This is a genomic window from Psychrobacter sp. Ps1 (assembly GCF_022129425.1).
In the GTDB taxonomy this organism is placed as follows: domain Bacteria; phylum Pseudomonadota; class Gammaproteobacteria; order Pseudomonadales; family Moraxellaceae; genus Psychrobacter.
The window spans coordinates 115,343-173,013 of record NZ_JADQAN010000005.1; the positions used below are offsets into that span (position 1 = coordinate 115,343).

Genomic DNA, 57,671 nt, shown 5'->3' on the forward strand with positions numbered 1-57,671 from the left:
AGGTAATGCATTATACAGCGCTTAGCAGTACTACGATTTATGAGATGGTCAATAAAAAATCTGATCGTTACGATCCAACATTCCCTGTTCAAGTAAAGCTATCAAAGGGACGTGTAGCATGGGTAGAAAGTGAAGTGGCTGATTGGATTGAGAGCAAGATGGCTGATCGGATTCACTGATCAAGGATAGAAAATAAGCCGCACTACGCGGCTTATTTTTTTGTCTTCTTTTTAATCTCATATTTTAGTAGCATGCTATATAGAACATAGCTGTAACTATGAGTATAAAACGAGCAGACACGGACTTCTACTATGGATTTAAGACAAGAAATGGCCTTAGATATTGCTGCTGCATTGTCTAAAAGCCACTCAAAAAAAATTACCAAGCAGACTATCAGATATATGCAAAGTTTCGATACTGCTCTAGATATGGGCTATCTCAGAAATTTATGGGATGATGTCTGCTATCAACGTCAAAAAGAGCAAGCCCCTTTCTGGAGTTACTATGACGATATGATTCTACAGTCTGTCTCATCAAAGCTTGAAAAGCTCAGTCAGCATGAGATCTATGCTATATGGCTACAAGATCCTAGTTTATACTATCAATTAGACGATATAGACATTGGCAAAGAGCATATAGATAAAAGCCCACCTTACTGCGTAGATGATATATCACGATACATCATGAACGAATATATTTACAGAGAGGCAGAGAGCTGGCGGAATGACAGACTTAGACAACTACTAGGTTACTTTTGAAGTATTCTAGGTAGCCAAACCTAGCTATTCTTAGCTGTTTTTAGCTATTCTTAGCTATTTGGAAGATGCCAAGACCAACCTTCAGAAACGACTAAACCATCACGGCGCATCTTCTGCAATAGATTACGCACCTTATTTTTACGCTGCTTATCATCTAGTACTTGCGGCAACTTATTAGCCAGCATCTTATCAAAGTCAGCTAGTCTACCTCGTTCAAACGTCTTGAGGTACTCTATAATCAAGCTTTGATAATGCATATACTCCGCCTGCTGCTCAGTATGCTTGGCAACATCAGCGGCGATAATATAGCTATTTTTGCGCCCTTCTATCAATGACTTTTTACGTAGCGTATCAACTTCGTTTTCAGTGATCGCCTGCCCCTTTTGCACTTTATCAAGCGCTATAATATCGTGTAGTGTGAGATTATCCACGCTTGCTAACTGCTTGGCGTACTCTTGATCAAGCACTTTACCAGTGAACTTCACTCGCACCCTATTGTCTGATAGGTCATAATCTGGCAAAGGGAAAAAACGCTTGTACTGAATCTGATACATTTTTTTGATGCCACTACCGATGGTATCCATCATATTTAAATTGACCATGGCATTGACCAAAAATGGATTGCGATAGCTCGTTTCAGGCGCATCTTGCAGCAAGACGCTCTCAATAGTTTTAGAAACAAACGTATCGCTTTACGAGTAATCTGACCGCGAACGTAGCCGAATTTCTTGCCAGCCAAATACGCGCCATTGGTAAGTGTAGATATACGCTGATTGATATCTTCTATACTATGAAAGCTATATTTAAACTCAAGCCATTTTTGTTCGGTTGATTGTGGAGTAATTAGATGTTTTTTGAAATCATAAAATAGCTATTTATTAGTCAGTATGCGTACTACTCCTACGACAGTTCTTCTTAATGAACTAAGTGCAATAGCCTTTCTTTTATCTCTTTTACACCTAACCTCAAATCCACAGTCGCAAATTGTATCTTATGTCCTTGTATTACGACATAGCTGTTAATATCTCGATCTGTTAAAGGATAAAGTAACAGACCAGTAGCGTTATTATTAATTGATGTTTCTTTACCATCACTTTCTTGTGATCTTAAATAAGCATATATTTGATAAATATTTTCACTATTTAAACTATTGTATTCTCTATCTGGATAACTACGAATTTTTGTTATTTTACTAAATTTCGTGTCTATAACTATACGATGTTTTGTTCTTATATTATCTATTATGATATCAGTTTTCATACTAGGAAAATGAACATCGTTATCTAGCTTCTTAGTGATGAATTGCCATTTTTTTTCTTTTCCTTTAGTTACTTTCCAACTCTCCTTTGGTAGAGTAAATTCATAAAGTCCCGCAATGCCGTTTTGAAAAAGGAGTCGAAGCCATTCCTTTTTAGCTCTATTAGGTTGATACAATTGTATTGTACCCTCATCTTCAGTCGGAAAAGCTATGTCAAAAGCTAAGCGTGCTGCGATGACCATTGGCTTGTCTCTAATATCATGATTTCCAAAACGTTCAGTTGGCACCTTGTGATGAGCAACATGTACTCGACTAACTCCCATATGCTTTAATTGCATATCCAATAATCGACATTTTTTCGCTATTTTAGTGTTTTTGACTATCTTAGCAATGCGCTTGAGAGCAGCACGCACATATCTATTACGGGGTGTGTCAACATTTAACTCATCAAAATAGCAGGCTACTTTTCCTCGCTCTAGCAACATATGCCTTTCAGTATTGAGCAAGTCTATTCTTCCACGTACTCGATCAAGCACATTGAATTGAGTCTGATAACCGTAGCTTAAGTTTTGCTGAATACGCTGTTTAACTCTCTTGCAAAGTATTTGTGCTATTAAGTCTGGAATGTCTTCAGGATTATCTTCAACTGCGACATGATCGATGCCAAGTTCTTTATATGAATCTGATGCATATAGTATAAGAACCCAAAGATTACGAATGGGTATGCCATCTATATATCTATTGTTCTTATCAGAAGCACTTGACTGATTATCCATCATATATTTATAGGTCTTTAAGTAATTGATTTTTTGCTGTTCTAGATCTAGAGTTGTTATGGTCATCAAACCAATACTCATCAAGTAAGGGACCTATCTCTGTATTCACTACTTCTTCGAACCATTTGTCATAGTTAGAAATTTGCGTATTAACGGTAGGGGTAATATAGCTATGACCTATTTTAAACTGCGGCCCAAGACTTAAATCTACAGAAATATCTTCATTCAATTTCTCAACTCTCTTTTTAATATTTTCTAAGAATACTTCACTAATACCATTTCTACTGTGTACCCATTTTTTCCATTTATCATTGAGCGTAGGCTCAAGGTTAATAAAAGCAAAGCGACGACGCAGCGCAAAGTCTAATGAAGCTATAGAGTGATCAGCAAGATTCATTGTACCTATGACATATAGGTTTTCTGGTATAAAGACACGTTCATTACTATCTCTCTTATATGATAGCTCGAGCGCTTCACTTGGTATCCTCTTATCTGACTCAAGGAGCGTAAGCATTTCACCAAAAATTTTAGCAGGATTACCTCGGTTAATCTCTTCAATGATAATAACATGCTTTGCTTTGGGATCGTTTTTAGCATTTCTAATCATTTCCATAAAAGGACCATCAACCAAACCTAGCTCTTTATTACCTGTTGGGCGCCAACCACGGATAAAGTCCTCATAAGAAAGATTAGGATGGAACTGTACTGCTCGTACTTTACTCTCATCACGCTTACCTACTAATGCTAAACCTAGTCTTTTAGCTAACCAGGTCTTGCCTGTACCTGGAGGACCTTGCAAAATTATATTTTTTTTACTTTTTAACCGATCAAGCATATTATCGAGACTATCCTCACTTAAAAAACTTCCCTCATCTACAATATTTTTTACTAGGTACTCGTCCTTATCTTGTAAGGTACTTTTATACATTCTTTCATAAGGATATAAATAACCGCCGCAACCATCGATAAATTCAAGACAACCCTCATCTCTCAGTTCCTGCAGAACTCTTCTTATAGTACCTTCTGGATACTCCTTAAAGCTTTTTCTAAATTCCTGCAAAGAAAATCTATAACCAAGATGCTCATCTTTAATTCTGCTATTCTCATATATACTTTTTATTTCATTTACAAGACTTTTAATATCTTTGTCTTCAATTGAAGATTTAAGTTTATTGTTTATAACTACTTCAATTTTATCAGCAATAACTTTACTGACATAAAGTTTACTCGGTGTTATTTCAAGGTCTTTATCTTTACATAAGTCTTCAATTTTTGACTCTATTTCTTCTCTACTTTTAATAGGTATTTCGGAGAGTTCTTTAGTGTTATTTTCTTCAGATCCATTACTCATTACTTCATCCTTCTACATTCAAATAATTACGATGACATAGACTATATATTTATTAGGGGAATTACTGATCCTCTACGTATATTCACTACTCAAAATAAATGTCCTCAATGCGGCGTCAATCTTTATGTTGACCTTAGACATAGGGATACTGCTGCCTTCAAGGGCTTCAAAATACGCCTTTGCTTTGTCTTTATCTACGGAGTTTTTTAGCTCATCAAAACGTCCAAATTCATTGATACTTGCCTCAGTCACTGCACTATCTAAAAGCATTCGTAGCTTTGACTCATCTAGCCCCAAACTATATGCAAATTTATGAATATTATTGTTCTGATCTTTTACTTGATAGTCAACGATATAGTCTTTAAAGGTAGTACCTGCTTTAACCTTGATTTTGCCACGATGTACATCATTCAAAAATATCTTGGCATGTTTTTGCTCATCACTACTTAGCGTCGGAAAAGCTTTGTGTAGCTCGTTTAGCGCTTGATCTGCATCGCCTAGCTCAAGTGACTCGATATATTTATCAAAGCGCTCGTTTAGATATTCACTATCAATTCTATCAGTATTAATCTGGGTCAAATGTCCTGAGATATCAAAAGGTACATCACTTGAGCCGCCTGATGAGCCACCTTGAAACAGCTCTTTATAACGCATGGCTAGCACCAGATAGGTTTGTTCATCAAAGCTTAAGGTGACGCTATTGTCTTCAAAGTCATAGCTTAGCTTATCCCACGTAAAACCTTGAATATCTGCTGCTTCTAGATGGTCATTGAGTTTTTTAAATAGCTTGGAAAATTTAGCTTGGCTTGCCTCAGCACTCGGCAGGGCTTCAAATTTTGCTATACCAGCTGCACTAAACACTGCTTGTATCTCCGCAAAAACGCTATTCATTTTAGCTAAGTTACTCTCAAGTTTATCGGCAAACAGACCTATAGGCTTGTCGCCAGAATACAGTTTAATGGCCGCATTGATGTTACGTTCCATGGTATAAGGCTTGCGATAATAGCGAATCGTACCAAAAGGTTTTTCGTGTCCAAATAAGCGATTGGTACGTGAGAACGCTTGAATGATATTCTCGTAACGTATGAGCTTATCAATATATAAGGTGTTGACCCACTTAGAATCAAACCCAGTTAGCATCTGCTCGACGACGATTAGTATATCTAGTTGCTGATCTGGTTTACGCTCGACAAACTGATACGGCTCTTTATGCGACAAACGACTGGCTATATCTTTTTTAAATTTACTATGGCTTGCAATTTTAAAGTCTTTCTCAAATTGAGTATTATAGTCCGTGATAATCTCTGCCATACCTTTTTCTTTAAAGATTGAGGTCGCTTCATTGCCCTCATTGGCATCAAATAAAGCGCTAATTCTTAGGCTTAGCTCACGTGTTTCGATTTGTGCTTTTAGCAAACGATAGTAAGTGATCGCTTCAACAATGCTACTGGTAGCAAATATGGCATGAAATTTACCGCCACGGCTAAGCGTTGGGAAGTTATCTAAGATATCTTCGACAACCATATTTTGGTGCTCGGCTGTCAAATACTGCTCTTTTGGCAGATAATCCTCAATGCCTTTTGTATATGTGCCATCAGCCTGTGACTGCCCCGCCATAGCAACATCATTCATAAACTCATAATACTTTTCACGCTTTTTGTCATCTGCTAATGCTTCTGATTCTGTACTCGCTTTGGCTTGTTGTAACGCCACTGCGCAGCGCACCCCTTTATCTTTAAACGTTGCTACGCGGTACAGATCAAAGCCTAAGACGTTTTCGTCACGGATACCATCAGCAATACTGTATCGATGCAATTCATCACCAAAGATATCAGCGGTGGTGTTCATTTTTCGCTGGTTTTCATCATGAATAGGCGTGCCTGTAAAGCCAAAAAATATCGCATTGGGAAAAGTTTGCTTAATGATTTTGAGCATATCGCCAAAGGTTGAGCGATGCGCTTCATCGATGATAAATACTAAGCGCTTATCTTGCATAACACTCAGGTCATGAGTATTCATGCCACTACTATCTTCTTCGATGTTGCTCATTTTTTGGATTGAAGTGACAATTAAGGTATCTTTCGGGTCGCTGCTTTTTATTTTTCCGATCAGTGCATAGGTATCATCAGTATCTTGCACGCCCTCTTTATCATCAGCAAAGTTTTGATACTGTATGAATGACTGCGTACCCAGCTCAATACGATCCATCAAAAATATCACTTTATCAGCATCTTGTGAGCTGGCAATCAGTTGAGCTGACTTAAAGCTAGTCATAGTCTTGCCTGAGCCTGTGGTATGCCAGATATAGCCGCCAAGCTGGCTATTAGCATCTTGCCATTTGGTGGTAGACACCTTATCAGAAATGGCATTGGCAGCGTAATACTGGTAGCTACGCATGACCTTTAGTACACCATCTGCCTTATCCGCTACAGTATAAAAGCCGATCATTTGATGCGCCATAGGAATAGACAGCAAGGATGCAGCAATCTCTTTATAGCTGGTGTATGGCTCATTGTAGAAGTTCGCCCAGCTAAAATAATAATCATCGTTAAAGTTACCATCGGGATTGGCAAAATAAACCGACTCTTCAGGGTTCATCGCGACAAATATCTGCACAAGGGCAAACAGACCTGTAAAGATACCAGCTTCGGCATATTTTTCGATTTGAAGACACGCTTGACTGACGGACACACCGCTACGTTTAAGCTCGATATGAAAGACGGGCATGCCGTTGATGAGGAGCATGAGATCACCACGGCGGTCACGTAGGACAGGCGATTTGGTCGGGAACTGTGGCTGCTTGACGATTTGATAGCGGCTCTGCCCTGCGGCAATCTCATGGCGATCATATATCTTTAGGCTGATCTCTTTGCCAAGGTGCAAGGGATCATCTGGGTTGTCACGGGTGATGGCGACGGTCTTACCATTGATAAAGCCGTTAAGCTTGAGCGGTGTTTTTAAGGTGTTGATCTGCTCAATGAGCTGCTGCATCTCGCTATCCGTCAGCGGTACGTTATTAAGGCGATCGATACCGCGATTGTTTTCAAATAAGATACGCGCCCAGTTATCGATCAGGTCTTGCTCTGTTGGGTGATTGATGACTTTATCTTCCCAGCCTTTTTGCTGCAAGATATGGATAAGCGCGTCTTCAAATTTAGCTTCGGATGCAAATGTCATGTGCGAGCCTTAATTGATTAGGTTATACAAACATTTTCGCCAATAAGGCTTTTTTAAGATTCTCTAAGGTTTTGAGTTGCTTGGCTTGTAAGCTTATTGTGTCGTCAAGTTTTTTAAAGAGTTGTCCGATAGCGGTTTGTTCTTCTCTTGAATTAGGTAGTACAATGTTAAACTTCTCAACGTCACCTTTTGAAACTGAAGGGATATTAGCAGCCTGCTGAAAATTAGTGAACAAGTATTGATTTTCTTTGATAAAGTAATATAAAAAATCGATTGAGATTTCTTTCGTATCTATACTTACTGAATAACAGCTATTACCTGCCCAGTATTTTCTTCTTACGATATTTACAAACCCAGCATTAGCCCCTCTAGCACTTATAACTATTTTGTTAGCTTCATTATTAAAATCGTCATAAAGCCCTGTATATGAGATACCACCATTATATACAGGGTATGCACCATTTGGACTTTGCTTAGACTTTATTACAAACTCACCAATAGTAGTATCAGAAATTTCTCCTAATTTTACTTCTGTCCAATCCCCACTAAACCCTGTTAAACGAATCTCAGGCTGCACCTGTCCTTTTTTGGGAAACATTTTACCCAGTAGTGATTTTTTAAGCGTTTGCGTTTGCTCATGCTTGCGGCGCTGTAGGGAAATGGTTTGGTCAATATTTTGAAAAAGGTTACCGATGGCGGTTTGTTCGTTGCTTTCAGGTAAATAAAAGCTCATTGATTTAAACATACCACCAGTGATTTGATTGATTGTCGCACCTAAGTTTTTACTGACTTCATCATCAAATTCTTGAGTATCAAGCAAAGTGTTAAAAAATGAGGGAACGGGTGCTCTAATACCTGTCATAAAAGCACCTATGACAGTATTCGTCATAGGCTTTGTAATCATGGCATGTTTGCCAATAAGGTTTCTAGAACCGTTTCTAACAACTACGATAATATCGCCAACTTCTACGTTTTGAGAGTTTACGACTTCAGAATTTACGTAAACGTTGTCACCTAATGTGATAGCCCCTTTTTGTACGTTGGATGAGCGAAGTACTAAAGTACCCAATTTATCAACCACATCACTTGGTGTATAGGTTAGCCCTGAAAAGAAAATCACTTCATCTACTAGCTTTTTTTGTACCCAATCCTCACTAAAACCTGTAAGGCGAATTTGCGGTGTTTGTTGTTTACTTATCATTGAGGCGCTCCGATAACTGCTTAATCTCTTTATCAAAATCAGAGTCTATTTTTTGGGCTTTATTAAACTCAGCATACTCGTCCCGCGCCTTTGCTTTGGCTTGTTCGGCTGACACTGTGCCATAGCCGTCAAGCACTTGATACTCGTTAAAGCTCAAAAAACGATTGACGCTGTCTGCCAGCTTTTCCATCGTAAATTGCTCTTTGTCACCACGCTCGATCAGGCTCTCTATATAGTCAAAGTAACTGGTTACTGCTCGCTCCAACTGACGGATTTGTTTTTCTGTCAGATAATTCTTTGCCGTAAATGTATCGCTTAGTAGCACTCGACCGTCAGGGCAAGACTTCCATGTCGTCAGCCCCATGTTTTCAGCCGTTTTGTCAGCACTGGTGTAGACAATCTCAGCAGCTGTCTGCCCTGTAATAGCGTAGTGGAATTTGTTTTGTACATGAGCATAAAACTGACGGGTGATAGATGAGTTTTTATCATAGTCAATACTACACTCTCTAAAGATATCGGTAACTTGCTGCCATACCCTACGTTCGCTGGCACGAATTGAGCGTACGCGTTCCAACAGCTCACGAAAATAATCTTGACCAAAAACCATCTTACCTTGCTTTAGGCGCTCATCATCTAACACAAAGCCTTTTTTTATAAACTCTTTTAAAATCTGAGTCGCCCAAATACGAAACTGCGTGGCTTGAGCTGAATTGACTCGATAACCAACGGAGATAATGGCATCAAGATTATAGTGCAAAGTGTTGTACTGCTTACCATCACGGGCAGTTATTAGAAATTTTCTAATAACTGAATTTTGATCTAACTCATTACTTTCAAAAATACTTTTTAAATGATAGTTAATGGTGGCCGTCGTCACATCAAACAGCGTCGCAAGCTCCTTCTGAGATAGCCACAGCGTTTCGTCTTCAAGATAAACATTGACGTCAACATTGCCACTAGCAGTGGTATACAGCAAAAACTTAGTGTCCATGATTATTCTCTTAGTTTAAAAAGTGCAATACTACTTTTTAATATTATTCGATATAGGTAAATAAAGCGCTTTATTTACCCATGTTTTAATAATGCAGGTAAATTCTATTGTTTTTTACCTATATATGAGCATCTAGCACTTTATCCCTTTAGCAAGGTCTGTAGCGCTTTTAATCCTGCCATATCAAATGTATCACCCGTTAGCTGATCGATCATATTTGCTAGATTGTCTTCAGCTGCTGCTAACTGCTTTGTGGTCTCTATATAAGTATCCGCGTACTTATCTGCCAGCGCTTGCGTTTGTCGCGTTAAATCACTGACCACATCGTCTGCCAACTGCATCATGGCTTCATAAAGCGGTACGATCCACTTATGGTTGAGTAAGTCATTGACCGTGGCATCATCTAGCGCCTCGATCGTCTCTTTAGTCTTTTGATGCAAAGCTTCTGTGTCTTCTTTAATCTCCGATTTTAGTGTTTTTTCTTCCTCTAATAAGTCACTGATTTGTACCAACGTTGCCTCGTCACTGTCTTCTACAAACTCATGCGTGGCTTGCAAGGTCTTAATATAAGCCTTGACCTTGGTTTTGCTATAATCACCGCCTTTGTTCGCCTCGATATTACCCCAGTTCACGTTAAGCTCAGACGCCACATAATCAAGCTTGGCTGGCTTTTTAGGACTACTCTCCAAAAAGTCTAGATAATCATTTAACGCTGTAATCTCAGGAGTTTCAATATCTGCATAAGCAGTATCAAGCGCTTTATTGACGTCACTGACTGAAAAGCTACTACCGCTGTCATTGAGTAGATTCTCTTTTTGCTCTTCATCCAACTCATTCATTAGCGCATCAAGCTCACCACTCACCACACTCAAGCGACTTTCTTTATCTTGTAACTGCTGCAACTCATCAGCGAGTAGATGCTGTTGTACCAGATCAAACGGTAAAATATGTCCAACCCAGCCTTCTTGCACCTCTTCTTCCTTCCCTTTTACCTTTTTTGTCACCATATTTGGCATAACTTTCTTGGTAGCAGAGAATCCTTCAGTCTGAATGATTTCAAGATCTATCATGGTGGATTGCCAGAGATCATCAAGTGACTGATAAGCAGTGTACTTATCAATTAGTCCAAACCCTTGTAAGCGCATGAAGATATCATTTGCCAGTAAGTTTTCTTGTTTAGAGATTTTAAGCGTAGTGGCATGATCGATCAGTTGCTGATATAGATAATTAGAAAAATCCGAAAAGGATGCTCGATAGTGCTCAAAGAATGCCTTAACATCTTGGTTTTGATAAATGCGCTGTTCGATGTCCGTGGTTGTCAATTGATAGTAAGGCATATCCTTTATTTGCGTAAACAAAGTCTCTCTTAAGCTAGGATAGGTTTGCCAGTAGCGTTGCAGATGATCAATTTCATGCTGAGGAATACCGCCAAACATGGTGGCGTATATGTCCCAAGTTTGTGCATCGTCCGATGAGTCAACATAACGCGGTATGTTGAGATTATAGTTTTGTCCTCGTATGTCTTTTTGACTGACGACACGTGCGTACTTATCAATATTCTCACGATTAATGACCGCATCAGTAATTTTTTTGATGTCTGATGCGCGTAGCTGGTTATCTTTGCCAACTTTAATAAAGCCTTTCGATGCATCAACGATCAAGACATCTGTATTAGAGCGTTTTTGTTTGAGCACTAGGATGATGGTTGGAATGCCTGTACCAAAAAAGATATTGGCAGGCAGTCCGATAATGGCATCAATATGATTGTGCTCAATCAGGTTTTTGCGAATAGTCTCTTCATCACCACCACGGAACAGTACACCATGAGGTAGTACAATGGTCATGATGCCGTCAGGCTTTAAGTGATACAAGTCATGTAATAAAAAAGCAAAATCTGCTTTGCCCTTTGGCGCAAGGCCGAAGCGAGCATAGCGTGGATCGGACTCTTTATTTTTGGGTTGCCACTCTTGTGAGTAAGGCGGATTAGACACTACAGCATCGACATATAACGGCTGGTAGCTGTTAACAGGATCAGACTCATCAAAGTATGGCCAGTCATCTTCTAGCGTATCGGCGTTACGAGTGACGATATTGGCAGGTAACACGCCGCGCATGATAAGGTTCATACGAGTGAGGTTATAGGTATTTTGCTTCAGCTCTTGGGCGTAGTATTTGATATTATTTTCATCATCAATATGACGTGATACTGATTGGCCAATATTGATGAGTAACGAGCCTGAGCCACTGGTCGGGTCATAAATTTCGATCTTCTCACGATCTTTTAGGTGGTATGCCATAATCTCAGACATGAGTAGCGACACTTCATGTGGCGTATAAAACTCCCCTGCCTTTTTGCCTGCATTAGCAGCAAACATTCCTAGCAAATACTCATAGATGAAGCCCAGCACATCGTAATCTTGCTTACCTTCCATCGGGATATCTTTGATCAAATAGATCAGGCTACTGGCGGCATTACTCTGTGAGTTGGCGTTCTCACCAAGCTTACTCAATCCAGTCTGTAGCGTGTCAAAGATACCTTCAAATACCTTTTTATGCTTGATGTTTCGTGAAAACGCTGACAAAGCGTCACGCACATCAGATATATCAAAATCACTCCCCTTATTAATCCATGTCGAAAACAGATGAGGATAAGCGATAAAGTAACCGATACCGTTTTTGATAAACTCTACTGTCTCAGTATCTTCTTCGGTCAAGTCAGCAATGTCTCTATCGCTAAACTCATTCGCTTTTAAAAACTGCTCCTCTTTATCTGATAAAAACTTGTAGAATACGAAGCCGATGATGTAGTCTTTATATTCATTGGCTTCAATCTTAGAGCGCATCTTATTGGCAGATTGCCATATTTTTTTAGCGAGCTGTTGCTTATTCATAAGGCGATTCAATCTATGTCATTGAGTAAATAATATAACGTAAGATTGTATCGGTTAGCGCACTACAAGGCAAAGCCTTATTAGGTGCTTAAAAAAGTGTGCGAGCTTAACTAACCTGCTTTTTTAGATATAGATAATTGCTCATAAGCTGGTTTCTCTAGTAGCTCAACGTGTATCTGATTGGCTATTAGATCTAATGCTGGCTGCTTAATTTTATTGAAATAAGGGACTTCGCTAGATTCTAATTCAAAGGACTTAACTCGATTATTCATCAGGTTTAAATAACCCCTATAATTAGTCAACAACGTAGCGTACTTTTTATGGCTGTCCTCGATCAAAGTTTGTGAAAGCTGGTACTGACCGAGTCTATGCGAAAGAATATGTTCTAAATGCATACCTACTGGCAAAACTTCCATTATCTGCTGCACGAATTTAAGTATTAAGCCAAGATGTTGCTTGTCTTTGATTTTTTCAGACTCTACTAGGTTTAGTAAATTTAAAATAAAAAACGACATATGGTTTTTTAGCTGCATCGAGTCTGCAAGAACCGAATTGGCGAGCGACTTGATCACTTCAATATCTTCATTGGATTGTAAGATTAACTTAAGATTCTGTACAACTGATAAATATTCGCTTACTTTATCTGTATAAAATAATATATTTTGCTCATTTACTGTTTGCGATACTTGTAAAACTGAATTCCTTACGACCTCTATTTTCTTACTGAGTATCTGCGTTTGTATTACAGTTGCCATCATAATTGAAGCAGTCGAGATGGCTTGTGCAGCAACGATTGTACCTTGTAAACTTGACTGCATTGAACCAAGGCTCTTGACAAAAGTCTCTGAAGTCAATGCCTGTACCTTTTTGAGAGGCACATGCTGAATAATGCCTGTTGACTCTAGCCCTTTTTTCCAATAAGCAACACCATCCCTAAAAATGACTTGGTTATTTTTTAGTGCTTTGATTAAAACTTCACTAAAACGAGCTTCATCAAACGCAAAAATTTCCGTTTCCATAGTTATCCCTAAAATTCATCAAAGCTAGCACTATTATTAGTATATTTTGTACGCATCATAGCAACGATACAGACAGCTGGTACAGTAACTCGATATGCAGGTGAGGAGAAATCTTTTACGGTAAGAGGTAATGTAGCAGCAGTTACGAAAGGATTAACCTTAGCTAGTTTAGGCAACATTTTGATACCCGCAAAAATGGCACTCGCTCCAGCTGCCGCACTAGTATTGCCGCTAAATCCAGCACCGTTCTTAACAGTATTCCAAGGGTCAGATTTGAGAGATGTCAAACCAAGTAGACCTTTTTTACCTAAAGTTTGATAAATAAGACCAATATCATCTAATGTCGTTATACGACCAAATAAACTTCTTAGTACTTTTTCTTCTACCTGTGCTACTGAGGTAGTACCTTTATGGAAGTCTGCTTTGATTTTTTTGGCAACATCATGTAGTACTTCTTCATACAGCACACCCTTACGGCGAGTAAGGTTTGCTATAGTATCCCCACCAAACAGTTGCAATTCAGCTGCAATAGCTTTCCAGCTATTCTGGTAGGCCTCTGCTTCACTCGTTTTGTACATACTAATATTCTGAGTAAGTGTCTTATTAAGCTGTCCAGTCCACTGCTGGGTACCACTGTGATCTTTAATTAGTGCTTCCGCGAGTAACTTTAAATCTTGCCAGTCCGCATGTTGCAAAAAAGCTAAGTCTTTATCTTCACGAAATTTTGATTCTACTGCCATAATCAGATCGCCAATTTAGGTTAGTGGATAAATTAGAGTATTATAGCCTATAAAATTTCAGTAATTGTTGAATAAAATACTGGTTAGCGGTTTAGAAATATCATGTAGCTGTCGTAGCTTGATGCTTTTTTAGATTCCTTACAAGGTAATAGTGAGTAGCGTTAATCTTAAAAACCAGAATATAGAAAAAACCAAAAAGCGTTTTTTAGTGATAATATATATTTGAAGATAAATTGCTACTTAGTAATATTTTGATACAATTAATATTGAGATAAATCCTATCACCTGCCTTGCATCCAATATTTTGTACATGTTGGTCTAATAGTTGGTCTATAAACATAATAAAAATAAATAATATTATATTTATCAATAACTTAAGCATATAGTTTGACTTCCTCCTTCACCGCCAATCTTATTTTGCGTAAGCAAAACCTCAGTTTTCCTGTCTTGTTCTACCTTTCTCTAAATATTATTTATACTTTCTAATAGTAAGACTTTCAGTCTATACTCATCCTCTACTGCTGTCTGAAAAATTTCTGTTTAGCATTAATTCCGTGTGTTGTATGAATCTAATAAATAAATATATATCTAATAGCACATTGATTGACCAAGCTAAAAAACTCGTATCATGGACTGAGAGTGACTCATAAAATGATTCGATATTCTATTACGATTCGTTTTATTATCAGCTTAATTTTATCCCTAGACCCTTATACGAAAAGGCTTTGAGTTTTTCTGTGGCGCTCAATCTAGTTTTATATCAATGCTAGTCAATATTGCTATTCCGTACAACAATGTAATAACAGTAGGGTCACTGATACTCGGCAGATGCCATTGTCAAAAAATTGGATTATAGTAGATATCGGTAGTATTTATTTAAATAAACTAAAGGATACAATAATGAAAACACTAGGAATGTGTATCGTAGCAGGACTCGGATTGAGTGCTTGTGCTACTGGCATGGTCGGCATGGCAACAGGTAATACCAATCAAAATAACAACTCTGATAAAGTGATCACTCAATACCCAGTTGAGACTGCCTTACTCAATATCTATACCAAACAACGTAGTGAAAAACTGGTCGCTACTGTCGGCGGACAAAGCGTAGCCGCAGATATTCAAATCACCCCTAAAGGCAGCATGCGCTTTAATAATAAGATGGTACAAGGCGCAGAAGTCAGCACAATCAACACAGTGAATCAGCAGATTACGGATCAGTCCGTCGCTATCAATTACTTTACGCTAAACCCATTGGTGTTCCATGGTTTTACGGATAGTACGGGTGAGTATTCAATCGCTAACCAAACGACAAGTATCCCTAAGATAGCTACGGTGGGCGACTCAAATCAGCTCATCACTGAAAACGTATATGCTGACAGCAGTATGGGTCAGAAAACCGCCACCTATAAGCAGGACTGGTCCCTCACACAAGATACAAATAACACGGCGTGGCTCTGTATAGAAACCTCAGGCAATCTACTTTTGACTTCTGATGCTGCAGGTACTTCGTCAGAATGCTATAAAATCAGTGCCAAAGGCGATGTTTTGAGTAGTAAAGTCACACTCACTCAGCCCAGTAAAAATGGCACATCCAAATCAATGACGCTTATCAGTCAGTAGTGTCCACCTAACTAGTAACGCTCAATAATGTTATATAAAAACAAAAAAAATAGCGCCTAGTTAAGGCACTATTTTGAGATGCTAGGATTGTATTTTTACGAGCGACGGTCATGGTTATTTTTGTCGTGGCTGTTTTTGTCGTGGCTGTTTTTAGCATGGACATTTTTGGCTGTTGCTTTGTGTTTAGCAGCCACTACGTTTGCTTTTTGATGTGACTTTGCTGCCTTAGCTTTGGCATGCTTATAGTTATTACTCGCTTTACTGCTGCTGTGTTTTTGTTGCTGTACTTGAGCTGTATGATGCTTATCAAAATTAGGCGCGGCATTGGCCTGACCAACCATCGACAAACAAGCAGTAACGGCTAGAATCGAGCTAACTAGTATCTTTTTCATCATTTTATTCCTTTGAATTCATATTTAGAGTCGTTATAGATAATTCACTTAGTGTTAAATAAATTATCGTGATAAAGCTTTACTCTATCGACAAAGAGAATGATAAATGATTCTAGTATTAAGTAGATTTATGAAACTTGAAGAAAGGTTGCGATTGTTACGAGGGCATGCGCAATCAAAGGCATGTTAGGTATTGGCGTAATGTTTGGTTAAATGACAGCGTATTTAGGCTTTATCGGTAAGCATCGTAAACAAGATATTTATAAAAACGCGAATGACTAGCTGATTGATAAAGAGTGCAAATACGGAAACGGTTAAGCCAAATTTCCTGATATCAATATTTTTGGTATTCGAAAAACCTAACTCATTAGGAGTTAATGGCTAATGTTTAAAACGAGCGTAGCAATACTCCATACTGCTATGCTCTAAATGTGCTAAACAGATGTTTTCTGCAAAATATAAACCACAAACTTCGCCTCTGTGCTAAATGCTTCTTTTTCTACTGCTGCCAGTAGTGCTTGCCTTTTTTCGCTGCGGGCACGGTACGCATAAGGTGTCATCGTCATCAAATCAGCCAAATCCTCTGCGGATAACGTCAGCTCTGTACTGACACGGCAGGTCTCAACCAACGTAAAATATGGTGCCAATTCTTGTAAAAATTTATCAGAATCATGCTCACGTACATCATCAAATAGCGCATCACGCATCGTTGCCAAATGCCCGATATCAGGTTTGGCAATAATTAAATAGCCACTATCCATCAATACATTATCAAACGCCTCGGGCAAAATAGGGCTAAAAATACTGCTAATGCCCGTCATACTGTGCGGGCGTAATGGTAAATGTGCAGCACTGGTCACTAATGGGTAGACCGCTGTCGTCGTGGCAGTATCTTCTTTGCGCGGCTGATACCATAGACGACCTATCGCCTTGCTTACTTTAGCCAACTCAACCACTGCAGGCTTACTGATGTCAGCGGCTATCAGCGTGTCTATAACATCCGATCCCATTTGTGCCATTGCCTGCGTGTAGTAGCCTTCTCCGCAGCCAATATCAAGCCAATTGACTGACTTGTTATCTTGCTTATCTATTAGCTCATCGTTAGACAGCAACTCTGTCATTTTTTGACTAATTAGGTTTTGGAGTGGTGCGTAGTGACCATGATTTAAAAACCGCTTACGTGCATCGATAGATTCTTGGCTATCACCAGGTGCTTTGGACTTTTTCTGTTGTACTGGCAGCAGGTTAACATAGCCTTGACGCGCCACATCAAAGGGATGTGAAGTTTGCTTAGGGTGCAAACTACCATCACAGCGCCAAGTATCTGCGGCGGGTTGTAGCGGTGACTGACAAAGTGGACAAATAAATAACGACACGGGCATCTCAAAGTGATAGCAGTATGCTTGGTATTTTAACAAAATTCATGGGTCCTGAGCGACAAAAAGCCGCCTCAATCACGATTGAAACGGCTTTTTGGAGTTTTGCAAATATCTATATAGATATTTGGCGGTTATAGCTTAACGCAGTTTTAGCGTCATTAGCCCAAGGATGACAAGAATAATGGCAATAATCCAAAATCTAGCTACCACTTGCGTTTCTTTCCAGCCAATTTCCTCAAAATGATGATGCAGCGGTGCCATACGGAAGACGCGTTTTTTGCGCAGTTTGTACGAGCCAACCTGCAACATAACTGATAGCGCTTCTGCGACAAACAAACCACCCATAATCGCAAAGGCAATCTCTTGGCGGGTCATAACGGCGATAGTACCTAGCATCGCGCCCAGTGCTAGTGCGCCAACATCACCCATAAATACTTGTGCTGGATGTGCGTTGAACCATAGGAAACCAAGACCTGCTCCGACCATTGAGCCACAAACGATGATGACCTCAGAGTTATAAGGAATATAAGGCACATGCAAGTAATCAGCAAAGCGTACATCGCCTGATACATAGGCCATCGCGCCCAAACCTGCAGCGACGAGAACGACTGGCAAAATCGCCAAACCATCCAAACCATCGGTTAGATTGACTGCGTTAGAAGCACCGTTAATCACAAAGTAAGTAAAGATGATAAAGCCAATACCAAATGGCACCGCTGAAAATGGAATCATCCAGTCCTTGAATACTGGCAATAGCAGATCCTGCATCTCACGCGTGGTGTTGATATCGGGTTGTAATGTGGCGATATAGTACAAAGACACACCGACAAACAGTGCGCCCATAGACAGCCAAAAATACTTTTTGCGAGCGATTAAGCCTTTTGGATCTTTGTACTTAATTTTCAGCCAATCATCTGCCCAACCTACGGCACCGAAGATAACCATAACCACGAGCAAAATCCAAACATAAGGATTGTTTAGTCGTGCCCACAGTAGCGTCGATATGCCAATCGCACTGAGGATCAATACCCCGCCCATGGTTGGTGTACCAGTCTTTGCCAAATGCGATTGAGGCCCATCATTACGAATGGCCTGACCATATTTGAGCGAACGCAAGTGCCGAATGACACGGCCACCAAACATCATGCTAAATACAAGGGCGGTAACAACGGCAAGCAATGCTCGTAGCGTCAACGAAGAAACCGCAGAAAACGGCGTATAATACTGGCCAAGCCAGCCGAACAACCAAACTAACACCGCCTACTCCTCTACTAGCGCATGAATAAGTGTTTCCATTCCCATGGAACGAGAGCCTTTGAACAACACAGTACAAGGCTTAGCTTGTTGCGCTTGCAAATATGGCTGTAAATACTGTAATAAACTGTCTTTGTCGGTGAAAGCATGCGCACTGATATCAGAGACCTCTTGCGCACCCGCAACGGTATAAGGGGCATATTCGCCAACACAAAGCAGCACGTTAATACCTGTGGTCGCAATAGTACGTCCCAAGCTTTGATGCTCACTGATGGCCGCCTCGCCTAACTCACCGATATCGCCCAGTACCATAACTTGCGTACCGGTTTGCGCGGCCAATACTTTGGCGGCGGCACGTACCGAATGAGGATTGGCATTATAAGTATCATCAATGAGACGATGCATACCAAGTATCTGGCTATTTAGACGACCTTTAGCAGGACGTGCGTTTTCGAGTCCAATCACAATGTCACTTACTTCAATATTTAGCGCATGCGCACAGGCAGCAGCAGCCAAGGCATTATTGACATTGTGCTCACCTGCCAATGGCAAGTTGATATCATGGATTTGGTTACCGATATGTAGCTTAAACTCACTACGTTCAGGCTCTACATCTAGATGGCTTGCGCTGACATCCGTATTACCAAAGCCAATCACATGCGAGGTGTGCTTTTCAGCGATACGACGCAACTGATTGGTAAAATCATCCTTATCAGGAACAATCGCACACTGCGCGTCCGTCAACGTATGGTAAATCTCTGCTTTGGTTTGGCAGATGCCTTCACGGCTACCAAACTCACCCAAATGCGCTGTACCGATGTTTAAAATACAGGCCACATCAGGCTGAACGATTTCAGTCGTATAAGCAATCTCGCCAATATGGTTTGCGCCCAACTCCAAAATAGCGTAACGATGATGGTCTGATAGCTCAAGCAACATCATTGGCACACCCAAATCGTTATTGAGGTTACCACGAGTGATCAAGGTCGGTGCCAATCTACCAAAGATACTACCTAGCATTTCTTTGCAAGTGGTCTTGCCGCTAGAGCCCGTAATAGCAATCACGGTTAAATCTGGATGCTGCTGACGACGATACGCTGCCAATTGACCTAGCGCCAAACGGGTATCGCTGACCACCAATTGCGGAATAGCATTTGGGCCGGAAAACGAAATAGGACGCGAGACGACAGCGGCAACTGCGCCTTTTGATATTGCTGTCTCGATATAATCGTGACCATCAAAATTATCGCCGCTTAGCGCCAAAAATATATCGCCTGGCTTTATCGTGCGGGTATCGGTGGCTATACGTTTACTGGATAAAGCCGTCTGCTCTGCTGCATGGCCTTGTGGTAGTTGCCACTGCCCATCGAGCGACGTGGTCGCTGCGAGCAGATTGTCCATTTGCCAGACATAGAGCCCTTGCGACTGGGCAGTATTATCGGTGTCGGCTGTCATAATGATTACCTTATATGATGACTACTTAATTTTTATATTTAATGATCAATTTTTACTAATGCATGTATCGAAAGTCAATCAACTACACACGTCCCGCCTGACTCAATGCCTGCTGCAAAACAACACTGTCATCGAAATCATAGCGAACGTTATTAATCTCTTGATAGGTCTCATGACCTTTGCCTGCGATGACAACGATATCATCTACACCTGAGTGACTAACTGCATACTCAATAGCAGTTTGGCGGGCAGGCTCGATATGGGTTCGTTGATATTGCTCAGCGGTCATACCAGCCTGCATATCTTGCAAAATTACATTTGGGTCTTCGGTACGTGGATTATCCGCGGTCAAAACAACTTGATCAGCACCTGCCAGACCTGCTTGCGCCATCAACGGTCGCTTGCCTGCATCACGATCTCCGCCGCAACCAAATACTGCCCAAAGCTGACCTTTACAGTGGGTTTTTAAACTTGCCAGCACTTGGCTTAGCGCATCTGGGGTATGCGCATAGTCAACGATAAAGCAGCCATCATCTGACGGTACACGCTGCATACGCCCAACCGCACCTTGCAACTGTGCAACAGCAGGCGCAATACGCTCAATATTCATGGCTAAGTCAACATCGAGTGCTACGACAGCTGCTATCGCTGCGAGCAAATTGGCTACATTGAAGCGACCTAATAATGGACTAACAATCTCTATGTTGTCAGCTTTCTCATCACCAAAATCAGTACGTAGATTTATTTTGACGCCTTGCAGACTCGGCGTAATATTAGCAGCAACAAAAGTAGCAGTTTTTGATGAATCCAAACTGTATGTCCATACCGTCAAACCGCTATCATTTGCCATATTTAACATAACTTGAGCGTGTTCATCATCGATATTGATAATGGCATGGGTCAAATTTGGAAAATGGGCTTTATCAAACAGCTTGGCTTTGGCAGCGGCATATTCTGCCATATCGGCATGATAGTCTAAATGGTCACGGCTCAAATTGGTATAAATCGCCACAGTGACTGGCATACCTTGTAGACGTTGCTGATCCAATCCATGAGAGCTAGCTTCTAGAGCCAATATTTCTGCCTGCTCTGTTCCCATTTGATATAAGAACTGTTGGACAGCTAAAGCATCGCCCGTGGTATGACTGGCTTGCACCAAAGCGCCAAGTCTACCATTACCTGCCGTACCCATCACTGCGCTACTCTGACCCATCAACTGGGTAAGCTGTGCTACTAATTGACTGATGGTTGTTTTACCATTTGTACCAGTTACCGCAACCACGGTCGGTAGAGTCACTGGCTGCTGATATTGCAGGCGCGCTTGAATTAAGCTACCTAAAAAGTCGCGAATATTAGGAACGTACAATACAGGGCGTGGTAATGCTGTTAGTTGCTGAGGTGCATTAGCAATACTATCTGTCTTAGGTTCACTATTGGTATTTAAGAGGTTGTTTGCTTCGCTCAGCAAAACGCTAGGGTCAATTTCTGAGAGAATAAACGCAGCTTGTTCAGCGGCTTGTAGTAGATAATCGCGACTTTTTTGAGGGTTGGCTGTTTGACTTTTTAACAGGACAAATACGTCATTCGCTTCCAGTCGGCGATTGTCCAAGCGAAACTGTTGAAACGGCATATGGGCAATAGATTGTGCTTGATCTGACTCTGCCTGCTTGAATACTTTCTGAATCGATGTTGCTATCATCGCTGTAAGCTGCTCAGCCAGTTTTTGCTGCTGGCTTTTATTGGCATCTATAAGCTGTTGTAAAGTAACAGTAGCGCTATCTAGCGATGATATAGTCATAGATAAATCCTAAACAGTTAAAACGTGTCAGCTCAGTAGAACTGGACATTTAAAATAATTGAACGCTTACTGCGCTTCCGTTTTTAGTGGCTTATCCAAAGGCACATTATACAATCGCAATGCTTCTTTCATCACATTATGGAAGACCGGTGCGACCGTTAGACCAGCATAAATTTGACCGCGCGGGTCTTCGATAAGCATTACGCCTACCAGCTTTGGATTAGATGCAGGCGCCATACCAGCAAAGACGTTACGATACTGATCGGTATAATAGCCACCATCTGGATTGATACGTCGTGACGTACCCGTCTTACCTGCCACGCGATACCCGTCAATGGCAGCGGCTTTCGCCGTACCACCAGGCTCAGTTACGCTCTCAAGCATCTGTACGATAGACATTGCCTGCTCATGCGCCATAATACGTTTGCTTGGCTGCGACTTGTCATCTTTAATTAAAGTTAATGGATGCATGACCCCACCTGCTGCTAGGGCTGAATACGCCTGTGCAACCTGTGCCAATGTCACTTGCAGACCATAACCATAACTGACCGTTGCACGGCGCGAGGTTTCTTTTTCTTTTGGCGTGACGATCAAACCGCTGCCCTCACCTGGGAACTGCAAAGGTGTTTTTGAGCCAAAGCCAAACTGTCGTTGCATATTACTAATAGCATCGGCTGGCAGTGATAGCGCAATCTTGGTAGAGGCAACGTTACTAGATTTCTGTAGTAGCGTGGCCATGTTAATCATGCCCAAATTATTATGATCTCGAATGGTATAGCCACGTACGCGAATCGAACCGGGATTAGTATCAATCAAGGTCGTTGGCGTATATTTACCCGAGTCTAGTGCTGCCGCCACGGTAAACGGTTTCATCACCGAACCTGGCTCAAACACATCTAACAGTGCGCGGTTACGCTGGTTTTCACCCGTCATCTCATTAAGGTTGTTTGAGTTAAACGATGGCCATGTCGATAACGCCAACACTTCACCAGTTTGCACATCAACGATCATACCTGTTGACCAACGGGCTTTTTGCAAACGCCCAGCTTTTTCTAGCTCTTTATACAGCAAATACTGTAAGCGCGAATCAATCGTCAACGCCACATCTTTACCAGGTACTTCTGGCTCGATTTGTTTGATTTCTTTTAGGCTGTTTTGTTTAGCGTCTTTTAGAACCAGCACTTTTCCGTCATCACCCGCCAGATCTTTTTCGTACTGACGCTCAATACCAGCACGGCCTTCGTAACCGCCTTCAGGATCTTTGGCGTTTTGACCCATAAAGCCCAGCAGCTGCGCATTAGACTGTGGCTGTGGATAATAACGCTGAAAGAAATTCTTTTCGTAGACGCCAGGGAAATCGAGCGAGCTGACGCTTTGGGCAATCTCAGGTGTGACTTTATTAAGCAGTGGCAAATAGTGTGAGCCCGCACCAGATGGCAAAGCAGCTTTTACGGCTTTCTCATCGGTCACATCGATACTGTCATCAATGGCCGTGACTTTTTTCAACTCATCGACCGAGATATTGGCAGCAGCGGCTAGCTTTGTCAGATCCATATTATCTAGACGCTTTTGCATACGCGCCTGTAATTGTGGACTGCTAGGGTTGGTGATGATAATGCGCTTTAGCTCGTAATATTCACGAGAATAATCATGCGGACTAAACGAAACTGTCGCGAGCGGCGCACTGACTGCAAGCGGTAGATTATTACGGTCGGTAATCATACCGCGATAGGATTTTTGGGTGCGCTCACTGGTAATGAGCTCATTGCCTTTGTCTTGATAGAACTGTGCATTAGCAACCTGAATATAATAAGCGCGGCTAATCAGTAGCGCTAATATGACCAGCGCTAGACCCCAGACCATACGAAAACGGTTTTTGTCTTGTTCGAAACCACCGAGAGCTGACGCACCTGACGCTTTGCTCGAAAAAACCATTTTACTTTTGCGATTTTTTACACTGGTATAAGCGCCTTGGGTGTCGCTTTTTTTGATACGACCAAACAGTTTGGCCTTACGATTGCTTGCAGCTTTATCGGGCTTGCTGCTCGTCTGACCAGATTTAGCCGCACTGGCTCGGCGGAGAGGTTTGGTTACCTTGCCGCTGGCTGGTTTTTTGCTGGTGTTTTTTGCGGTGGATTTAGGCTTTTTCTCACTCATTGTCCTGCCTCCGTCGCTGGTTCTTCAGGAGAAATATCGGTAGAGACACGTGGCCCGATGACGTCAGATGCATCCTCATCTGAGTCTTCTGTAACCACTGGCACCAATGCAGTTGCGACGCCAGGTTGGATAATCAGCTTATCCTTTAATGTTGGCGAATACATACCCAATTCAGCAACCGCTCGACTGGCAATCTGCGGCGTGGCGCTAAAGGTTTGTTGCTCAATTAATAGACGCTGATGCTCTACTTGTAGCTTACGTTCTTGTTTTTTCATGTCTTGCAAAGTTTTGTAGTCCTGATGATATTGCTGAACTTCTTCGGCAGTTTTGATACCACTCCATACAATCGTGGCTGCCAATAGCAATAGCACGACCACATAAATGCTCACCACATTAAACCGGCGCACGAACAGCTCGCCGACATCGGTATTATAAGGTGTAGCAGTGCGGCGATTCGCAGGTTTGTCAGATATTGCCATGACGATCTCAAAAAGGTGAACGTAAACGATAGAGTAGATAACGGATTGCGAAAGATGAACGTGTCATTATTCGGTCATACCATCGATAAATATAAAACCAAAGACACTTATAAGTGTAAAAACCACACTTAAAAAACGAACGTAAAAAACACATCCAATAGCCAATTTACTCAGGAGCCATAAATCATCACAACTCATGGCTATCAATATGTCATACCACAACCAAACACGTTGAATGGCTATACTATATAAAACCATTCAACTATTAAGCAGATAAAAACCAACTGCTGAGCCTAACAGACAATATTTACAGATTTTTAACAGTGGCGTAGCCATTAGGACATTTGCGCATCATTTAGACAAACATTAGCAATCTTAGACAACTCAATAATCATATTTGACTATGACTTGCGGCGTCATGATGTTCTTCTATAACCCTGTTATTTGCTCATAAGCTGTGTCAGTACGCGTTGCCATACGCAACCATGCGCTACGCGCGCGCGGGTTTTGACTCGTCTCAGCTTTGCTTGGGCCAACACGTTTTGGCTTGCTAAAATAGCGTGGACGATTCGGCGGCATTGGCAGGTTTTCGTCTTCTGGATACTGCCCTTTGCTATGACGCTGCAAGAACTGCTTGATACGGCGATCTTCTAATGAGTGAAAACTAATGACCGCAAGCTGCCCACCTGACTTTAAGATAGGAATGCTTTGCGCTAAAAAATCATCGACATCGCCAAGCTCATTGTTAATGAAAATGCGCATCGCCTGAAAGCTCTGCGTCGCTGGATGCTTACCACGCTGCCAGTTTGGATGCGCCACTTTTATCACTTCTGCCAGCTCAAGCGTGGACTCAAAACTGTCCATCTGCTTAATTGCACGTGCAATACGACGGCTGTGACGCTCTTCGCCAAACTCATAAAGCACATTGGCTAAGGTGTCATCATCGACTTTCTCGAGCCATTCGGCAACTGATTGGCCACGGCTGGTGTCCATACGCATGTCTACTGCCCCGTCGCGCATAAAGCTAAAGCCGCGACTACCATCATCAATCTGCGGTGACGAAATACCCAAGTCCGCCATCAAGCCATCAACTTCAGTGATGCCCATAGCAGCCAGACTGTCGGTCAACGTCGCAAAACTATCGTGAACCACACGCACACGGCTGTCTTTGCTTGCCAGCTCTTGCGCCACACTAATGGCTGTTGGATCTTTGTCAAAGACAATCAGTGTTGCATCATCGGCGAGTTGACTTAGTAGCAGTCGGCTATGACCACCACGGCCAAAAGTCGCATCAACATAGATACCACTTATATTTAAGCTATTTTGGTCGCCTGCTTTTTGCTTAGGCAAGGATTTTACACCTAGTACTGCTGCGACAGTCTCTTGTAGCAGCACCGCATCATGGACAAAACTCAATTCATCAGACGTGATATCGCCCTCATGACGGGCGTGAGTAACATCCAGATCGACATCTTGCGTAGACGCATCCTTTATAACAGAAGGATTGGACACTGACTCAGAGAGATCAGCGGCGGCAGAAGGACTGGCTTTCGATTTTGGCTTAGACTTTGATAGGGACACAAACAACTCAATAGATGACGACCGTACTGGCCAGTAATTAGATGAAAATAAACAAGTTATGACTTGCTTAGCATTATTATCGCAAGGATACACCTGTAGTCAAGCACTAGAAGGGCTTTTCATTAAAAATATCACATGTCTCTGTTATACTAGCGCTATATTTTACGCTATTTCTTAACATCGACTTCATATCTTTCATCGCTATTTATACTGATAGCTTATATCGATAGCAAACTTTGAGACTTTTATCATGCAAACCTCTACTGACAGCACGCGCCCTGTGCGCACGCGTATCGCCCCATCACCAACTGGCTTCCCACACGTAGGTACTGCCTATATTGCCCTGTTTAACTTGGCTTTTGCCAAAGCGCATGGCGGCGAATTCATCTTACGTATCGAAGACACTGATCAGACTCGCTCAACTGAGCAATCAGAACAAATGATTTTGGATGCCCTACGTTGGGTTGGTTTAGATTGGAGCGAGGGCCCAGACATCGGCGGTCCACATGCACCTTATCGTCAGAGCCAGCGTAGTGATATTTATAAAAAGCATGCAGAGCAGCTGATAGAAAACGACCATGCGTTTCGTTGTTTTTGTACCAGTGAAGAGCTCGATACCATGCGCGCTGAGCAAATGGCCAATGGCGAAACGCCGCGTTACGATGGTCGCTGTGCCCATTTAGCACCTGAAAAAACCGCGCAACTGGTAAGCGAGGGCAAACCAAACGTCATTCGTATGCGTGTGCCAACCGAAGGCATCTGTCAGGTGCATGACATGCTACGCGGCACGGTTGAGATTCCTTGGACACAAGTCGATATGCAAGTATTGCTAAAAACCGACGGCATGCCAACCTACCATCTAGCCAACGTCGTCGATGACCACTTGATGGATATCAGTCACGTCATGCGCGGTGAAGAGTGGCTAAACTCTGCACCTAAGCATCAGCTGCTTTATGAGTACTTTGGCTGGGAGATGCCTGTGCTTTGCCACATGCCGCTACTGCGTAACCCTGACAAATCAAAGCTCTCTAAACGTAAAAACCCAACCTCTATCACCTATTACCGTGATGCCGGCGTACTACCTGAAGCGCTGCTCAATTATCTTGGTCGTATGGGCTACTCAATGCCTGACGAAGCTGAGAAATTTACCTTAGAGGAAATGATTGCCAGTTTTGATATTCAGCGTGTGTCGCTTGGCGGTCCTATCTTTGATATCGAAAAGCTCAATTGGCTAAATGCTGAATGGCTACGTGAACTCACGCCTGAACAGCTAAAAAACAAAATTTTAGAGTGGGCAAGTGACAGCGATAAATTAACCGCTATTGCCGCCGCCATTCAGCCACGTATCGAATTACTGTCTGATGCCGTCAATTGGAGTGGCTTTTATTTCCAGAACCTCCCTGATATCAATGCAGAAAGCTTTACGCATAAATCACTGACGCCTGAGCAAATCATCGAAATGCTACAACTGGCGCTTTGGCAGCTAGAGACCTTACCGACATGGTCAGAAGAAAATATCTATGCCACCCTAAAAGGCCTTGCTGCGCATCTAGATATTAAGATGCGCGACTTTATGGCACCGTTCTTTATCGCTATCGCTGGTAGCACCTCATCGACGCCAGTGATGAACTCTATGGCGATTATCGGCGCTGACATGACGCTGACGCGCTTGCGCCATGCGGTTGATGTACTGGGTGGCCTTGGTAAAAAGAAACTGAAGAAACTTGAGAAACAAGCGGCAGAACTACCAGATTTCTTAGCTGCTACTGAGTAGTTCAGTTGCTGAGTAAATTTAAAAATAATTTTATAAAAGCTGTTCAAATTACCCTAATCAATATACGATTAGGGTAATTTTTTTTGGTAAACATTTACTTAGGTTATCTCAATAAAGTATTTCAAATACAATCTCATATATTTGATGACTAATAAAATTATAATATTGATATTTTTTACGTATTAGCAATGACATTATAGTTAATCGTAAGTAAGTCTTAAAAAATCTAGATAACTTAGAATACTTCATTTAGTTACTGAAGTTAATATTTTAATAAAAGAAACATACATTCTAAATTTTTATCGCCTCCACTATGAGAAGCTAGTATTTTTCAACTGAAAATTGGCTAGGGTAACATCCTATGAAAGATATGTTTAAGCAGTATGATTATAATTTCACAGAGCAAGAATACCGTCATATCTGGGAAAATGCTTTGTTTATTTTTGATACCAATATATTACTCAACCTTTATCGGTATCAAAATAGTAGTAGAGACGAATTTATAAAAATACTAGAAAGTCTAGATGATAGAATCTGGATTCCTCACCATGTAGCTCTCGAATTCAAGCGTAATAGATTAACGACTATCAGAAGTAGAACGAATTTACTTATAGAAGCAAAAGAAGCTATAAATAAATCGCAAAGCACTTTAGCAACAGAACTAAATAAATTGCAAATAAAAAAAGTACACTCACCAATTGACGTTGACAATATTAAAGAAAAGTTTAAGTCGTTAGGAGATGAACTAGCGAAAGAAATTGATAACATTATCAGTGATCAGCAAAAAATTAACGAATCCGATCCTCTTGAAGAAAATATAGATACGATTTTTGATAATAGAGTTGGGAGTGCAGCTTACACTCAAGAAAAAATAGATGCTTTATACAAAAACGCTCAAGCTAAATATAAACTCAAAATATCTCCGGGCTATTTGGATGAGAAAAAAGATGAAGTTTGTGTAGACAATCAAATTGTTTATCAGAAAAAGTATGCTGACTATCTTATATGGCAACAGATTTTAGACCATGTAAAAGAGAAAAAACTAAAGGACATTATCTTTGTAACAGATGATAATAAGGCAGACTGGTGGTTAGAAGTTGCTGTATCTTATGGTAACTCTCAAACAAAACATCGACAGCCAAGACCTGAGCTACTTGATGATATGTACAACCATGCAGAAGTCAAAAATTTTCTAATGTATGACGCAGAATTTTTTCTTAAATATTCTAGAGATTACCTAAAAGCGAGTGTTTCAGAAGAAACTTTACAAGAAGCAGGTGAAACAAGAATATTATTGAACCAGTCCATAAATAATCAAGCTCAACGTAATCTACAAGCTGAATTATATTTGAGAAAAATGAAGGGGAATATAAAACTCCAACGCCACAACCAGAGCCGTGAATTTGAAAGGTATGAGAATTATTCATCTCATAATGAACAAACTATCCACTGTGTAGAGTGTGGTAATGACACCATGATACCTGAAAATGATAGTGAAACAGGATACCGGTGCGTTTACTGCGACAACGAATATAGTGATGAAATAGAAAGCGATTGTACAATATGTGGTATCACATGGCCTTCTGATGATTTACGAAGAGTCGTATGGACTGATGAAGGTGATGTAGAGATAATTTGTCCAAGATGCAGAAGAGATCCCAACTATGTCAAAGATGACTGACTATCACTAGATGAAATTTTACTTGTAAAAACAGCTCTACCGAAAAAGAAATATTATGAATTCAATAAACCAATTATATGAGAATATTTAGTGGATGCTAATATGCCCGCCAAAACCGTCACAATAGAAAGCAAAGATTATGTCTTTAATACCCTAAAAGAAGCACAGAAATACTATGATGGCATTGTAAAGGAGCTTTTTGATGCAACTTTGACCCTGACCAAGGGCCAAGACTTCGAAGATTTAAAATGGATATACAGCACTTACTGCGGTTACACCAAACATAATCTAGATAAATTGGGCGAATATGACATCATCGGGGTCAAAGGCATAAGAACGATCCGAGAAAAAGGCGGTCAATATATACCAACTGAATGCTGTGCGATTATTTTTTCTGATGGTAGCGAAGAAGAGTTTTATACCGATAAAGCCCTAAAAGAGATTGCCATTAAGCAAAATCCACGCTAATTTGGGCTTGTTGAGCCTTTAAAACAGGCTAAATCACTTTTTTTTGCATATTTATGCATTATTTTTAAAATAGTGGTTGACAAGACTGCCGCTCTTACATAAAATACGCACACTCTTAGCGAGGGGCTATAGCTCAGTTGGTAGAGCACTTGCATGGCATGCAAGGGGTCAACGGTTCGACTCCGTTTAGCTCCACCATACTTATTTATAGCAACGCTCAGTATTACTGAAACGTAATAATAAATACTCGCTAGTAGGACGATATCAGCACCTAGGCAATGCTTATTTAATAAGCTATCTGATATTGTGAAGTACCGTTGTAACCACTGGTTATAACACTCTATGCGTCCCCATCGTCTAGAGGCCTAGGACACCGCCCTTTCACGGCGGTAACGGGGGTTCGAATCCCCCTGGGGACGCCACTATTCGGCGTCACTTACTAGCACTTTTGCTTAGCATCAGATTAGACTAGTAAGCGAACAATAAAAAAGCCCAGTCATCATATGGTGACTGGGCTTTTTTATGTCTGTCATTTCTCAACATCCTCTATTCTATTGTCGTTAGCTTATTATTAATCGCTGCTAGCTTACTGTTGATAGCACTATTGCCAACCTATCTAATACTCGTTAATATCGACCTGATAAGCATATTTATAAAGTGCAGCCACATACTATAAATGATGGGGCTTGGCGTGATTAAAGGGAAGTGATTGCGATGTTTGGTATCGAGAATTATCTAGGGTTTATCTTGGCGGCTATTTTGTTAAACCTAACGCCAGGTACGGATAGCATGTACATCATCACCCGTAGTATTTCACAGGGGCAAACAGCAGGGTTTTATTCTGTTCTTGGCATTACTTCGGGTATTTTGGTACATACTTTATTGGCGGCGCTAGGATTGTCCGTATTACTTGCCAATTCCCCTATCGCTTTTATGATTGTCAAATATATTGGGGCCAGCTATTTGTGTTATTTAGGCTTTAAAATGCTGACGAGCAAAAACTCGAACTCGATAACGAACCATTTGTCCAAAGATAAGGGCTTGACTAGCCAAAAGGCTGTAGATGGTTGGCAAATATATAAGCAAGGTGTGTTGACCAATACTTTTAACCCAAAAGTCGCTTTATTTTTCTTGGCGTTCTTTCCTCAGTTTATCGACGCTAGTTATGCTTATGGCATGCTGTCATTTTTGATGTTGGGACTGACTTTTGCCACCACTGGCTTTATATGGTGCTTGTGTTTGGCGATGTTGGCGTCAAAGTTCAGCAAAAAACTAAGAGAGAATCCAAAAATTGAATCGATGATGAATAAAATAAGTGGTGTCGTATTTATGGGGCTAGGAATTAAGTTGTTGACTGAAAAGGCTTGAAGAGTAAAGTAACAAGAAGAAAAAACGTCTTCCATAAGAAAGCCCAATCCCCTACTTTGAAGGAGATTGGGCTTTTTGTCATATAAAGCTTAACTAATTACTAGCCAGCTTCTTTGCTCTCAGCAGCCAATTGACGTAGTACATAGTGCAATACGCCGCCATGACGCACATATTCGCGCTCTTTTGGCGTTTGTAGACCAACATTTACCTCAAAGGTTTCTGCCGAACCATCAGCACGTGTAGCCGTAACCGTGGCTGTTTTACTCTCACCATTATCTAGACCTGTGATGCTCAGCATTTCAGAACCATCTAGTTTGTATGTCTCCGCATTTTGACCATCTTTAAACGTTAATGGCAACACGCCCATACCAACAAGATTCGAGCGGTGAATACGCTCAAACGAGCTGGTCAATACCGCTTTTACGCCTAGCAAGATAGTACCTTTGGCTGCCCAATCACGGCTCGAACCAGAACCATACTCTGCCCCGCCCAGTACCACTAGCGGACGCTTATCTTCTTTATACTTCATCGCTGCATTATAGATAGGCATTTCTTCGCCATCTTGTAGCGTAGCGCTGTCATCCTTGAAGTAATAAGTATAGCCACCTTCTTTACCGCCCATCATGGTATTTTTGATACGGATGTTGGCAAAAGTACCACGGGTCATAACTGCATCGTTACCACGGCGTGAGCCATAGCTGTTGAAGTCCGCCTCCATCACACCACGCTCTTGCAAGTACTTACCTGCTGGTGAGTCTGGATCGATATTACCTGCTGGTGAGATATGATCGGTGGTGATTGAGTCACCAAACAGACCTAGGATACGCGCGCCTTCGATATCAGGGATACCTTCTGGCTCCATGGTCATACCATCAAAGAACGGTGGATTTTTGATGTACGTTGACCCTTCATCCCATGGATACAATTGGCTATCCGCTGAACTAATTGCGTTCCATGCGGCACTACCGTCAAATACTTCGCCATAGTTTTTGCGGAACATATCAGCATCGATATTATTGGCAATTAACTCGTTAATTTCTTCTGAAGTTGGCCAGATGTCTTTTAGGAATACATCATTGCCATCTTGATCCTGTCCTAGCGGATGAGTAGTCAGATCGATATCGACTGTACCTGCTAGCGCGTAGGCAACGACCAACGGTGGTGATGCCAAGTAACTGGCTTTAACATGCGAGTGAATACGACCTTCAAAGTTACGGTTACCAGACAATACAGCCGCTGCGACTAAGTCATTTTCCTCAATGCCTTTTTCGATCTCTTCTGACAATGGTCCTGAGTTACCGATACACGTCGTACACCCATACCCTACTAAATAGAAGCCCGTCTTTTCTAGCTCATCCATTAGATGGGTTTTTTCTAAATAGTCGGTGACCACTTTAGAACCGGGTGCAAGCGATGTCTTAACCCAAGGCTTGGCTTTAAGTCCTTTGGCAGCCGCTTTTTTGGCCACCAGACCTGCACCAATCATTACCGCTGGATTGGAAGTATTGGTACAAGAAGTAATAGCAGCAATAACTACCGACCCGTCTCGTAGTTTGTGTTGTTTGTCATCGATGCTGACATTTGAGAAGACATTGTTTGCTGGCGCATAACTTGCATTGTCATCACTGGTATCAACTTCGATATTCGGCTCAGCCGCCAAGTGTTCAGCTTGCTCTTGCTCACCGCCTTCTTGATCAAAGCGTACTTTACCTTCGACTTCTGACTTGCGATCTTTGGTCATTTTTTCTAACGTTTCGCCAAACTTCTCATGCATATCAGATAAATTGATACGCTGCTGTGGTAAGTTCGGACCAGCAAGTGCTGGCTGTACTGACGATAGATCTAGTTCTAGCTTGCTCGAATAAGTTGCCGCAGGTGTATCGGCATCGTGCCATAAGCCTTGCGCCTTGGCATATTTTTCGACCAATTCAATCTGCTCTTCGTCACGGCCAGATAAACGCAGGTAATCAATCGCCATTTGATCAATTGGGAAAATACCACAAGTCGCACCATACTCTGGTGACATATTGGCAATGGTAGCGCGGTCCGCTAGCGGCATACTGTGTAAGCCTTCGCCATAAAACTCGACGAACTTGCCCACTACGCCATGTGCACGCAACATCTCAACCACACGTAATACCAAATCGGTTGCGGTAACGCCTTCCGTTAGCTTGCCTTTTAGCTCAAAACCGACCACTTGTGGAATCAGCATCGAAGACGGTTGGCCTAGCATCGCAGCTTCAGCTTCGATACCGCCCACACCCCAACCAAGCACGCCAATACCATTAATCATCGTGGTATGGCTATCTGTACCAAATACTGTATCTGGATAAGCTGTCAGCTCACCATCGACGTCTGCTGCCATCACCACACGGGCTAAATATTCAAGGTTAACCTGATGCACGATACCTGTCGCTGGTGGTACCACGACGAAGTTTTCAAAGGCTTGCTTGCCCCAATGCAAAAATTCATAGCGCTCATTATTACGCTTAAATTCAATTTTTTCATTCAAATCTAGCGCATCTTCGCGGCCATAAGCATCGACCTGTACAGAGTGATCGACGACCAGCTCACTAGGAATAAACGGATTGATCTGCTCAGCCTTTCCGCCAAGCTCGACCACTGCATCACGCATCGCCGCCAAATCGACTACTGAAGGTACACCAGTGAAATCCTGCAATACCACACGCGCTGGCATAAAGGCGATTTCTTTTGACGCTTCAGCCCCTGCATCCCAGTTGGCAACCGCTTCGATATGGTTTTTACCAACTGACTGGCCGCCGTCTTCGTTACGCAATAGGTTCTCTAATACCACTTTCATACAAAATGGTAGCGTCTTGATATGCTCGTAAGTTTCGGTCAGCTTTGGTAGGCTGTAGTAGGCATGTTCCTTGCCAGCAACCGAAAGGGTGTCTTTTACATCAAAAATATCACTCATGATAGCTTCCTTATCGTTGTTATAAATCCTGGACATAAATTATTATAAGTTTATGTATGACTGGTGGCTCAATAAATGATTGATCTGTCTTGAATCAATATCGCAGTTTCGCAAAACTGTCTGATATGAGTCAGTGTTAACAAAAGAGATAATCATATCTGTAGGGATTAACAGAAACTCCCTTTTACCATAACAAACATACAAGGCTTTGTTAACGTCTGGACGTTGTCGAATCGTGGCACAATCGTAAACGTAACAACGGTTTAGCGAGCTATCTTTAAATGATTTATTCCAATTTAATTTTTATCTTTTTTACGTCGTCCACTGCGGAATACGTAGCTGTCCTCATAAAAGCTAGTATCTGAATTTTCTGCCCAAAAATGCGGTACCCCTAAAATCGGTAACGGCGCAAGCTGGCGCGGCTTGACGTCATCATTGGATAACAATGTGTCCATGTATTTGGCAACCTTGTCATCCAAATAGCGCATACGTTCAGCTAACGATAAGGTAAAGAATTCTTGTGCAACGTGAATGACAATGCTGTGAGCGCATAGAGGTTTGCGTGGGTGTACCAACTGCTCAAGCAATGCATGGCCAAAGATATAGACTGCTGCCTGAGTGCTGTTATCAGGCTGGGTTGGGTTGTCCCATTTAGCACGTGGTTTAACCAAACTTGCCTGCCAGTCAAAGTCAACCAACGCCTCACCGATACTAGCATCAGAAGTCACCAGCACTGCGCCATTCTCATCAAAGACAGTGATAGTGTCGCGCACACGCCCTCGACGCTCACTAATACCCTGCTTTGCGATTTCTAGCATATGGTAGTAATTAAGCACAGCTTTAGTCTTCGGAAAAGTCAGCCAAATACTGCCATTAAACAAGTCATGTAAGTTGTCACGCGTCGGGATATTGCCAGTTGTGCCGATGAAATGCTCATATGCCTCCCCTTCAGGCAATGCGTTTTGAGAGACAAACTGTAGCGTTTGAGGCGCATGACCATGGGCAGGTTTGGTAGGCGGCAATGACTGTTGTAAGTGATCAGCCTGCTGCGTCATCGCCGTTTTTAAGACTTTGGCAATCGTGTCAGGCGTATTGATGCCAGAAGCATTTATATCGTGCTCATATAGACTTTTCGCATTATCCAAACCTTCTGAATCATTCGAACCATCCAAGCTATTTCTCTGTGATTTTGAGCGACTAAGGTGCTCAATCGTGTTGCTGATATAACTCAATTGAGTGATATGCGACAACCAAGGCACTTGCCAATCAATGGCAGCAAAGCTGTGATCAAGCTGACCTTCTACTACAGGTAGCTGCTTAGTATGAGTATCAGAGTTAAGTGTGGCGGGTAAATCATTGGCAGGCATAGAAGCTCTCTCTTACAGGCTATCTCTATTAGACGTATGGATGGTCTATGGTATCATGGTGCGCTTTTTTACTGCTAGATACGCCGCTCGAAAGGACTTTTTGAGCGCTATGGATGAATGAGTTTTATGGCAAATTTTAATACCCACTTAAATGTCGCCTTTATGGTCAGCGGCACACTGAGTTTGACGGTTTATAAAGCTGGATTGATTGATGATTCAGGGTTTTTGGTGTGCGTGGCGCTTGGTACTATCGGTGGGTTGCTGCCAGACTTGGATTCTGATAATTCAACACCGATTAAGCTCGGTTTTAATATTACCTCGTTTATATTTGCCTTTGGTCTGGTCATGCATTGGCGTAGTGACTTGAGCTTACTGGCATTGATAGTATTGTGGCTAGCAGGCTACGGTTTCATGCGCTACGTGGTTTTTCATATTTTTACTACTATGACGGTGCATCGCGGCGTCATCCACTCTGTGCCGTATATGGCGATACTGGGATTGGGTCTGACGTGCCTAAGCTATTATGGCTTGCACCTACCACTGACGACTAGTTGGTTTTATGGTCTGTTTTTATTTGGTGGCGCGATGGTACATTTGTCATTGGACGAGCTATATAGCGTCAATCTGTCCAATATGAAAATGAAGCGCTCATCGGGTACTGCGATGAAGTTTTATCAGCCAAAAGACAAATGGTGGTATTTGCTCTTATATACTATTCTGGCGCTACTGGTATATGCCGCTCCGCCTTTTGAGATGTTTTGGTCACGATTGAGCGACCCTTCTGCATGGGCGCAGCTCAAAGTTGGTATACTGCCAGAATTAATAAAAAGCATGCTGCAATAAAGTTATCAAAAGACCACTGAGCCTAAACGAATAAGCCCAAACAAAAATTAGAGTAAAACATGCAATCTTCCCTACATACTTGCCCTTGCCAAATCAATCCAACAGCAGAGGCGGCAGACGCTCTGCTATCCTATCAAGACTGCTGCCAGCCATATCATGATGCTTTTTATAATGGTGCTTTTTATAATGATGAGGTTGACAAAGTAGATGGTATAAAAGCGGAGACAGCCGAACGGCTTATGCGCACGCGCTATAGTGCCTTTGTGCTCATAAAACCAGAATATATCATCAAGACCACAGTACCTGCGCAGCAAGCATTGTTTGATGTTGCAGCGATTGAGAGTTGGGCAAAAGAGATAGATTGGGCAGGATTAGAGATTGTAGAACACAAGCCGAAGCTCGGCAAAAGGCATGCACAGGTTGAGTTTAAGGCTTATTTTAGAAGTTCTGAGGAAACAATGGATGGTTTAGCAGAAAAAATACAGGCGCATCATGAACTATCTACTTTCGTAAAGGTAAAAGACAAGACTAATAATGATGCGCGTTGGTACTTTTTAGATCCCACGATTGCGATGACGGTGACGCAAAAGCAACCGTGTATTTGCGGATCTGGTGAGAAATTTAAGCGGTGTTGTGGGGCTTATATTTAAACAACATTAGATATCTATTAACCGCTAAACACTCGCCCCAACGGCTCGTGCAATCGCAATACCTTCATCAACCGTCAAAAATTTGCGCTGACTTGGGCTGTCTTTATAAATGACATCGCCGTCTTGAAAAATTAAGCATTCATTGACGGCCAACTGTTGCCATTTTTCATTTTCAGTCAATGGCACAGTGACTAAAATAGTGACTTTATCCGTATCTGTGGTCACATCACCAAAGTTAATCGCCATATCATCATCAGCGAGTTTCGCTTCACCAAATGGCGCTTTACGCGTAAGATAAAACAGTAAGCTGCCCGCGTAAGCCAGTTGCCACCTGCCATTCGATATTAAGCAGTTAAACAACCCATTGGCAGAGAGATAACGACATTGCGTAGTCAAAAAATTAAACAACGTTTTGTCATCAGGACGCGATTTAAAGCTGCTTTTTAGACGATTGACCAAATAGCAAAATGCCATTTCAGAATCAGTTGAACCGACTGGCTGACAGTGTGAGGCGTTGCCGTTATCTTGCAAGCGCTGACAACGTTTGATAAATTCGCTATTCATCTGCCCATTATGAGCAAATACCCACTGCTCGCCCCATACTTCACGGACGAATGGATGGGTGTTGGCCAAACAGTTCTGCCCTTGTGTCGCCTTACGAATATGCGCAATGACGTTCATGGCTTTGATTGGGTAGTTATTGACCAAATCAGCGACTGGTGATAAATGGCTTGGGCGATTGTCATGGAACAAGCGCAGTCCTGTTGAAGCATTTGCCGATTCATCATTATTTGAGCATTCACTACGCTCAAAAAACGCAATGCCAAAGCCATCTTCATGACTGTCAGTCATACCGCCACGACGACGAAATCCTGCAAAGCTAAAACCAATATCCGTCGGGGTATTACAGTTCATTCCTAAGAGTTGACACATTTACGCGTTACCACCTTTATTATATTGATTGTCTGCTGCGTCATGATTAACCGGATTACCTGACACAATACCAAGTTCTATATCACTCATACTAGCCAACAAATCCGCCCCAGTATTGTCATCGCTTTCAACACCATCTAGGATACGCTGGGCTTGTGCCAAATCCGTGTTTTCTACCCACAGCACGACACCAGAATTCATCCCGGGAATTGCACTGAGCGGCTGCAAGGACACGGTAATGCCATTGTTGCGCAGCAGATTGGCATGCAGCTCGCCTTGCATATTGGTGTCGTAGCGTGCCAGTTTGTGCCAGTTATCAACTTGATCGGTCATGGGGTCGCCTTTATGAGTTTGATACAAGAGTAGTCGAACAAAGACAAGTTATGCTAATTGATCGAGCATGTATTCTTTAATATCAAAATGACTGCTATTGCTTAATCTATCACGCGCCTGCTCAGCTTGGGTGATATTGCTAAAAATACCAACTATTTGAGTATCTTTATGAGAGATTAAGTCACTATTTAACAATACAAAGACCGTAGTTTGTGCTTTTTCTACGTGTGCCCAATGATAAGCAGCCAGACGTTTCATCAGGTCAGGGTTTTTGACCATGATGTTATCGCCAGTACGCCCTTCGGTACGGTTGTAATGGATAACGTTTAAACGCAATAGCCAAAAAATAACCGCCGCTTTGGCGAGCATAACAGGCAACGCTCGTTTTTCATCTTCGCCAAGCTGACGTTTTGACTCATAGCCTTGCAAAAAAGCCACCATTTTACTGCGATCAAAATTCACCGACTCGCCTTGCTCAGCATCGCCCCACGTGGTACAAAAATCATTAATCGTAATGGCAATATCCATCACATAATGCTCGACGCTGACTTCGGTAAAGTCTAACAAGCCTGTGAGGCGCTCTTCACCTTTTTGGATATTATTTAACGATAAGTTCCACAGCGTATTATCAGCAAACATATCTAGATGACACAAGCCTTTTGGCAAGGTCGCAAGCGGTAATTCGCTATATGACTGCCAAATATCGCTCATCAGCTTGGCTTCGTCACCGGGCATAAACTGCATTTCACGGTCACGTACTTCTGACCATGGATACAAAGGTACGCCATATTCTTCCGCAGGCTGTAATACTTGCAGCGTCTCATGCAGCATGGCTAAAGCGGCACCGATTTCATGACACATCGCTTGCGTGGTTTGCTGTGGATGCGAGCCAGCCAAACAAGGTACTAAGGTAATGGCTTTATTGTCGTAATGGATAACATAGCGTTTATCACCACTATTTTTATCCCTGTCTAATCCTTCACCATCGATCAATGCCAATGGCGCAGCGACCGGCAATTTACCATCTAATTGATTAAGGATAACTGCCATTTTTTCGATATCTTCTGGTGGCCGCTCTTCAAATAAGGTAAATACATAAGAGTGCGCACCATCTACATCATCAGTCGTCTGAATAAACCAGTTAGAGTTCTTAATGCCTTGGGTAATCGGAATGGCGCGCGCAAACGAGACGCCAAAGCGTTGGCAAAAGGCGGCAAACTGATCATTGGTTAACTGGGTATAGACGGACATGACATCTCACTTTTGGCAATTAAATAAAAAGTTAAATAGGATAGATTTAAACAGCAATGGCGACAATTGTAGCGCGCTTGGGCAAACGATAGCGAAAAGCGTAATAATCTTGCGAAAATCTGCCTGATATGGCGGTGATTTTGCTAGACTAGCGCATTGAGAGAATTGATTATAAGGTGAAAGACCCTATGTTAGCAAAGCGTATCATTCCTTGTTTGGACGTTGATAATGGACGCGTGGTCAAAGGCGTGCAATTTGTCGATATCAAAGACGCCGGCGACCCTGTTGAAGTAGCCAAACGCTACAACGAACAAGGCGCTGATGAAATTACCTTTTTGGACATTACCGCTACTAACGATGAGCGCGATACCACTTATCATACCGTTGAGCGTATGGCAGAAACCGTGTTTGTGCCATTAACGGTCGGCGGCGGCGTGCGTAAAATCGCTGATATTCGTAACTTGCTCAATGCAGGCGCGGATAAAGTAGCAATTAATTCAGCAGCAGTATTTACCCCAGAGTTCGTCGGGGAAGCGGCGCAAAAATTTGGCAATCAATGTATTGTCGTGGCTATCGACGCCAAACGTGTCGCGGATATTGATGTTGATGGCATCATCATGCCGCGTTGGGAGATTTTTACCCATGGCGGTCGCAAGCCAACGGGCATCGATGCCGTCGCTTGGGCAAGTAAAATGGCTGAACTCGGCGCTGGCGAATTATTAGTGACGTCGATGGACGGTGACGGTACTAAAAAAGGCTATGATTTAGCTCTGATGCAACAAATTACCAGCCGCGTCAATGTGCCTGTCATTGCCTCAGGCGGCGTCGGTAATTTACAACATTTAGCGGAAGGAGTATTACAAGGCGGGGTCGATGCTGTGCTTGCCGCCAGTATTTTTCACTTCGGTGAATATACGGTGCAAGAAGCAAAAGAATATATGGCAGCGCAAGGGATACAGATGCGTCTTTAGCACGCTCGTAATATACAAATAAAACCCAAAAAAATGCTATCATAGCGCTAACCATTTATTTTCGTTCAATTAACTAGGGCAACGCCAAAACAATAGGCGACCGAATCGATTGAACACATCAGACTATTTAGCTATTTATTGACGCCTATATTTCAATTGAACGCTTATTAAGCAAAGGATTTTTTATGTCGAATTTACAACAGCAGCGCAACGACGTGACTCATATAGATGGTAACCTACATCAAAACGCTGATGCTCGCATTGGTATCGTTGTTGGTCGTTTTAACGGTTTTGTCGTTGAGTCATTGGTTGATGGTGCAATCGATGCCCTACTCCGTCATGGTGTATTGGGTAGCAACATTACTGTTATTCGTGTACCTGGCGCATTTGAGCTACCACTTGTGGCCCAACGTGCTGCTGAATCAGATCGTTTTGACGCGATTGTGGCACTGGGTGCAATCATCCGTGGCAGCACGCCGCATTTTGATATTGTAGCTAGCGAGTCGGCCAAAGGTTTGAGCGCTGTGGCAATGGATTATAATATCCCTGTTGCTAACGGTATCATCACTACTGATAGCATCGAGCAAGCCATTGAGCGCTCTGGTACTAAAGCGGGCAACAAAGGCTCTGAAGCTGCGATGGTTGTACTAGAAATGATCGCTGTTTTGTCACAGCTAGATATTGATGATATCGATGAAGCGTAAGCTTTAAAGCTCAAATTTATTAGTTTAACTGGTGCTGCTATTTAGTAATAACAGCACCTCATAGCACTAGCCAGCTATCAAAACAATTGGCTACTTTTTGAATTTTCGCCGTATTTCTATACCCTTTGAAATTTTGAATAAACAAAGCTAAAAAGCTACTTTGTTAATTTATATTTTGACTGGGTATCATCTCAAAAATTTAGGTACAGACCCCCTATGACTGACCAACTCAAGCGCGCTATTAGCGCTGCGAAAACCGCACAAGCCAATGATGGACAAGCTGAAGCTACCCGTATAGCGAGCAGTAGTGCGGGTGATCAAACATTCGATATGAGTGAGTCTTCTTACAAGACCAGTCACACTGCTATCCGTAAGGCACGTCGCTTTGCGATGCAAGGCCTATACGAATGGCTCGTCACTGATCGCCGCTTTGATGTAGATGGCAAGCTTGGCTGGAAAGCCAATGCTCCACATGATATTGCTGCCCGTACGCGTGCAACCAATGCTATGCATACCGTCCATATCGGTTATTATCATGAAATGATGCGCGACATCCCAGAGCAAATTGAAGCACTCGATGCGCTTATCAGTCAGCATCTCGATCGTGAGGTTGATAAGCTAGATACGGTTGAGCACGCTATTTTGTTGATTGGCGCGTATGAGCTGCAAAACCGTGTAGAGATTCCTTATAAAGTCGTGCTTGATGAAGCGATGAAGCTAAACAATCACTTTGGGGCGACTGATGCTCATAAGTTGATTAATGCGGTACTGGATAAAATGGCTGGTGAACTGCGCGCTTTAGAGGTACAAGCAGATACCAATGCCAATCTACGTACGTCACAAAAAGCGGCGGCTAAACAGTCTGAAGCAAATCCAGCCGATAATATCGAAACTGCTGCTGAAACTGAAAGCGCTATCGTCGATGAGCCGACTGCATCAAATAAGCCGCGTATCAGTGCTAACAAAGCTAACGTTAAACGCAGTAGTGCCAGTAAAGCCAGTGCAAATATCAGTGACTTTAAGGCGAGCAAGAAAAACGCTAACGATACCAAAGATTAAGACTAGCCATGAACGAGTTTGAGCTGATTGAGCGTATATTCTCACAGATGCAGGCCACGCAGGCGCCATTGACTGGTATCGAAAAAGGTATCGGTGACGACGCGGCTGTGATGGCATTACCAGCAGGCTCACGCTTGGTTAGCTGTATTGATACACTGGTTCAAGGTCGTCACTTTCATGCTGACTGGCAAAAAGTTGATGAACTAGCATTTGCCATTGGCTATAAAGCCGTGGCCGTTAATGTCTCAGACATCGCTGCTATGGGTGCATCGCCACATAGCATTATGCTAGCGTTGGCATTACCTGAACGTTTGGCAAAACACGAATGGCTTACTGAATTTGCCAAAGGGCTGTTTCATGCGTGCCAGCTGTTTGGCGTGACGCTGATAGGTGGTGATACGACTCGCAGTGAGCGTTTAGTACTTAGCATCAGCGCACAAGGGTTGCTCGCCGCAGATACACCTGCCATTTACCGCTCAGGTGCGCAAGTAGGTGATAAGGTTTATGTATCAGGCACACTTGGTGATGCCGCTTTCGCCTTGCAACATCCTGACAGCGCACAAGGTATCGAGTTGGCACATCGTCTACATATGCCAACGCCGCGTATTGCGCTAGGTGCAGCATTGGCAAAGATGGGTGCCACAGCGATGATAGATATCTCCGACGGTCTTTACCAAGATCTTGGTCATATCTGTCAGCAAAGCTCTGTCGGCATGCGCATCCATTTAGACAAGCTACCGAGTAGCGAGTCATTATCTACTGTCGATTTGTCTGATCGTTTGTTAGGTCAGCTAGCGGGCGGCGATGACTATGAATTGGCATTTACTTTGCCTGCACATATCAAACCGCCTATAGGCAACACGTCTGTTACTTGTATCGGTGAGGTAACTGCACTATCAGATCCTATAACGACAGATACCAAGTCTTCTGATAACTCACGTCTTGAACTGTTTTATCAAAATCAGCCAGTGACGCCAACTCAGCCCGTACCGTTTTTAACGTGGCCCAATCTTACTGGTTACCAACACTTTACAGGCTAATCCATGACTGATCACGACTTATCTAAGCCTGACATCCGTAAAGCAAATGACTGCCCACCCTTACCGGTCGGTGCCAGTATGCTTGACCGTGTGGTTTATTGGCTTGGGCTAGGTTTAGGTAGTGGTCTGCCGCGCCGTGCACCTGGCACTTGGGGTACTGTTGGTGGGTTAATCATTGCCATACCATTGTTGAGTTTGGGCTTTGTACCTTTTCTCATTTTGACAATTCTATCTTGTATTTTGGGCGTTTGGATTTGCGGACGCACTGCTGAGCTAATGCAAGGTCACGACGATCCGCATATCGTTTGGGATGAGTGGGCTGGTATTTGGATTACCCTACTACCCTTGTCTTATATGGGGATTGCTGACGATAACTTTTGGCAAAATGTGTCTCAAGAGCTTTCTATTTTCGCCATTGTTTTCGCTTTTATCTTATTTCGATTTTTTGATATCGTTAAGCCGCCACCGATTGGATGGGCTGATAAAAGGGTTGCTGGTGGGTTAGGCATTATGCTTGATGACATCATCGCCGGTATCATGGCAGCAGTAGTATGGGTAGCGGTTATGTTTGGCGTGCTGTTATAAGCTACCCTAACTACCACGATACTGAGCTAACTACTCTACAACCGCTAATCCCAGCAACGTTATCAATTTGAACGCTACTCTTCTGCATAGATGATTGATTTATTGTTAGCAGGTTGCATTACAAAGCCTGCACATCACAGTGTTTTTCTAACTGAACATTTGCGCTATAATCCAATATTATATTTTGTTACATTTGCGAGCCTATTATGACATCTCCTCTTTCTGTAATTATTTTAGCTGCCGGTAAAGGCACACGTATGCAATCGGCAAAGCCAAAGGTATTGCAGACATTGGCTGGGAAGTCTTTATTAGGTCATGTGCTAGATACTTGTCATCAGTTAACTGTTGATGAAACCATCATTGTTCATGGCTTTGGTGGCGATCAAGTAAAGTCAGAAATTACCAATCAATATACACAAGCACCGATTACTTGGGTTGCTCAAACTGAGCAATTGGGAACTGGCCATGCGGTCAAGGTGACACTGTCTGATTTACCCAAATCAGGACAAAGTCTCATTCTTTACGGTGATGTACCATTGGTAAGCTGTCAAACGCTAACGGCATTAAAAACTGCCAATACTGATGGTATGTCGATGCTGACGTTGACTGTCGATAATCCATTTGGATTAGGTCGTATTAAGCGTGACCAAGCAGGCAATATTGAAGCCATCGTTGAGCAAAAAGATGCCGATGCTGAAGAGCAAAGTATTAAAGAAATTAACAGCGGTATCTACTGCGTCGATAATGCGTTACTGCACAAATACTTGCCTGAGCTTTCTAACGACAATGCACAGCAAGAATATTATCTGACGGATATCGTTAAAATGGCAGTTGCCGATGGTATTACTATCGCGGCAATTGAGCCTGAGCATACGTTTGAGATTGAAGGGGTAAATAACCGTCAACAGCTTGCTAGTCTAGAGCGTACTTGGCAGCGTAAGCTAGTTGCTGACTTGCAAGAAGCTGGCGTGCAATTTGCTGATCCTACCCGTGTCGATATTCGTGGTACGTTAACCGCTGGTCAAGATGTGTTTATTGACGTTAATGTGGTATTTGAAGGTGACTGTACCTTAGGTAACAACGTCTATATTGAAGCAGGCTGTGTTATTAAAAATGCCAAGATTGGTAATGCCTGCTACATCAAACCGTATTGCGTGATCGATCGTGCCGATATTGGTGCTGGTGTTGATATCGGGCCTTTTGCGCATTTGCGTCCTGATACCGTACTATCTGATAACAGCAAAGTTGGTAATTTTGTCGAAATTAAAAAGTCGACTATTGGTCAAGGCAGTAAAGTAAATCACTTAAGCTACGTCGGTGATGCAACAGTCGGTGCAGGCGTGAATATCGGTGCTGGTGTTATTACCTGTAATTATGACGGTGCTAATAAATCACAAACCATCATTGAAGATAATGCGTTTATCGGCTCTAATGCTAGCTTAGTCGCGCCAGTGACGATTGGCGATACTGCTACTGTGGCCGCTGGTTCTGTGATTACCAAAGATGTTGATAGTAGTGCATTGGCATTTGGTCGTGCGCGTCAGGTACAAAAAAATGACTTCCAACGACCCACTAAAAAATAATTGCTCATTGGTGGTTTAGCCAACCTCAGTCATTTTTGAACCGATCTAAGCAGTACGGCAATCTTTGTGGTACTGCTTCATCATACTTATCTGTTGATGACTCATCATTAATGTTCAACCAAATTTTTGATCTTGCACCACTATATATTGAACTACTAAAATTTAAATCTAAGGAATAGCCATGTGTGGAATTGTAGGCGCCGTTGCTGAGCGAAATATCGCTAATATCTTACTTGAAGGCCTAAAGCGTTTAGAATATCGCGGCTATGACTCAGCTGGTCTGACCGTTATTCGTGATGGTGAACTACACCGTGAGCGCCAAGTGGGTAAAGTACAGGCACTGGTTAATGCCGTCGCTATCAATCCAGAGTTTTTTGATGGTCATATCGGTATTGCTCATACGCGCTGGGCAACCCATGGCGAGCCAGCACAACGTAATGCGCATCCACACGTGTCAGGCAAGATTGCGGTCGTTCACAATGGTATCGTCGAAAACTACGCTGAGCTGAAAGAAGAGCTAATAGCCAAGGGCTATGTGTTTACTTCACAGACAGATACTGAAGTTGTGGCGCATCTAATCCATGATATTTACAAAAAAACGCCTGACTTGTTAGAAGCGGTCCGCACCATTATCCCGTTACTGCACGGTGCTTTTGCATTGGGTATCGTCCACGTAGATTGCCCTGATGAGCTCATTACTGTACGTCTAGGCTCACCTTTAGTGATTGGTGTCGGTATCGGTGAGAACTTTATCGCATCAGATCAGCTGGCGTTGCTACCGGTGACTAACCGCTTTATGTATCTAGAAGAAGGTGATATCGCCAAATTAACTCGCAATAGCATTCAAGTTTATGCAGATGGTGTTGAAGTCCAACGTCAAATACATGAAATTGATGCAACCCAGCACAATGCCGATAAAGGCGAGTTCAAACATTATATGCTCAAAGAAATTTATGAGCAGCCAGATGCCGTCGCTCGTACGATCGAGATGGCTTTGGACAATGGTGAAACGACTAAACTACGCGACGATTTTTTACAGCGTCATGAGACACTGTTGTCAGGTATTCGTCATGTACAAGTGATTGCTTGTGGTACCAGTTATCATGCCGGTATGGTCGCAAAATACTGGTTTGAGAACCTTATCCGTATACCTTGTTCCGTCGAGGTTGCCAGCGAATTCCGCTATCGCAATCCTGTCGTCGTCGATAATACTTTGGTCATCTGTATTTCTCAATCTGGTGAAACGGCTGACACCTTATCAGCGTTACGTGATATCCAAAAGCAAACGCCAGCAGGCTTAGTCAGCTTGGCATTATGTAATGTACCGACGTCATCGCTGGTACGCGAAACAGATATTTTCTTACCAACGTTGGCAGGGCCTGAGATTGGCGTTGCCTCTACCAAAGCATTTACCACTCAGCTTGTGGCCTTGATACTATTGATATTAAAAGTTGGTGTCACGCAGAAACGCATGACTGACGAACACCTAAATACGTTATTAAGTGAGTTACATCAATTACCAGGACAACTCTACGCCAGCTTAAACCTTGATGGTCCTATTAAGACCATGAGTGAAAGCTTTGAAGATAAGAAAAGCTGTCTATTTTTAGGTCGCGGGCTACAGTTCCCGATTGCGCTAGAAGGTGCGTTAAAGCTAAAAGAAATCTCTTACATTCATGCAGAAGGTTATGCGGCAGGTGAACTCAAACACGGCCCATTGGCATTGGTCGACAAAGACATGCCCATCGTCGTACTAGCGCCTAAAGACAGTATGTTTGATAAATTAAAGGCCAACATGCAAGAAGTGCATGCGCGTCATGGCGAGCTATTTGTGTTCGCTAGCGAAGCCAGTCAAATGGTCGCAGAAGATAGACTACATTTAGTATATGTGCCTGATGTTTGCGAGACGCTTGCCCCTATTGTCTACAGCGTGCCTGTGCAACTGTTGTCATACCATGTAGCAGTGATGCGTGGCACAGACGTCGACCAGCCACGGAATTTGGCAAAATCAGTCACGGTAGAATAAGAAGAATTACTCTACGACAGCTCTGAAAAAGATAATTATTTACCCCTGCTATTGTGAACTCAGTAGCAGGGGTTTTTTACGATTTTAAAATGACCTACTAGCAATTTAAAAAAGTCGTAATAATTGCCTGAGCAAAAATTAAATAAAAATATTTAGACCCAGCTCCAAATAATCCTCATATTTTAAAAATTGGTAAAAGGTAGAGTTTTAATACAAAAAAATAGTGACACTCTATTTATTAATTAGAGTATCACTATTATTATGCTTATTTGGTGGCTTATTTTAGTTGCCTGTAACGACGTTTAGTCTCTCTCTAACACCACTCTATAGCGAGCATTACCACTCTCTAGTCGCTCAAACGCTTCATTAATCTCAGACATTTTGTATGTTTCAGTGACTGGCTGAATATTATGTCGCGTAGCAAAATCTAACATTTTACGCAGCGTCGCTGGTGAGCCAACTGGCGAGCCTGATAGACTATTCTGAGCCATAATCATTGGTGCAGCCGATATCTCTAGTGGCGCTTCTAACAGTCCAACAAAATGCAGTTTACCTTTTGGTCTTAGCGTCTTGATCACGACATCCCAGTTCATATCAACGTTGACTGTTGAGATGATTAAATCAAAAGAACCTGCGGCTTTTTCAATTTCGCTATCGTCTCTTGAGTTTAGTGAATGGTGAGCGCCCATCTCTTTTGCTTCTTCCATTTTTGATTCACTGGTAAATGCCGTCACTTCACAGCCCCACGCATTGGCAAACTGCAATGCCAAATGACCCAAGCCGCCAATACCAATTACAGCCACTCTAGAAGTTGGTTTGATGTCATATTGCATAAGTGGGTTAAACACTGTGATACCGCCACATAGCAGTGGTCCTACCGCGTTAAAATCAAGCCCCTCAGGTATCTTGATGACGCTAGTATCTTTTGCGCGTACCTTATCTGCAAAGCCGCCGTGGTTACAAATGATCGTACCTTCTTGCTCAGGGCATAGGTTGTGGTCTCCATCGATGCATAGATCACAAACGTTACAGTATCCTTTATGCCAGCCAAGTCCGACTTTATCGTCCAATTCTAGATGCTTGACGTGCTTGCCCTTATTGAGGACTTTACCTGCAACCTCATGCCCACCGACAAACGGATATTGAGTCATACCCCATTCATTTTGCCACATTGATAAATCACTATGGCAAATACCGCAGCTATGTACTTCGATTTCTACTTCATGATCGCCTAGAGCACCTGGGTCATATTCATAAGGCTCAAACTTGCCACCTTTTTCTTTTGCTGCGTATGTATTAATCATAGTTATTCCTTATTTTCTAGTTTTTTAGAGATTAGTTTGTAGAGATTGGTTTATCGTTCTAGTAGCTACTTATCTATTAGTAAAATTAAAATAGTGCTATAAGATATAAACAATTTCTTCAATTAATTTGATTGGACAGACTATAGAAAAGACTAACCCAACTAATCCATTCAACTTACCAGTTTTAGACTAACGTCATACAAAGAGTCATACTTAATAGGCAGTAACTCATCAAAAATACTGCTTATCGTCAGAAATATTGCTTTGTTACTTATATTGCTTTGTTACTTGTACAGTGCACGCCTTCCTCGATAACCTGTCAGTTTTGGCGTATTCATTACCTGCAATAAGAGACAGATTATCATGAGTGACATTCCTAGCCAGCCGATATGAGAGAATGTTTCACCGATTATAATGATAGCCAATATAGTGGCCACGATAGGTTCTAACAATGTGATAAGTGTCGCTTTGCTCGCCTCGATCTCTCTCAACGCTTGACCAAAAAGTAAATAACCAAAGAACATCGGCGCAATTGCCAGATATAGGGCAACGCTTATATGTTTTGCATCCAAAAACAGGTTTCCCCCAGTTAATAATAATGATGGCAACAATAAGATCGCCGACAGACCAAACATACTTGCCATCGCTGATTTAGAATTTACCCCGTTCTCTATCATCTGATGTGCTGTCCATGAATATGTGGCATAGGTCAATCCTGCGACTAATCCTAATAAAATGCCTAATATTCGATTATTCGCTTGTGCGTTTATATCTAAATATTGGGTTTTCCCTAAAGTCAGTAAAATAACGCCAACCACACCAAATATAAAACTTACCACCCATCGACTAGTGACTCTTTTATTGCTAATCAGACGCTCCATGACGACAGTGAAAAATGGCGCGCTGGCAATTGAGATCACTGTACCAATAGCGACACCTGCCAATCTCATAGAGGAATAAAAAGCTAAAGGATAGATAGCAACGCATAGGCTACCGATGAATAAGAGACTGGGTTTAGAAAGTAGTTTCTGTCTATCGCTTAATAAATTATTCTTAGCATTCAATACTAGCAATACACCGCCTACCCCCATCGAAAACGCACCAACGGCTAATGGACTAACGTCAGGTATAAAAGCAGAGACTGTACCTGTCGTTCCCCAAAGGACACTGGCAGCTATCACACATAAAATAGCACTTAGACTAGATTTATTCTGCAGCATAGTAGCTACCTCTAACGTTATAATGAATAACATTATTATAGAGAGTTATAGACTACTGTTTTTGCAGGTTGGACGGTTTGTATGTCTGGTTAGACGTGTTTTAATTTGGAAGGGGCAATACCGAAATATTTAGAAAAGCGGCGGCTAAAAGCACTAACATCCGTATAACCAACCAGTTCGGCTATGATAGCGATAGGTGAATCAGTATGTAGTAACAAAGCTTGAGCCTTTTGCATTCTAATCTTTGTAATGTACTCAGTGACGGTTTGGCTTGTTTGCGATTTGAAGTTCTTTTTAAACTGTGTGGCACTGAGACAAGAGATATCCGCCAACACTTCGACAGAAAGGTTTTTAGCAAAATTGTGGTGAATATATGCTACGACTTCTCTAATTCGAGCGTCATATTGCACAAATAGATTTTGTTGTTCTAGAAGTTTATAAAAGGTATCAAACATCAACTTCTCGACTTCAGGGTTGATTTGATACCTTAACTGACTTTCTGAAAACTCCAAAAATGCCAACAATGGCGAACTGATAGAAAAGACAATTTGTGATGAATGAAGCACGTTTTCTGGCAATAGATCTGTATCCACAACAATAAACTTTGCATTCTCTTCAGCGCTAAAGTAGTGTTTTTCATTTGCCTTGACGACAACACATTCGCTTGGGATAACTTTTCCAGTATAGCTCCCAACTTCGATATTGATTGCCCCTCGCAAAGGCAAAACAATCTGATGAAAGTCATGAGAATGCCCTCTAGTCTGACGAGTATATGATCTGATTGAGAGCGTGTTAATCATACAGCGTTTTCCAGATTGCTATTATTGTGTCGTGTCTTGGCCAACTGTTTGGTTAGCTATTTGGCTCTCTATGAGAAGTAACTATTAGGAGTCACTAGGCTTACCATGTGGAGCCAGCCATTTAGCAAACCATCCAGATAAATCATCCATCAAGGTATAGACGACAGGAATGACAACCAAGCTCAATAGCGTAGAAGTTACCAGACCACCCAATACCGCTGCTGCCATCGGTCGCCTAAAAGTAGGATCTGCATCGCCCCAACCAAATACCAATGGCAACATACCTGCACCCATCGCAATGGTCGTCATGATAATAGGCCGTGCACGCTTGCGGCATGCATCTACGATAGCTTCAAAGCGTGCCAGCCCTCGGCGCTGGGCAATCAACGCGTAATCGACCAGCAGGATTGAGTTTTTGGTCGCAATACCCATGAGCATAATAAAGCCAATCATCGAAGGCATTGATAAACTGCTATTGGTAATAACCAAGCCAACAAATGCCCCACCGATCGATAGAGGTAGCGCCATCAGAATGGTAAAAGGCTGCAATAAACGGCCAAAAAGTAGAATCAGTACGCCTAAAATACAAACCACACCGACGGACATCGCAATGATAAAGCCACTGAAAAGGTCTGCCATGTTTTCGGCTTGACCCTGATCGATGATGGTAATCGCAGGCGGCAGTTGCTGCATGGTCGGCACTGCTTTGACCGCTTGTACCAAATCGCCAAGCTCGCCACTCGCAGGTTGTACCGTGATACTAATGGCACGCTCTCGATCCAATCTACTAATCTGCGCAGGCCCAGTGCCAAAGTCTAGCGTAGCAACCTCACCGACGCGTACGCCTTGACCTGCAGGCATAGTACTCGGCACGTACAAACCTTCTAGCTGATTAACATTTTGCTTAGCTACATCTGGTAGACGTACGACGATTGGTACTTGGCGCGTATCAAGATTGAGCTTGGACAATTGCTGCTCGTAGTCGCCTACGGTCGCCACACGTAGAGTCGTAGCGATATCTTGCGTGGTCACCCCTTTATCAGCCATTGCCAATCTATCTGGCGTTACCGTTAGCTCTTGGCGTGGTAAACTGCGATCACTGGTCACAGCGCCTGCACTTGGCAGACCTCGAATCTCAGACATGATTTTTTGTGCAGTTTGTTCAAGCAGTTGCGGATTGGTACTAGTCAATGAAAAATTATAGCCGCTCTCACCACCACTCGATAGCCCGACTGTAAACCGTGCTCCTGGCACTTCTGTCATCAGTTTGCTAATTTTGCGCTCTATCTCTTGCTTGGTGCCTCGTTCTGCACGCGGGGCAAGTACGATATCCAAGCCCGCGATGTTTTCAGCCTTACCGCCGCCACCATCTGACGCACCCATCGACGCCTGCGCCTCTCCCACTGAGGTAAAGATATTGGTCACCTCAGGCATGGCCAAAATACGAGCACTTGCTAGCGCCGCCACGCGCTCAGTATCTGCCAACGATACGTCAGGTGTCAGCTCAATAGCCACTCGAGTTTGATCGATATCATTATCAGGGATAAATGACGTGGGTAGCAGCTTAACCAAAGCTAATGAGGCTACAAATAAAACAAGCGTTGCACCCATGGTTAGCCAGCGATGATGTAGGGTCCAAGACACAATTTTAAGATAGTACTTCATCATCGCGCTTTGTTTTTCGACGTGCTTTTTCTCAGGTCGTAAGATATAAGCTGCCATCATCGGTGTAATCAGGCGAGCTACCATCAGCGAGGCAAAAATTGATAAGGCAGCCGTCCAACCAAACTGACGAAAAAACTGTCCAACGATACCGCCCATAAAAGCCGTTGGTAAAAACACCGCAATCAAAGTGAAAGTGGTAGCGACGACAGCGAGACCGATTTCATCAGCGGCTTCCATCGCTGCTTCATAGGGCGTCTTGCCCATGCGTAAATGGCGTATGATGTTTTCGACTTCAACAATTGCATCATCGACCAGCACCCCAATGACTAATGATAATGCCAGTAGTGAGATGATATTAAGACTAAAGCCAAATAAATACATGCCCAAAAAGGTTGGAATCACTGATAACGGCAAAGCGACCGCGGCAACAATAGTCGCTCGAATATTGCGCAAAAACAGGAAGACTACCACTACAGCCAACAGACCACCCTCGATGAGCATTCTTAATGAGGCTTCATAATCTTCTGCAATGGGTGTCGCTCGGTCATAGACTTTTTCAATACTGATATTACCGACATCCGCTGTCAGCTTGGCAAGCTCCTCATCAACCAGCTCCATCACATCGACTTCACTGGCACCGCGCGAGCGAGTGATGTTAAATGCCACCACGGTTTGACCGTCCAGCTTAGCAATCGAGCTTGGATCTGCTGCGCCGTCAGTGATTTCTGCCATACGACCTAAAGCTTGTGTGCCCCCCGTAGGAACAGCCACTTGCAAATCGTTTAGCTCATTTGCTCGCTCAACAGCACCGAGAACACGGATGGTCTGAGTCGTATTGCCAACTTCCGCCTCCCCACCAGAACTGTCTTGCTGGATACCAGCGATTTGCTGCGATAATTGCGAAATAGAAAATTTCAAACCACTTAACGCAATCGGGTCGGCAGCAACCGTGATTTCACGCTGCAACCCGCCAACACGGCTCACGGTACTAACGCCTGGTATGTCTGATAGCCGCTTGGTAACGGTATCATCAACAAACCAAGATAAATCCTCCACGCTCATATTCTCAGCAGCGACAGAGTAAGTAACCACTGGAAACCCAGCAGTAGAGACTTTGGTAATAATAGGATCATTAGCCGCAGCTGGTAGATCACCACGTACTTCACCGACTGCTGACCGCACATCGTCTACCGCTTCTTGAATGTCTTTTTCTAAGGTAAATTCGGTGGCAATGGTCGCCGCACCTGTCTGTAACGTGGTACGAATATGACTCACGCCTTCGATACTGGTCAGTTTATTTTCAATCTTTTTGGCGATATCGTTTTCGAGCTGTGAAGGCGCAGCACCTGGTAGCGTCACCGTCACCACCACTGCTGGCAAGTCTATGTCCGGAAACTGCTGGACTTTCATTTTCATGAAACCGTAAATGCCGCCCAACGTCAGCAGCACAAACAGCAAGATAGCAACGAGCGGGTTTTTAATCGAATAAGCGGAGACGTTTAAGCTCATGGTTGTGCCTGCACTGGCTTACTGGTTTGAGTTACACCATTAACAACGCGCACTAGGTCACCATCATTTAAGAAGCTGCCGCCCTGTTTTACGATACGACTGTCACTTGGCAAAGGCTCTAGCACTGCTACGCTCTCGCCCAATCGGTCACCCAATGTCACTCGCTGCTGCTTGATACGTCCCATCGACCGATTGTCTCGAGTAGTCGACTCGGTAACGAGCATCACATAGTCATAACCATCATTACTGACCACTGCGCTATTAGGAATCGTTTGCGTACTGGTACTTCCTAACAGGAATTCACCTGTTTGATACATGCCTGCACGTATCTTTGAGTTGGCAGCTAGGCTAGCATAAATCGTAATTTGACGGTTGTTGTCTGCGGTGGGCGCGATGCGATTTACTTGCCCCATCACTGTATCACCACCCGGAAGACTGACTTGTACAGGCGTACCGACGTTTATATCACCGATAAGCTTAGGATCTATATCTGCTCGCCATTCCAAAACCCCGCCTTTGATAATTGTAAATAGTGGATCCCCGCCTGTCACTTGACCGACTTCTACTATTTTTTCACTGATAATACCGCTGACAGGAGCGACGACTTTTGCGTTCTCTAACGTCAAACGCTGATTGCTCAAACGGGCTTTAGACGCTTGCAAAGAAGCTCTGGCACGGACTTCCGAGGTACGGTAGCGGTCGGCTTCTTGTTTGCTGATGGCATCGATATCGATCAATGGCAGCACACGTGCAGCATCAGCGCTGGCATTGGCAAGGGTGGCTTCCGCTTCTGCGACATCTGCTTGCGCCTGTAGTACTTGCTGCTCCATAGCATCCGTATCGAACACGGCTAAAACTTGACCCGCTCTGACGCGGTCGCCTTCTTCGACCAAGATACGCTCAATAGCCACACCATTGACTTTTGCACTGACGTTCGCAGTATCTTTAGCATTGATGGTTCCATCGGCACTGAGCGTGCTACCGATATCATCTTGGCTTGGACTGACTGTTTCTACTGAGAGTACTGATTGCTCAATACTGGCGTCACTGCCTGTTGCTTGATCGTTTGCGACAGAATTAGCAGTTGCTGACTCATCTGCAGCGGCACTACCATCGTTGCCCCAATACTTACCAAGCAGCACCCCTATCACTAGTACGGCTGCCAATACGGGCCATAACCATATTGGTGGTTTTACAGATGGCCTTTGAGATACAGTGTCAGGTTGACGATACGGCGGCAACTCAGATTCAGCTGACGGCTTAGAATGGGTTTCTTCAAAATCGCTCATGATAATTCTCTGTAGGTACAGTCAATATTGAAATACTCGATATAGAATGACTAAAAATATCAATCATTCACAGCAATAATAAAAAGTGGCACGCAATCGAAGCAATGTTTGGATAGCCTTATACAGGGCTATGAGCGTTACTTACAGAGAGTATTACGATGTTCTCTAAAGCACTGTTTATTATTATAATAGTTCATCAAATTATCGAGAATAGCATATATTTAGTCATCATCTTATTTTTATATATAGCGTCTAGCGTTCATAAACTTAATTGAAACTTAGATCGAATATCTGTGCAATGTTCAAGGCATATCGACCAATTTAAAGAAATAAAAGCGCATGTAGTCAATCGCTGAATATCTGATGTATTCAACGACTGACTATGGATGGAGTGTTGTCTATAAAGAATGTTAACGTTGTGGCCACGCTGTTTGATTATATCCAGAGCTAGGTTCAATGACATATTAAACCCACTTACCGATACTGATACTAAGCACTAAGCACTAAGCATTGATTACTAGACACTGGGTACTAGGCATTGGTATAGCGACTTGCCTCGGGCATCCAGCGATGAATCAATTGGCTGACATCTGCTTTTCGTGCAGGGTCTGCTATCAAATGCTTCGCTAACCGCTGAGCAATAGCAAATAATTGCTCATCACGGATTAGATCAGCCAGATAGTAACCAACGTTACCTGTTTGACGTTTACCTAACAGCTCTCCTGGCCCACGTAGCTCTAAGTCTTTTTGAGCAATGACAAAACCATCGGTACTATCGCGTAGGACATTTAGTCGCTCAGTACCTGTCTCTGATAGCGGCTTTTGATATAACAGTACACAGAAGCTTTTAGTCGAGCCACGTCCGACTCGCCCGCGCAGCTGATGCAATTGTGATAGCCCTAAACGCTCCGCATTTTCGATAACCATCAGCGATGCATTGGGCACATCGACCCCTACCTCGATGACAGTTGTCGCAATCAACAAATCCAAATTACCTGCTTTGAACTCCTGCATGATGGCTTGCTTATCAGCAGACTTCATCTTGCCATGTACCAGTCCAATACGAATATCTAGACGTTCAATTAAATCCTCATAAATGGCTTCAGCTGCCTGCGCATCCAATACGCTAGAGGCCTCTACCAGCGAGCATACCCAGTATGCTTGCCTGCCCGCTTCGCAATTAATCGCAATACGTTCTATGACTTCATCGCGTCGATTGCGATCGATGGTTACTGTCGTAATTGGTGTACGCCCCGGTGGCAATTCATCGATGATTGAGGTATCCATATCGCCATAGACGCTCATCGCTAGGGTTCTTGGAATCGGTGTTGCAGTCATGATTAGCTGGTGCGGGGTACTATTAGCGACGCCTTTATTAGTCAATGCCATACGCTGCTCAACACCGAATCGATGCTGCTCATCAATGATAACCAAACCTAACTTAGCGAACTGAACTTGCTCTTGGAACAATGCATGAGTACCAACGACCACTTGCACGGTATTTTCTGCGACAGCTTCCAATGCTTCGCGGCGCTGTTTGGCCGTTTGCTTACCGGCGAGCCAACCGACACCAATACCTAATGGCTCAAACCATTGCTTAAAATTCAGTAGATGCTGCTCTGCCAAAATCTCAGTCGGTGCCATTACCGCGACCTGCCAGCCACTATCGAGCGCATAGCCTGCCGCCCCTGCTGCAACCAATGTCTTGCCAGCACCCACATCACCCTGTACCAATCGTAGCATCGGAATTGAGGTCGCCATATCCGCAGTAATGTCTTTCATCACTCTTTTTTGCGCACCCGTTAGATCAAAAGGCAATGCAGAAAACAGCTTATCAGCAAGAGGACTGTTGATAGTGCATTTGGGCGCTTTATGCTGATGTAGCTGCTGGCGACGATATAGCAAACTGAGTTGATGCGCAGTCAACTCTTCAATAATCAAGCGCTGGCAGGCCGCATGCGTACGGGCACTAAGTTGAGTTAATAGTTTGTATTGCTGAGACGCGCTGGTATAAGTAGGCGGCGTATGCAGCA

The 57,671-nt window shown here is 42.8% G+C and carries 44 protein-coding genes and 2 tRNA genes (2 of these 46 running past the window's edge); 18 read left to right on the forward strand and 28 right to left on the reverse strand.

Annotated features, from left to right (window positions below; all coding sequences use genetic code 11):
* Together I3249_RS03840 and I3249_RS03845 are read left to right on the forward strand one after the other, a co-directional pair.
* A protein-coding gene (locus tag I3249_RS03840; protein WP_238068678.1) for an AlpA family phage regulatory protein crosses the window boundary here: on the forward strand, positions 1-179 show its 3' portion. It extends 82 nt beyond the left edge of the window; only the last 179 of its 261 coding nucleotides appear in the window; the start codon falls outside the window, past its left edge; it ends in the stop codon at positions 177-179.
* A 132-nt stretch (positions 180-311) separates the two neighbouring features.
* The gene (locus tag I3249_RS03845) at positions 312-758 is read left to right on the forward strand and encodes a hypothetical protein (protein ID WP_238068679.1); all 447 of its coding nucleotides are present in this window, start codon (positions 312-314) and stop codon (positions 756-758) included.
* A gap of 50 nt (positions 759-808) precedes the next feature.
* Here I3249_RS03845 and I3249_RS03850 read toward each other — a convergent pair whose 3' ends face one another.
* The 9 genes from I3249_RS03850 to I3249_RS03890 form a co-directional block, all read right to left on the reverse strand.
* Positions 809-1,426, reverse strand: coding sequence for an ATP-binding protein (locus tag I3249_RS03850; RefSeq protein WP_346268577.1), 618 nt, complete (start codon positions 1,424-1,426; stop codon positions 809-811).
* A 247-nt stretch (positions 1,427-1,673) separates the two neighbouring features.
* Complete coding sequence (mcrC, locus tag I3249_RS03855; protein WP_238068681.1) at positions 1,674-2,795, reverse strand: 5-methylcytosine-specific restriction endonuclease system specificity protein McrC; 1,122 nt, start codon at positions 2,793-2,795, stop codon at positions 1,674-1,676.
* A gap of 4 nt (positions 2,796-2,799) precedes the next feature.
* Positions 2,800-4,143 (reverse strand): AAA family ATPase, encoded by a 1,344-nt coding sequence (locus I3249_RS03860; protein WP_238068683.1) that lies wholly within the window; start codon positions 4,141-4,143, stop codon positions 2,800-2,802.
* A 72-nt stretch (positions 4,144-4,215) separates the two neighbouring features.
* Positions 4,216-7,320: an HsdR family type I site-specific deoxyribonuclease gene (locus I3249_RS03865; protein ID WP_238068685.1), complete on the reverse strand. Its 3,105-nt coding sequence runs from the start codon at positions 7,318-7,320 to the stop codon at positions 4,216-4,218.
* A 22-nt stretch (positions 7,321-7,342) separates the two neighbouring features.
* Positions 7,343-8,521: a restriction endonuclease subunit S gene (locus I3249_RS03870; RefSeq protein ID WP_238068688.1), complete on the reverse strand. Its 1,179-nt coding sequence runs from the start codon at positions 8,519-8,521 to the stop codon at positions 7,343-7,345.
* Positions 8,511-9,512: a virulence RhuM family protein gene (locus I3249_RS03875; RefSeq protein ID WP_238068690.1), complete on the reverse strand. Its 1,002-nt coding sequence runs from the start codon at positions 9,510-9,512 to the stop codon at positions 8,511-8,513. The genes I3249_RS03870 and I3249_RS03875 overlap by 11 nt, the downstream gene beginning before the upstream one ends.
* Positions 9,513-9,652: 140 nt before the next feature.
* Positions 9,653-12,403 carry a type I restriction-modification system subunit M gene (locus I3249_RS03880; protein ID WP_238068693.1) on the reverse strand — a complete coding sequence of 917 codons (2,751 nt, stop codon included), beginning with the start codon at positions 12,401-12,403 and terminating at the stop codon, positions 9,653-9,655.
* Positions 12,404-12,513: 110 nt separating this feature from the next.
* Positions 12,514-13,422: a hypothetical protein gene (locus I3249_RS03885; protein WP_238068694.1), complete on the reverse strand. Its 909-nt coding sequence runs from the start codon at positions 13,420-13,422 to the stop codon at positions 12,514-12,516.
* Positions 13,423-13,430: 8 nt separating this feature from the next.
* Positions 13,431-14,162 (reverse strand): DUF3944 domain-containing protein, encoded by a 732-nt coding sequence (locus tag I3249_RS03890; RefSeq protein ID WP_238068696.1) that lies wholly within the window; start codon positions 14,160-14,162, stop codon positions 13,431-13,433.
* Between the two features lie 900 nt (positions 14,163-15,062).
* Between I3249_RS03890 and I3249_RS03895 the strand changes: the two genes are divergently transcribed.
* On the forward strand, positions 15,063-15,782 hold the full coding sequence (locus tag I3249_RS03895) for a hypothetical protein (protein ID WP_238068698.1): 720 nt from the start codon (positions 15,063-15,065) through the stop codon (positions 15,780-15,782).
* A gap of 95 nt (positions 15,783-15,877) precedes the next feature.
* Here I3249_RS03895 and I3249_RS03900 read toward each other — a convergent pair whose 3' ends face one another.
* From I3249_RS03900 to rsmH, 8 genes are all read right to left on the reverse strand, one after another.
* Positions 15,878-16,174, reverse strand: coding sequence for a hypothetical protein (locus tag I3249_RS03900; RefSeq protein WP_238068699.1), 297 nt, complete (start codon positions 16,172-16,174; stop codon positions 15,878-15,880).
* 434 nt (positions 16,175-16,608) lie between these two features.
* The gene (locus I3249_RS03905; RefSeq protein WP_238068750.1) at positions 16,609-17,556 is read right to left on the reverse strand and encodes a putative RNA methyltransferase; all 948 of its coding nucleotides are present in this window, start codon (positions 17,554-17,556) and stop codon (positions 16,609-16,611) included.
* Between the two features lie 135 nt (positions 17,557-17,691).
* On the reverse strand, positions 17,692-18,810 hold the full coding sequence (gene mraY / locus I3249_RS03910; RefSeq protein ID WP_101205970.1) for a phospho-N-acetylmuramoyl-pentapeptide-transferase: 1,119 nt from the start codon (positions 18,808-18,810) through the stop codon (positions 17,692-17,694).
* A 3-nt stretch (positions 18,811-18,813) separates the two neighbouring features.
* Positions 18,814-20,262 (reverse strand): UDP-N-acetylmuramoyl-tripeptide--D-alanyl-D-alanine ligase, encoded by a 1,449-nt coding sequence (gene murF, locus I3249_RS03915; protein WP_238068700.1) that lies wholly within the window; start codon positions 20,260-20,262, stop codon positions 18,814-18,816.
* Positions 20,263-20,344: 82 nt separating this feature from the next.
* Positions 20,345-22,060, reverse strand: coding sequence for a UDP-N-acetylmuramoyl-L-alanyl-D-glutamate--2,6-diaminopimelate ligase (locus I3249_RS03920; protein ID WP_238068701.1), 1,716 nt, complete (start codon positions 22,058-22,060; stop codon positions 20,345-20,347).
* 66 nt (positions 22,061-22,126) lie between these two features.
* A complete protein-coding gene (locus tag I3249_RS03925) occupies positions 22,127-24,217 on the reverse strand; it encodes a penicillin-binding protein 2 (protein ID WP_057762051.1) in 2,091 nt (696 codons plus the stop codon).
* On the reverse strand, positions 24,214-24,696 hold the full coding sequence (locus I3249_RS03930; RefSeq protein WP_102092109.1) for a cell division protein FtsL: 483 nt from the start codon (positions 24,694-24,696) through the stop codon (positions 24,214-24,216). Before I3249_RS03930 ends, I3249_RS03925 begins: the two co-directional genes overlap by 4 nt.
* 429 nt (positions 24,697-25,125) lie before the next feature.
* Positions 25,126-26,127, reverse strand: coding sequence for a 16S rRNA (cytosine(1402)-N(4))-methyltransferase RsmH (rsmH, locus tag I3249_RS03935; RefSeq protein ID WP_238068752.1), 1,002 nt, complete (start codon positions 26,125-26,127; stop codon positions 25,126-25,128).
* Positions 26,128-26,524: 397 nt separating this feature from the next.
* On the opposite strand from rsmH, the gene gltX reads away from it, so the two are divergent.
* The 6 genes from gltX to I3249_RS03965 all read left to right on the forward strand — a co-directional run bounded on the left by gltX (position 26,525) and on the right by I3249_RS03965 (position 31,568).
* Positions 26,525-28,051: a glutamate--tRNA ligase gene (gene gltX, locus I3249_RS03940; RefSeq protein WP_238068755.1), complete on the forward strand. Its 1,527-nt coding sequence runs from the start codon at positions 26,525-26,527 to the stop codon at positions 28,049-28,051.
* 361 nt (positions 28,052-28,412) lie between these two features.
* Complete coding sequence (locus I3249_RS03945; protein WP_238068702.1) at positions 28,413-29,732, forward strand: PIN-like domain-containing protein; 1,320 nt, start codon at positions 28,413-28,415, stop codon at positions 29,730-29,732.
* A gap of 102 nt (positions 29,733-29,834) precedes the next feature.
* Positions 29,835-30,200 (forward strand): hypothetical protein, encoded by a 366-nt coding sequence (locus tag I3249_RS03950; RefSeq protein WP_238068704.1) that lies wholly within the window; start codon positions 29,835-29,837, stop codon positions 30,198-30,200.
* A 122-nt stretch (positions 30,201-30,322) separates the two neighbouring features.
* Positions 30,323-30,398 (forward strand) — tRNA-Ala (locus tag I3249_RS03955).
* 148 nt (positions 30,399-30,546) lie between these two features.
* A tRNA-Glu gene (locus tag I3249_RS03960) sits at positions 30,547-30,622 on the forward strand.
* Positions 30,623-30,914: 292 nt separating this feature from the next.
* Positions 30,915-31,568: a LysE family translocator gene (locus I3249_RS03965; protein WP_238068705.1), complete on the forward strand. Its 654-nt coding sequence runs from the start codon at positions 30,915-30,917 to the stop codon at positions 31,566-31,568.
* Positions 31,569-31,668: 100 nt separating this feature from the next.
* Here the strand turns inward: I3249_RS03965 and I3249_RS03970 are convergent, their stop codons facing one another.
* Together I3249_RS03970 and I3249_RS03975 are read right to left on the reverse strand one after the other, a co-directional pair.
* Positions 31,669-34,506: an aconitate hydratase gene (locus I3249_RS03970; RefSeq protein WP_238068706.1), complete on the reverse strand. Its 2,838-nt coding sequence runs from the start codon at positions 34,504-34,506 to the stop codon at positions 31,669-31,671.
* 296 nt (positions 34,507-34,802) lie between these two features.
* Positions 34,803-35,873, reverse strand: coding sequence for a DUF3025 domain-containing protein (locus I3249_RS03975; RefSeq protein ID WP_238068708.1), 1,071 nt, complete (start codon positions 35,871-35,873; stop codon positions 34,803-34,805).
* 126 nt (positions 35,874-35,999) lie between these two features.
* Between I3249_RS03975 and I3249_RS03980 the strand changes: the two genes are divergently transcribed.
* Both I3249_RS03980 and I3249_RS03985 read left to right on the forward strand, forming a co-directional pair.
* Complete coding sequence (locus I3249_RS03980; protein ID WP_101205981.1) at positions 36,000-36,716, forward strand: metal-dependent hydrolase; 717 nt, start codon at positions 36,000-36,002, stop codon at positions 36,714-36,716.
* Between the two features lie 59 nt (positions 36,717-36,775).
* The gene (locus tag I3249_RS03985) at positions 36,776-37,366 is read left to right on the forward strand and encodes a YchJ family protein (protein ID WP_238068711.1); all 591 of its coding nucleotides are present in this window, start codon (positions 36,776-36,778) and stop codon (positions 37,364-37,366) included.
* Positions 37,367-37,390: 24 nt separating this feature from the next.
* Here the strand turns inward: I3249_RS03985 and I3249_RS03990 are convergent, their stop codons facing one another.
* From I3249_RS03990 to I3249_RS04000, 3 genes are read right to left on the reverse strand one after another with little or no spacing between them, the layout of a single operon-like run.
* Positions 37,391-38,299, reverse strand: coding sequence for a class II glutamine amidotransferase (locus I3249_RS03990; RefSeq protein ID WP_238068713.1), 909 nt, complete (start codon positions 38,297-38,299; stop codon positions 37,391-37,393).
* The gene (locus tag I3249_RS03995; protein WP_227523180.1) at positions 38,300-38,632 is read right to left on the reverse strand and encodes a hypothetical protein; all 333 of its coding nucleotides are present in this window, start codon (positions 38,630-38,632) and stop codon (positions 38,300-38,302) included.
* A 48-nt stretch (positions 38,633-38,680) separates the two neighbouring features.
* Positions 38,681-39,883, reverse strand: a complete 1,203-nt coding sequence (locus tag I3249_RS04000; RefSeq protein ID WP_238068715.1) for a homoserine kinase — start codon at positions 39,881-39,883, stop codon at positions 38,681-38,683.
* 188 nt (positions 39,884-40,071) lie between these two features.
* Between I3249_RS04000 and hisF the strand changes: the two genes are divergently transcribed.
* The 7 genes from hisF to glmS all read left to right on the forward strand — a co-directional run bounded on the left by hisF (position 40,072) and on the right by glmS (position 47,851).
* On the forward strand, positions 40,072-40,854 hold the full coding sequence (gene hisF, locus I3249_RS04005; protein WP_025653208.1) for an imidazole glycerol phosphate synthase subunit HisF: 783 nt from the start codon (positions 40,072-40,074) through the stop codon (positions 40,852-40,854).
* Between the two features lie 185 nt (positions 40,855-41,039).
* Complete coding sequence (gene ribE / locus I3249_RS04010) at positions 41,040-41,558, forward strand: 6,7-dimethyl-8-ribityllumazine synthase (protein WP_057762077.1); 519 nt, start codon at positions 41,040-41,042, stop codon at positions 41,556-41,558.
* Positions 41,559-41,774: 216 nt separating this feature from the next.
* Positions 41,775-42,617 (forward strand): transcription antitermination factor NusB, encoded by an 843-nt coding sequence (nusB, locus tag I3249_RS04015; protein ID WP_227684760.1) that lies wholly within the window; start codon positions 41,775-41,777, stop codon positions 42,615-42,617.
* 8 nt (positions 42,618-42,625) lie between these two features.
* Positions 42,626-43,657, forward strand: a complete 1,032-nt coding sequence (gene thiL / locus I3249_RS04020) for a thiamine-phosphate kinase (protein WP_238068718.1) — start codon at positions 42,626-42,628, stop codon at positions 43,655-43,657.
* 3 nt (positions 43,658-43,660) lie between these two features.
* Complete coding sequence (locus I3249_RS04025; RefSeq protein ID WP_179799591.1) at positions 43,661-44,242, forward strand: phosphatidylglycerophosphatase A; 582 nt, start codon at positions 43,661-43,663, stop codon at positions 44,240-44,242.
* 206 nt (positions 44,243-44,448) lie between these two features.
* Positions 44,449-45,825: a bifunctional UDP-N-acetylglucosamine diphosphorylase/glucosamine-1-phosphate N-acetyltransferase GlmU gene (glmU, locus tag I3249_RS04030; RefSeq protein ID WP_238068719.1), complete on the forward strand. Its 1,377-nt coding sequence runs from the start codon at positions 44,449-44,451 to the stop codon at positions 45,823-45,825.
* 181 nt (positions 45,826-46,006) lie between these two features.
* Positions 46,007-47,851 (forward strand): glutamine--fructose-6-phosphate transaminase (isomerizing), encoded by a 1,845-nt coding sequence (glmS, locus tag I3249_RS04035; protein ID WP_102092126.1) that lies wholly within the window; start codon positions 46,007-46,009, stop codon positions 47,849-47,851.
* A 302-nt stretch (positions 47,852-48,153) separates the two neighbouring features.
* On the opposite strand, the gene I3249_RS04040 is transcribed toward glmS, so the two are convergent.
* From I3249_RS04040 to recG, 6 genes are all read right to left on the reverse strand, one after another.
* Positions 48,154-49,155 carry an NAD(P)-dependent alcohol dehydrogenase gene (locus I3249_RS04040; RefSeq protein ID WP_269137208.1) on the reverse strand — a complete coding sequence of 334 codons (1,002 nt, stop codon included), beginning with the start codon at positions 49,153-49,155 and terminating at the stop codon, positions 48,154-48,156.
* Positions 49,156-49,439: 284 nt separating this feature from the next.
* Positions 49,440-50,375 (reverse strand): EamA family transporter, encoded by a 936-nt coding sequence (locus tag I3249_RS04045; RefSeq protein WP_238068720.1) that lies wholly within the window; start codon positions 50,373-50,375, stop codon positions 49,440-49,442.
* Positions 50,376-50,464: 89 nt separating this feature from the next.
* On the reverse strand, positions 50,465-51,175 hold the full coding sequence (locus I3249_RS04050) for an AraC family transcriptional regulator (RefSeq protein ID WP_238068721.1): 711 nt from the start codon (positions 51,173-51,175) through the stop codon (positions 50,465-50,467).
* An 84-nt stretch (positions 51,176-51,259) separates the two neighbouring features.
* Entirely contained in the window at positions 51,260-54,349 is a 3,090-nt protein-coding gene (locus I3249_RS04055; RefSeq protein WP_238068722.1) for an efflux RND transporter permease subunit, read from the reverse strand.
* Positions 54,346-55,638 (reverse strand): efflux RND transporter periplasmic adaptor subunit, encoded by a 1,293-nt coding sequence (locus I3249_RS04060; protein ID WP_238068723.1) that lies wholly within the window; start codon positions 55,636-55,638, stop codon positions 54,346-54,348. The genes I3249_RS04055 and I3249_RS04060 overlap by 4 nt, the downstream gene beginning before the upstream one ends.
* A 531-nt stretch (positions 55,639-56,169) precedes the next feature.
* Positions 56,170-57,671, reverse strand: partial view of an ATP-dependent DNA helicase RecG gene (recG, locus tag I3249_RS04065; RefSeq protein ID WP_238068724.1) — the 3' portion only. The gene runs 862 nt beyond the window's last position; the window shows 1,502 of its 2,364 coding nt (coding positions 863-2,364); the start codon falls outside the window, past its right edge; it ends in the stop codon at positions 56,170-56,172.

Bases quoted from the DNA above. Each gene is read 5' to 3' on its own strand.
- I3249_RS03845 (WP_238068679.1), top strand. From the start codon at position 312: ATGGATTTAAGACAAGAAATGGCCTTAGATATTGCTGCTGCATTGTCT.
- mcrC (WP_238068681.1), bottom strand. From the start codon at position 2,795: ATGATGGATAATCAGTCAAGTGCTTCTGATAAGAACAATAGATATATA.
- I3249_RS03860 (WP_238068683.1), bottom strand. From the start codon at position 4,143: ATGAGTAATGGATCTGAAGAAAATAACACTAAAGAACTCTCCGAAATA.
- I3249_RS03865 (WP_238068685.1), bottom strand. From the start codon at position 7,320: ATGACATTTGCATCCGAAGCTAAATTTGAAGACGCGCTTATCCATATC.
- I3249_RS03870 (WP_238068688.1), bottom strand. From the start codon at position 8,521: ATGATAAGTAAACAACAAACACCGCAAATTCGCCTTACAGGTTTTAGT.
- I3249_RS03875 (WP_238068690.1), bottom strand. From the start codon at position 9,512: ATGGACACTAAGTTTTTGCTGTATACCACTGCTAGTGGCAATGTTGAC.
- I3249_RS03880 (WP_238068693.1), bottom strand. From the start codon at position 12,403: ATGAATAAGCAACAGCTCGCTAAAAAAATATGGCAATCTGCCAATAAG.
- I3249_RS03885 (WP_238068694.1), bottom strand. From the start codon at position 13,422: ATGGAAACGGAAATTTTTGCGTTTGATGAAGCTCGTTTTAGTGAAGTT.
- I3249_RS03890 (WP_238068696.1), bottom strand. From the start codon at position 14,162: ATGGCAGTAGAATCAAAATTTCGTGAAGATAAAGACTTAGCTTTTTTG.
- I3249_RS03895 (WP_238068698.1), top strand. From the start codon at position 15,063: ATGAAAACACTAGGAATGTGTATCGTAGCAGGACTCGGATTGAGTGCT.
- I3249_RS03900 (WP_238068699.1), bottom strand. From the start codon at position 16,174: ATGAAAAAGATACTAGTTAGCTCGATTCTAGCCGTTACTGCTTGTTTG.
- I3249_RS03905 (WP_238068750.1), bottom strand. From the start codon at position 17,556: ATGCCCGTGTCGTTATTTATTTGTCCACTTTGTCAGTCACCGCTACAA.
- murF (WP_238068700.1), bottom strand. From the start codon at position 20,262: ATGACAGCCGACACCGATAATACTGCCCAGTCGCAAGGGCTCTATGTC.
- I3249_RS03920 (WP_238068701.1), bottom strand. From the start codon at position 22,060: ATGACTATATCATCGCTAGATAGCGCTACTGTTACTTTACAACAGCTT.
- I3249_RS03925 (WP_057762051.1), bottom strand. From the start codon at position 24,217: ATGAGTGAGAAAAAGCCTAAATCCACCGCAAAAAACACCAGCAAAAAA.
- I3249_RS03930 (WP_102092109.1), bottom strand. From the start codon at position 24,696: ATGGCAATATCTGACAAACCTGCGAATCGCCGCACTGCTACACCTTAT.
- I3249_RS03945 (WP_238068702.1), top strand. From the start codon at position 28,413: ATGAAAGATATGTTTAAGCAGTATGATTATAATTTCACAGAGCAAGAA.
- I3249_RS03950 (WP_238068704.1), top strand. From the start codon at position 29,835: ATGCCCGCCAAAACCGTCACAATAGAAAGCAAAGATTATGTCTTTAAT.
- I3249_RS03965 (WP_238068705.1), top strand. From the start codon at position 30,915: ATGTTTGGTATCGAGAATTATCTAGGGTTTATCTTGGCGGCTATTTTG.
- I3249_RS03970 (WP_238068706.1), bottom strand. From the start codon at position 34,506: ATGAGTGATATTTTTGATGTAAAAGACACCCTTTCGGTTGCTGGCAAG.
- I3249_RS03975 (WP_238068708.1), bottom strand. From the start codon at position 35,873: ATGCCTGCCAATGATTTACCCGCCACACTTAACTCTGATACTCATACT.
- I3249_RS03980 (WP_101205981.1), top strand. From the start codon at position 36,000: ATGGCAAATTTTAATACCCACTTAAATGTCGCCTTTATGGTCAGCGGC.
- I3249_RS03985 (WP_238068711.1), top strand. From the start codon at position 36,776: ATGCAATCTTCCCTACATACTTGCCCTTGCCAAATCAATCCAACAGCA.
- I3249_RS03990 (WP_238068713.1), bottom strand. From the start codon at position 38,299: ATGTGTCAACTCTTAGGAATGAACTGTAATACCCCGACGGATATTGGT.
- I3249_RS03995 (WP_227523180.1), bottom strand. From the start codon at position 38,632: ATGACCGATCAAGTTGATAACTGGCACAAACTGGCACGCTACGACACC.
- I3249_RS04000 (WP_238068715.1), bottom strand. From the start codon at position 39,883: ATGTCCGTCTATACCCAGTTAACCAATGATCAGTTTGCCGCCTTTTGC.
- hisF (WP_025653208.1), top strand. From the start codon at position 40,072: ATGTTAGCAAAGCGTATCATTCCTTGTTTGGACGTTGATAATGGACGC.
- ribE (WP_057762077.1), top strand. From the start codon at position 41,040: ATGTCGAATTTACAACAGCAGCGCAACGACGTGACTCATATAGATGGT.
- nusB (WP_227684760.1), top strand. From the start codon at position 41,775: ATGACTGACCAACTCAAGCGCGCTATTAGCGCTGCGAAAACCGCACAA.
- thiL (WP_238068718.1), top strand. From the start codon at position 42,626: ATGAACGAGTTTGAGCTGATTGAGCGTATATTCTCACAGATGCAGGCC.
- I3249_RS04025 (WP_179799591.1), top strand. From the start codon at position 43,661: ATGACTGATCACGACTTATCTAAGCCTGACATCCGTAAAGCAAATGAC.
- glmU (WP_238068719.1), top strand. From the start codon at position 44,449: ATGACATCTCCTCTTTCTGTAATTATTTTAGCTGCCGGTAAAGGCACA.
- glmS (WP_102092126.1), top strand. From the start codon at position 46,007: ATGTGTGGAATTGTAGGCGCCGTTGCTGAGCGAAATATCGCTAATATC.
- I3249_RS04040 (WP_269137208.1), bottom strand. From the start codon at position 49,155: ATGATTAATACATACGCAGCAAAAGAAAAAGGTGGCAAGTTTGAGCCT.
- I3249_RS04045 (WP_238068720.1), bottom strand. From the start codon at position 50,375: ATGCTGCAGAATAAATCTAGTCTAAGTGCTATTTTATGTGTGATAGCT.
- I3249_RS04050 (WP_238068721.1), bottom strand. From the start codon at position 51,175: ATGATTAACACGCTCTCAATCAGATCATATACTCGTCAGACTAGAGGG.
- I3249_RS04055 (WP_238068722.1), bottom strand. From the start codon at position 54,349: ATGAGCTTAAACGTCTCCGCTTATTCGATTAAAAACCCGCTCGTTGCT.
- I3249_RS04060 (WP_238068723.1), bottom strand. From the start codon at position 55,638: ATGAGCGATTTTGAAGAAACCCATTCTAAGCCGTCAGCTGAATCTGAG.